We start from the raw sequence: 57,671 nt of genomic DNA on the forward strand, positions 1-57,671 counted from the left end.
TCGAGCTTTGACCGGCTGACCACAGCGAAGGCATGGCTGCAGCGCCGCGACAAGGAACTGGAAGCGCCTGACGGTCTGGACGCTGCACGGCGGAAAACCGGCGATGCGGCGCAGCCCCTCAGCGGCAATCTCGGAGCCATCGCGGTCGAGGGTTTCCTTGGGTTTGCGCCATGGATGCGCCCAGAAATGGGCCACCCGAATGGGCGCGCCACCCTTGCGCAAGGGCTTGGTCAGCCGATTGCAGCCGGTATAGCCATCCACCTGCAGGATGCCATCAAAGCTGGTGAGGAAGGTTTCGGCATTCTCACCCGCGCGACCGGGGGCAGCCTACCTGTCTCGTGTCGATTGGAAGATGAGCTCTGGCAGAACCACCTGCCATTCATCGCGTCGGAGCAGATGGTGGTAATCCTCGTGGCCGTCCTCTTTGCGCCACAGCAGAACGGCGGCAACCTCGCCGCGCAGGAATGTTGCGCCCTCGGGCGGGGAGAAGGCGCGCGACAGGCGGGTCAGGGTCCGCCCCTGCGCGTCACGGATTTCCCAGCGCTCGCCATCCCGAAACAGGGTCACTGGGTCACCTGGCTGAGCGGCGGCGATAGATGCCAGCGTGGGGTACCCTTTTGGCAAACGCCCCGCAAAGGACAGGTCGACCAGCTTTGGGTCGGGCGAAACATAGCGCAGGCGGGTTTGCGGCAGGGCGGACACATCGGGCCGGACGGTGCGGGGCAAGATGGGGCCAGCCGGCATGACCATCGGGTGCGGGCCATCGGTCATCACGGTCAAGCCGTGCCGCGCCCGCGTCATTGCAACATAGAACAAACGGCGGGGCGCATCGGCATCTTCGTTCTTGGAGGCCCGATCCCAGCCGCCGTTCAAGATGGCGACGTGGTCAAACTCCAGCCCTTTGGCGCGATGGGCGGTCAGAAGCAAAAGACCGCGCTGCTCGCCCCGTGCCTCGCGCGCCCATGCGCCGAACCATTCTACAAGGTCGGGCACCGGGGCGGCCTTTTCTACCAACTCGCGCGCCAAAGCGCCGATGCCTTCGCCAATCAGGTCGGTCCAGCGGGTTTGTGGTTGCTGGTTCAGGATTTCCACCAGATCGGGAATGGTCAGCAATCGCGACCGATCCACCAGCATGGCGCGGATGAAGGCCTGCATCTCGCGCAGACGCCAGAGGCTTGGCAGGGTTTCATTGGCCAGATCAACCGGTATGCCTTTGGCTTCGGCATAGGCGCGAACGGGTTCCAATCGCCGCCAGTCGCGGGCGATGATGGCGCAGCGCCGCCATGACCAATCGGGGTCGAGTTGCGACAGGCGGATCAGATCGTCCAATGCCGCCATGGCCTGCGCCGCATCGCCGGGGCCGCAGTCAATCAGGCTGACACGCCCTTGGGCCACCGGATCAAGCGCGGCCCAGACGCCCCCCGGCGCGCCTTTTGCCCGCGCCCGGTTCACAGTGATGTCATGGCCCAGTTTCATTCGCGCGGCAGCGGGTGCGATCACCGCATTGGCGGCGGCAATGATATGCGCGGTTGATCGGTAGTTTTCGGTCAGCCAAACGGGCCTGGCGGCATAATCTGCCTCAAACCGGCGGATATAGTCGATGGAGGCACCGGCAAAAGCATAGATGTTCTGATCGTCATCTCCCACGGCAAAAAGGCTGATCTTCAGGTCTGGGTCCTCCAATGACCGGCCCGCAACGGCACCGATCAGCGCGTATTCCTCGGGGCCGATGTCTTGGTATTCATCAACCAAAAGCCAGCGAAACCCTTGGATCAAGGTTTCACGCAAAGCCTCGGCCTCGGGCTTGGTCAGCCCATCCCCGCGCAACAAGGCCACCGCCTGCATCATGATGCCGTCGAAATCGCGCAGGCCCTCGCCGCCGAAACTCGCCCCCACCAGCCGCATCGCCAGCGCGTGACAAGTGGAAACCGTCACCCCCGCCGCATCATCACCAATCAAGCGGCGCAGGCGTTCGCGAATTTCAGCCGCCGCGTGGCGGTTATAGGTCAGCACCAGAATGCCGCGCGGGTCTTCGCGCCGCACGCGGATCAGATAGGCAATGCGATGCACCAGCACCCGCGTTTTGCCCGACCCCGGCCCCGCCAGCACGAGCACGTTGGTTTGTTCGCGGTCATCGCGGACGATGTCTTGCTGCACCGGATTGTCCAGCGCATCGACGATTGTTTTCCACGAGGTGCCTGTTGTCTGCCGCCGGAGTTCAGCGCCCCGCCCCGGCAACCATCGGCGCAGAAAAGCATCGCCTTCCAGAACAAAGTAATCCTCGGACAGGCGTTGCGCTGCGGCCATCTCTGCCAGCCCCTTTTCGGCATAGGCCGCCATCACATGGGTTTGTATCGTCTGCTCGGCGTAATGTTCCTCTAGCGGTAGAAAGTTCTGCACGGTGAAGGGGCCACCCTTGGGGTTCAGATGCACGGTGATCGCAGGGCGAAACACGGTCAGGCCACGGCCCAATGTGACCACCTGCTGCTCATGCAGCCACAAAAGCGCGCGGCCCATCAGGCGCGTCATGTCGCGCACCTCGGCCCGCAGCAACGCGTCGCCATTCAAGGCTGCGGCCATATCGCCAAGCGTGGTTTCTACCTGAATGTCCTTGCCCCGCGTGCCCTTGGCCGCTTTGCCCGACAGATGCGAAAGCAAAATCTGCGCGCCTTGCCTGCGCACTTCTGCCACGCGCTCAATAAACCTCCATGCGCGCTCCAACCGCAGGAACAGCGTGTTCCGGCTGGCCTTGCGCAGGGTGATGTTGCCCTGCCCGCCGTCCTGATCGCGCCCGTCTTGGGCTATGCCCCGCAAGATGCCTTCAACCAGATCGGGGCGCACTTGGGCATGCCCGCGCTCGCGCATCGCTTGGCAGGTCTCAGTCAGGTGCAACGGGTGTGCCTCGGCACCTTCGCCGTCCGGCACCGCTTCGCGCATCAGGGCAATCAGGTCGGCTTCCATACGCGCGGCAGCCTCCAACCTGCGGGGCGAGGCATCTTCAACCCCAAGATGCACGAAAACCGTGACGGCGGTGTCGTTGCTGGCAATCCCCAGTGTTTCCAGATCAGCCAGCGCGCGATGGAGTGCCGCGCCTGTAAGCCCACAAGCCCCCGTCAAATCATCGGTCGACACACCCTCATCCGGGGCGGCGTTCATCACATGGCGCACAAGGTCCAGCAGTTGCGTGCGCCGTATGCCGGTGATTTGCGCGCGGGCCAGAATAGCGGCCGCTTCGTCCACAGATCGAATGCGCAAGGAAGAGGGGAACACTTGCACCCGGTTCTCCTCGCGCATCAACAGCTTGGCTTCCTCCAGCCAGGCCACGGCAGTTTTGACACGGGTGTCATCGGTGTTCTTGTCACGCCCAAACTCCTGATCCTTTTCCTCGCGCACGATTTCGCCGGGTGTGGCCACCACCTCTCCGGTCTTTTGGCGGGCATCCAGACGCCGCAACGCCTTAAGGATCGCGCCGATTTCGTGCCGTGCAAGCCGCGACCGGGCGGAAAGCGAGAACTGGCGTTCGACATCTTCAGGGGCAAACAGCAGCACACAATTGGCAGGCGCACGGTCACGCCCCGCACGGCCCGCCTCTTGCAGGTAGTTTTCCAGTGATCCCGGAATATCGCCATGCACCACCAGCCGGATATCAGGCTTGTCGATCCCCATGCCAAAGGCATTGGTGGCCGCAATCACCCGCAACTGGCCGGTGCGAAACGCCTCTTGCACATCGCGCTTGCGGTCAGATGTCAGGCCAGCGTGGAAAAAATCAGCCGCCAAACCTTGAGCTTTCAGGAACTCGGCCACCTTTTCGGTTGCCGGGCGCGTGGCGCAATAGACCACAGCACCTGAGACGCCTTCGGGTGGCAGGTTCACCTCAATCGCCGTCAGAATATCGGTCAGCTTGGTCGCCTTTTGCGTCGGCAGAACGGCAAAAGACAGGTTGGTTCGCACCGCCCCACCGTCCAGCAACAGCAGGTCCACACTCAAGCGCGATTGGAAATGATCGCGAATGTCGCGCACTACTTCGGGCTTGGCCGTTGCCGTTAGGCACAAAACCGGCGGCACGGTATCGCCCGAGAACTCCTTGATGAAGCGGCTGACATAGCGGTAGTCGGGGCGGAAATCATGGCCCCATTTTGAAACGCAATGCGCCTCATCCAACACCCACAGCCCGACCTCACGCTGTTGCAAAACCGTGCGGATTGAAGGCGAGCGCAGCTGTTCCGGCGAGATCAGCAAGATCGCCGCATCACCCATGCGCACCTTTTCCATGGCGTCATGGCGTTCGGGCAGCGACAGCATGCCGTTCACCGTGACCGCCGAGGCGATGCCCGCCCGCGCCAACCCCTGCACCTGATCGGCCATCAGCGCCACAAGCGGCGAGATCACCACCGTCAGCGCCCCCGTCTTGTCAAAGTGCGATAGCGCCGGGATCTGGTAACAGACGGATTTACCTGTGCCTGTGGGCAGAATACCAAGAACCGATTTCCCCGCCATCGCCTCATCCACGATGCGTTCCTGCAAAGGGCGCCCCATGTCATCCACTGGCTGCGGGCGAAAGGCAGGAAAGCCGAACCAGCGTTCCAGCGCCTTGTTCGGATCGTTGTTTTCGGCGCACCAACCGCAAACCGGATCGCCGCAGTTGGTATCGCGCAGGTGCCGCACGATCAGTGACGCCTCACGAAACTGCATCCGCACCCAGGGCGGCATGACGGAATCCCCTCCCGCCACCGAAATCCATGACAGCGCATAGGCCATCGGCCAGCCATTGCGCGGATCCTCTAAGCGGCGCAGGGTTTGCTCTAACCGATGATCACAGGCGCGGCCCGCCAGAAGACGGCGGATGGCGGCATGGGCGGCCCGCGCATCGGGGGCTGGCCCGCGCAGATGTTCAAACAACGCACCGAAACCGGCCGAGTTTTCACCCCGCGTGGTCAGGTGATGATAGGCAAGCAGCGCATCCGGCATTTCGTCGCCCAGCCGCGCGAAAGCCTCCAACTGGTCGATCAGCACCTGCAAAACCAGCCGCGCATCCATTTCCGGATCATTCACATGCCCCGCCTGCAAACGCCCATCCTGATAGTGCTTGACCAAATGGTGATAAGGATTGCGCGGAAAGGCGAGCGGGTTCAGCCAAAGCGTATCAATCGGTGCGGCTCCCAAACGCGCCAGCCGCGCCCGGTTCGCCACCAGATACGGCAGATCATGGCGCAGAATGTTGTGGCCGATCAGGTGATCCACACCCTGACACAGCACCTCAAGCCGGTCCAAACCCGTCTCCAACGGCCCGGATTTATGGGCCACACGCTCCCCATCCGCGGCCCTCACCGCCGCCAATGCAAACACCTTCGCCGTCTTTGGATTGATTTCCAGATCAACCGAAACGCAACGCGACAGGAAAGAGGCAGGACCTGAGTTCACCGATTGAGAATCCGAATTTCAAAGGAAAGAACAAGTGTTTCAAGACCTTGATAGCCGGATTTCACGATGCCACAAAGCGCGATTTTCAACACAATCGCCATGACGAAGGCCAAAAGCATCGTTTCAGGCCCCGCCGAGAGGTTCTGACCCTAATACCTACAATGACACATCGCACCAAATGCTTGATCGAGTCCGGCTGTCTGAAATTTCCGCCGAGCTTGTAGGCCTTGCAAATCTGGCTTTCCGGCACATGCAATTGGCTAGCGTTGAAAAAAACTGGGCCCAATATCTCTGCCAGCGCTCACTTTTTATCTTCACTTTCAAGCCATTGAACCAATGCCCGCCGTATCATTTCGGGGCGTGTGGGCAGGTCAGCTTCCAATCGCCGACGGTCGTCGATTGCGTCGATCAGTGATCGAGAAAGCCGGAGCGTCAGCGCTTGCGTATCTTTTTTAGGGGGTGCCATATGAATTAATACCATTTTGATGTTGGCATTGTAATGGCACGATGACACAATTAACGAACGCAAGGGTTGCACCCCTTGCCTCCACCCTCACCGAAGCGCGATCTGTAGAATGAAATCGCCCGATGGCTAACAGGTGTCATATCACGCTGCCGGCATGGCAGAAAGACCACACGCGCCGCGCCATCTTGTTGGGCAATAGGAAAGCCGCTGCGCTCGCCCTCGTCGACGAACTTGCGGCGTATATGAACTATGCAGGCTTGCGCATCGGCTTTCCCCTGCCGAACAGCCCATTGAACCCGGCGAAGCCATCCATTGCCCCCCTTTCACGCATGTAAACATGCATGAGAGGGAGATGATCTTCAAAAGATCACCCCGGCGACTGCGGAAGACAAACATGTGGCCGGCGTATGGGTTCTCGGCCAGAACCTGTTCCGCCTGTGCCGCCAGCATATTGAACCCGCGCCGCATGTCCGTGACGCCCGCAGCCAGCCATACCCACGCCTGCCCGCAGATCGAAAGCTTCTCATCGTCTGACCAAACCCGCTTCTTCTGACGCCCACCTCAAGATGCTTACTATCAATGGTGGAGATCTAGCGGGCACTCCATCATCCCGTCAGAGCGACGACACCGGACGGATAGGAAACTGCCATTCACGCGCCCGAACCAAGTCTGGTATCCCAATAAGTAGGACCAATTCATTCTGTGCCATACCCGACGAGACGTTTCGGATTTTGCAGTGAGTGAGATATAAAACAAATATCGCAACCACCGACACACTATAATGCTGTGACATGGGCTTGAATTCCCGTAAGGTCGTGGTATGAGAGCGACGCACGGATGGGTGGCCGAGTGGTTTAAGGCTCTAGTCTTGAAAACTAGCGTACGGGGAACCGTACCGTGGGTTCGAATCCCACCCCATCCGCCACTTGCCTTTGATTTAATTGAATTAAATGGAAGGTGTAGCTTTATACCCATCATAGCGCCCCACATAGGGAAAACGCTTGATGGGCGGCTGTTACGCTCTGCTCGATTGGAACTTCCAAGTTTGCCGGCGGCGCGTAGTATCCACCCTTAAGTATCTGGATCACTTCAGGACAGCATGATTTCTATGTCGTAGAAGTAGACATCTTCCCATGCCCGGTTTGTAGCCAATTTCTATAGAGAGGATTGCCAAGTGACTAAGTTTTTTTGGGTTTTCATTTCTAGCATTTTGTTTGCTACATCGGCTTTCGCCCAATGCCCATACGATCCAAACTGCCTTTCAAATCCATATGGAGCAGGTAGTCCTTACGAACCTAACGGCTTGATGAATCCATATAGTGACGCAGGAAGCCCCTATAGCAATAATTCATGGAGCAATCCTTACGCAACTAACGCCCCTCAGATTTACGACCAAAATGGTAACTATCGCGGGCGACTTAGTTCCAACCCATATGACCCAGACTCTACCAGCAACCCCTATGGTCGATACGGTAGCCCATACTCGCCAGATAGCATCAACAATCCATATGGAGCAGGCAGCCCCTTTGGTGGGCCTCTTTATGTTGTGCCGGGGCAATAATTATTTCGTCGAAGCGTTTCGTCAATACCGACATTGCCTTAAATCTCGCAGGGCGAAAACGGCAGGCCCCAAAAGTATGGGCCGCGCGTACGCGCGTATTGGTCCGCGAATGCACATCGGCACGGCAACGGGTGCAACTTAACATCTGTGCGCGCGCCGTTTTCAGGTTTTGCCTTTGCACACCGAGCGGGGATAAATCGGTTAGGATGGGCAATAGGGCTGCGTCCCGCATGAAAAACACTGCCCTCGCGCGTGCGCGCGTATCGTACTGCTATTCCCTGCTTTCAGTGACGGTTACTCACTCTCCGGGCAGTCTCGGAATGGCTGCGCTGCGCCCTTGGGCGGCGTTCGAAAGCAAAAAGCCCCGCGCTAGGCAGGGCCTTCTTTCAATTCGCTAGGTAGGGCCTAAGCAGTCGCGCTTTTCGGCCCGTCCATTTCGGCCCGCTCTAGCTCCCCCAGAATGTCGAATGCCATTTCAGCAGCCATATCCAAAACCTTGCCGCCGCCCGATAGTTCAAAGGTCTTGCCCGCGATTTGCTCACCATCGGTGGCAAGTGATAGAATTTGCAGCAGGCTCACAAGTGCATAGGCCCGCTCAATGGTTGTATTATTCTCGGTCATTGTGCGCCCCTCACTTCGGTTTCGATCTTTTCAATATCAATCGACAGCTTGTCGGCCCATTGGATTAGGCTTTTGAAAAATGCGGGCATGGCGTTGCTGGCTGGACAAGTCTGAGAGCCTGATCGAAAATGAGTTGAGTGAGTTCAGTAGGTTATGATTCTGTTCAGTTGCGACACAGAACGGAGATCATGATGGCCTGGACCGAACTCACCCGCACCCAGCATAAGCGCAAGACTGCGCGTTATCCAAGTGATTTGACGGCAGAAGAGTGGGCTGTTATTCGCCCACTTTTACCGGGCCCGTCCCGTCTGGGACGTCCGCGAAAAGTTGACCTGCGCAAGGTCTGGGATGCCATCCAGTATATCGCGGCCTCGGGATGCGCTTGGTCGCTGTTGCCGCGCGATTTCCCACCAGTCTCGACGGTACGGTATTATTTCTACCGCTGGCGCAACGATGGGCTTATGGCGGAGATCAATCGAGCGCTGGTTGCACGGGCGCGCCAGGCGGCGGGACGCAAGGCGCAGCCGACAGCCGGCGTAATCGATAGCCAGAGCGTAAAAACCTCTGAAAACACGTCCCTTTCCGGCTTCGACGCGGGCAAGCGGATCAAAGGCCGCAAACGCCATATAATCACCGACACCTGCGGCAACCTGCTCGCCTGCACGGTCCACAGCGCTGGCATTCAGGATCGCGATGGCGCGCCCGGGGTCTTTGCCAGGCTGCGCCGCGAGGCTCCGAAACTGCGTGACGCCCTTGTCAGCCTCGGGCGCTGGACGCTGCAAATCGTCACGCGATCCGATACCGCCAAGGGGTTTGAGGTACCGCCGCGCAGATGGGTCGTGGAGCGCACATTTGCTTGGCTTGGCCGCTGTCGGCGCCTGGCAAGGGATTGGGAAAAAACCATCGAGAGCGCTGAGGCATGGCTGCTGATCGCCCACATCCGCCGGATCACCCGCCTCATCGCAAAAGCCTGAAATCATTCAGACCATTCTGAATCGGACTCTGAGAATACAAAATTGTAATCTCGCCGTAAGGCAAGGCAAAGGCTGGCCGGGCCATATGGCATCACTGGACGGTTTCCCAAGCCCAACCTTCCTGCCTCGGGATTATGGGCAACTGACGGGCCCTTGCCCCCGAAAGGGCCCGTCCTTTTTACATCTTTGCCTTTGCAGACAAATCATGGGCATATAACGGGCTGAATACCCCATTTGAAAGCACCATCGAACCAATGCCAAATAGCCAAACCGTTGCCATGAATGGCCCGATCTGGGCGCGTGCGAAACATCTTGTCCCGGTCATTGTGGCATTGGCGCTTTTTACTGCCGGGGCTTACGCGCTCTATCACTTGCTGGCGACCGTGCAGCTTTCACAAGTCATGGCGCAGGTTCGCGCCGTGCCTGTGGCCACTATGAGCGCGGCCTTGCTGTCTACATTTCTCGCCTATCTCAGCCTTGTTGGCTATGACTGGTCGGCGCTGCGATTTATCGGCAAACCGCTGCCGTTGCCTGTGACCATCACGGGGGGTCTTTTGGCCTATTCCTTTGGCAATACCATTGGTTTGGCTGCCGTCTCGGGCGGCGCTGTGCGATACCGTATTTATTCCGGCTTGGGGTTGGACGCCTATGAGGTGGCCGCAATTTCAACCTTTACGGCTGTCTCTTTTGGGGTGGCGGCAACACTGGTTGGTTTTGTGTCGCTTGCCATTCATCCCGGCGCTTTGGGGCCGCTTGCCTTTGTCAGTGAAAGCCAGTTGCGGCTTTTGGCGACCTGCGGGGCATTGGGCATAGTGCTGCCCTTGCTCTGGGCTGCAATCAGTCAAAAAACCCTGAAGATAGGGCGGTTTACCCTTCGTGCGCCATCGCCTTCGGTGCTTGCCGGTCAGGTTGTGTTTTCGCTTTGCGACATTGGCTTTGCAGCGCTCGCACTTTACCTGCTGTTGCCCACCGGTGATTTGGGGTTTTTGACCTTTGTTGCGGTGTTCGCGGCCGCCACCATGGCCGGGATAATCAGCCACGTTCCGGGTGGTATCGGCGTATTTGAAACTGTTGTTCTCGCGGCCCTTCCGGCCAGCGTTCCTGTGCCAGAGGCGGCAGCCGCGCTTTTGCTTTACCGGATCACCTATTTCCTCGTGCCGTTTGTGCTGGCGATGATCGCCCTGTCGGTTTTTGAGGCGATGGGCCTGATGCGCGCCAAGACAGGCCGCAGCACTGCATCGGTACTGACCGCCATACAGCCGGCGCTAAAAGCAGCAGGGCCAATCATTCCTGTGGCCATTTCGGCCATGGTGTTCGGCTCTGGCCTGCTCATGTCATTTTCTGCCTTGGTGCCGCCCTTGTCAGATGCCGCCGAAGCCACTGAAATCTTGTTCCCGCTTGCCTTCATCGAAGGCGGGGCCTTGCTGTCCAGCCTGTTGGGGGTTGGTTTGGTGGTGTTGTCACATGGCCTTTATCGGCGCAGCAATGCAGCCTTTGGGCTGACGATCATGGCTTTGGCCGTGGGTATTGTGACCGCGCTTGTCAGCGGGTTGGATTATGAACGGGCGGGCATTTTGCTGCTGGTTGCCGCAATTCTTTTGCCGTTCCGGTCAGAGTTTTACCGCCGGTCAAACCTGCTGCATGAACCGCTATCGCGGCGCTGGTTGGTGTTATTGGGTTTGCTGGCAGTCTCATGCGGGTTCGTTCTGTTCTTTGCCCACAAAAGCACGTCCTTTTCAAACGAGATGCTGTGGAGCTATGCCATTGATGCCCATATTCCCCGCGCCCTGCGGGCTGGGATGTTGGGGGCCATGGCATTGGCCAGCATCGTTTTCATCACTCTGTTGCAAGCCCCCCGCGTAACGCCCACCACAGCCGATGATGCCGCCTTGGCCACCGCCCGCCAAATCATCGCAACCAGCCCCGCCGCCGACGCCCTCTTTGCCCTGACAGGCGATAAGGCCCTGATGTTCAGCGAGGATAAGGCGGCCTTTATCATGTATGCCGTGCAAGGCCGGTCGTGGATTGCATTGGGCGGGCCGGTTGGCCCCGAGGAAAGCGCGCAAGATGTGGCCTTGGCCTTTGCCGATGCGGCGCATACGGCAGGCGCGCGGCCCGTCTTTTATGAGGTGCCGTCAGCCAGTTTGCCGCTGATGTTGGATCTTGGGTTAAACCTGTTCAAAATGGGCGAAGAAGCGGTTGTGGATTTGACGCGCTTTTCGCTCGATGGGCCAAAGCGCAAGAAGCTGAGAACCAGCCATGCCCGTGCGGGGCGTGATGGGTTGTCGCTGACGCGCTGTTCGCCGCCATATGACGATGAATTGTTGCGGCAGCTACGCTTGATTTCCGATCAATGGCTGGGGGCCAAACATGCGCAGGAAAAGGGGTTTTCGGTCGGGCGATTCAATGAGGTCTGGCTGTCGGAATGCGACCTTGCCCTTGTCTGGTTTGAGGGGCGCGTGGTGGCATTTGCCAATATTCTGGCGGGCGGAACCGGGGAACGCGCCTCGATTGACTTGATGCGCTACAGCAATGACGCCCCCAAAGGGCTGATGGAGTTTTTGTTCACCGAGTTGATGTTACAGTTGAAAGCCGATGGATATCGGCAGTTCTCGCTGGGAATGGCGCCGCTTTCTGGCATCGGGACAGGGCCGAATGCCAAAACATGGAACCGTCTGGGCGCCACGGTGTATCGCCACGGCGCGCATTTTTACAACTTTCAGGGCCTGCGCGGGTTCAAGGAAAAATTCGATCCCGATTGGCAACCCCGCTATCTGGCAGCCCCCTCGACCATCGCACCGATTGCGCCCTTGGCCGATGCAAGCCTGTTGATCGCAGGCGGCGCGAAAGGATTGCTGCGGATGAAATAGCCGCAGGTCACAGTTTGGCCTTGGGCGGCTCTGCCCGCAAGAACACCCAATACGCGAATGACGTATACGCCAGAATGACCGGCAACAAAACAGCCGCCCCAACCAGCAAAAACCCAAGCGAGGCATCCGGGGCCGCTGCATCAAAAATGGTTAGTGTTGACGGAATCAGGAACGGAAAAGCGCTTGCAACCAGGGCCACAAATCCTAGCATCATTGCAAGCGTCGTGGACGCAAAGCAAAAGCCCCCGCGCTGACCGCGCAATCCCAACACAAGCAAGATCACCGCAACCATTGCGAGCCCAGCCAACAAGATGGTAAACGCCTTGTGGTCAATCCATACTGCTTGCTGCAAGGCCGCAACCTTTGGCAGGCGAAAAGATATATTTCCAACCGCTAGAATAGCCAGAGCTGCCGCGCCAGAAAGCAGTGCAGGCAAGCGCGGAACCTTTACGCCACGCAGCAACAGCCATGCCGTGCCATGTGCCGCATAAACGGCAACCAAGGCCGCGCCGGTCATCGCGGAAAATGGCGAAAGCCAGTCCCATGGCCCGCCGCCAAAGCTGCGCCCCTGCACGGTGATCCCTTGCAAAACCGCGCCCAGCATCATCCCTTGCATCGCGGCTGCAATCAATGACCCGGCCCCGAACCCCACCAACCAGAACCGGTTCAATCTGCCCCTGCGTTCGACAAATTCGAAAGCCACGCCACGAAACACAAGCGCGAGCACCATAATCGTCAGCGGGATATAGACTGCGGGCAATATGATGCTATAGGCCAATGGAAAGGCCGCCAAAAGGCCCCCGATTGCAAGCACAAGCCATGTTTCATTGCCATCCCATGTTGGTGCCAAACTGTGCATGGCATTCAGCCGCGCCTTGGGGCCTCCTAATAATGGGAAAATGATACCGACACCAAGATCAAACCCGTCCAACACCAGATAAGCCAGCATCGCAAACCCCAGCAGCCCGGCCCATATCAACGCCAAACTGTCAAACATTTTGCACCGCCTGAGGTTGCGATGGATCTGTCATCGGTTGCGCCATCAGCCGCAACGCATACAGGCTTCCGGCCCCAAAAACGACGAGGTAAACCAGAAAATAGGCCAGTAACGAGGCCCCAACGATGGGCGCTTGCAAGGGTGAGGCGCTATCTGCAGTGCGCAACACCCCATAGACCGTAAAGGGCTGGCGGCCTGCCTCCGTGGTAACCCAGCCAGCCAGAACCGCGGCAAACCCGGCAGGCCCCATTGCAAAAGCCAGCCTGTGGAACCAAGCACTGTCATACAGGCGGCCACGCCAGCGCAGATAACCCGAACATATCCCAATAAAAGCCATCGCAATCCCCACCGCGACCATCAGACGAAAGGACCAGAATATGATCGCCATATCTGGCCAATCCGCCTTTGGAACCGCATCCAGCCCGACCAATGGCGTGCCAAGATCATGTGTCAAGATCAACGACCCCAGATCAGGAATGGCGATGGGGTGGCGCAAGACCCCCGCCTCCATATCCGGTATCCCAAATAAAACAAGCGGCGCATGCCCCTCTGGGTAGCTTTCAAAATGCCCCTCCATAGCGGCGATTTTGGCGGGCTGATGTGCAAGCGTGTTCAAACCATGTTGATCCCCGGCGATGATTTGCAGCGGGGCAATGAACAATGCCATCCACATTGCCATGGAAAACATGGTTTTCGGGCAGGGATCAGTGCGCCCTTGCAACAGATGCCAGGCCCCGCAGGCCCCAACCACAAAGGCAGTGGTCAGATAGGCCGCTAGGACCATGTGAACCAAGCGGTAAGGAAAGGATGGGTTAAACACCACAGCCCACCAATCCACCGGCACAAACTGACCTGCGGTATTGATTGCAAAACCCGCAGGCGTCTGCATCCAACTGTTCGCGCTGATGATCCAAAAAGCCGAAAACAGGGTCCCACTTGCGACAATTAAAGTCGCCAGCATGTGTATCGCGGGCCCCACCCGTGCTCGACCGAACAGCATGATGCCCAAAAAACCGGCCTCAAGGAAAAACGCCGACATCACCTCATACCCCATCAAGGGGCCGATGATCGGCCCGGTCTTGTCTGAAAACACAGACCAATTGGTGCCGAACTGAAACGACATGACAACGCCGGAAACCGTGCCCATGGCAAAGACCAAAGCAAAAATGATTTTCCACCGTTCAAACAAGGCCAGAAAATGCGGTTGGCGCCACCAGAGCCACAGGCCATTCAGCACGGCCAACCAACTTGCCAACCCGATAGAAAATGCCGGAAATATGATATGCGCCGAGATCGTAAAGGCAAACTGCAGGCGTGACAGATCAAGCGTTGTCATCGGCGCGTTCTCTGGGATCTTCTGAAAGAAGTGTCAAGATCTTGTCCATTTTGGCCTCAAGTTCTGCCAGCCTTGCGTGATCCCATTTCTCGTGCAGCGCCATGATTTCCAGTTCTGCACGCAAATTGGTTTCATAATCCGCCATTGCTGCAATCCGGTCCCGCGTGTTTTGCCGGTTCTGGCTCATCATGATGACAGGGGCCTGAATGGCGGCGACTGTGGAGAGCATGAGATTGAGGAAGATGAAGGGATAAGGGTCAAAAGACAGATTCCAATCAGCCAGAATTTCGGAATTCAGAACCATCCAGAACACGAGAATTGCCGCGAACGAAAAGATAAAGGCCCAAGAGCCACCGATTTGCGCCACCCTGTCGGCCAATCTGTCCCAATAGGTGTCACCCAAAGCCGCCCGGTCTTGTGCGGCGCTTGTTGAAGCTGTCCGGTTTTGTATATCGGCCAGAACCTGCTCATCACGCGCTGAAATGGGGCGTTCTGCCCGCTCCAGAACCTTGCGGGCAATATCCGCAATAAGGGTTTTTCCGTTCATCCTGTTTTCCTTAAATAGATGGCATCAGCTTTCCAAATCGGAAAAGCGTCGCTTGAAGTTTCAGCATCTGTTTCTGTTGCCCACCGACAAAAGTTTAGACTCATAAGCGTCATCATGGCAATTCCGGCCCTTATCCAGAACATAGTGGAAGGGGCCAAACCAGCCCCCAAGCAAGCCAGCGACAACGCTTGTAACCAACAACAAGTTACCGCAGAGCAGATTATACGGCCCAAAGGCTGTGCCAAGCAAATTGGCAGGGGCCGTGGCGGCGATCATCTTGCCTAAAAGCCCCTGCGTCAGCCCAAGATGAAATCGACCTTATACATTTTTGCCTGCCTGATGTGGCGGCCCGTCTTCGGTCATGGCTGTCAAGCACGGCATCTGGATTACGGGCAGATTACAATACTGTCATGGAAAACTTATCTAGAGGGTAAGCATGTCACAAAGCAGCACCCGCACAGGCCTTCCGTAACTGTTGCTATCGCGGCCAGTGCGCCGTCCAAGGCCCCTGCCTGCGCAGAACACTTCTTGCTCTGCGCCCAGTTTTGGGGCGCCGGAAGTTGGAGTTTTCCGGCTCATTCATCATGACGGGCTGGTGACGCCATCGGGGAAATGCATGGCAATCGGGACGTTGCAACAGCTTTTCCCTCCTATCGCAGCCTTTGGGTGCATATTCATGACAATCAAAAACGGAAACGTGTATTGTGAAATCCGCTATCAGTTTGTAGATTCACGCTTGCGAGATACTGATTGGTGCGATGAAACGACATCTTTTTTCAATGTTGCTGATGATCGCCGTCTCATTGTTTGGCGGCATCGCGCATGCGTCAATGACCCGAGGAATGCAGACCACGTCAGCATCCTGCGGGCACAGCCAATCTGTCATGCGCGCGGGTGAACATTGCGACACCTCGGGTCACCGCATGTCCGCCGCGTGTATGGCGGTCTGTGCCATGTCGATTGCGTATTGGTCCGCCCCAGCCAACGCGGCCCCGGAAATTCTGCGCCCGCTATCCTATCCACGCGCGCAGCCCGGCTTGCCGCAGGGTCGAATTGACGAAACGGCTGATCGCCCCCCCAAATCCATCTGATCTGAAACAGGCGGGGCCGAATTTCGGCCTTAGACAGATACGCCCCTTTCGGGGCATGATGGATTTAACACAGATGAAACATGATCTTACACGTCGTGGCTTTCTGGCCGCATCCGCAGCCTTGGCTGCCACCTCTGCCGTGCCGCGCATGGGTTTCGCACAGGCTACGCCGCTTTCCCTGACAGCCTCGACGCGGGTGATTGAGGTTGGCGGGCGCGCGGCCACCGTGATGGGGCTGACCAATGGGTCGGGCGCGCAGGGGCTGATCCTTGATCCCGGCCAACGGTTTCGCGTGGACCTGACCAATGCGCTGGATGAGGAAACGATCATCCATTGGCATGGGCAGATTCCGCCCAATGAGCAGGACGGCGTGCCCAACCTGCCGATGCCGCTGTTGCAGCCGGGCGAGGTTCGCAGCTACGACTTTGCCACCATTCCCGGCACCTTTTGGATGCACAGCCATGTGCCGGTGCAAGAGATGAGCCTGCTTGCCGCCCCCCTTATCGTGCGCCGCCCCGAGGATTTGGCCGCCGACCGTCAAGAGGTGGTGATGTTCCTGCACGATTTCTCATTCCGACCCGCGGCCGAGGTCTTGGCCGAGATTACGGGCGGTGCGACGCAGCATGACATGAGCAGCATGGAGGCCCCCGCGCAGCCGATGGGCGGAATGATGCCCGGCATGGCGATGGGTGGCATGGACCATTCCGGCATGGCCATGGACCTGAACGACTTCAACTTTGACGCCTATCTGGCCAATGACCGCACGCTTGCCGACCCCGAGGTGATTGCGGTTGAACGCAAAGGCCGCGTTCTGCTGCGTGTGATCAACGCGGCGGCGGCGACATCGTTCTGGATTGATACGGGCGGTATTCCTGCGCGGCTGGTGGCGGTGGATGGGCACCCGGTTGAACCGGTGGCGGGGACCCGTTTCGGTCTTGCCATGGCGCAGCGGCTGGAGATCGAGATTGATCTGCCGGATGCGGGGGCCTTCTCGATCCTTGCCCTGCGCGAAGGCGCGCGCGAACGCACGGGGGTGGTCCTTGCCACGGCGGGTGCTGAAATCCGCAGGATGGATGATCTGGGAACGGATGCCGCAGCTGCGTTTGACGTCGATATGGCGCAAGAATTGGCGCTGCGGGCATCCAAGGCGCAAGATGCGCTGTCCCTTGCGCCGCGCCCGGTGGATCGGTCCCACATGCTTATGCTTGGCGGATCAATGCAGCCTTATCTTTGGACGATAAACGGCGAGACTTGGGGTAACCACACGCCAATCACCGCAAAGACCGGCGAGCGCGTGCATTTGGCGTTCCACAATATGTCGATGATGGGGCATCCGATGCACCTGCACGGGCATGTGTTCCAAGTGGTCGCTGTCAATGGGCGCGCCATTGACGGCGCGATGCGCGACACGGTGTATCTGCCGCCGATGACGATGGTGACGATTGCGCTGGATGCAGGCGAGGCCGCGCGTTGGATGCTCCATTGCCACCACATGCCGCATCTCGCCAGCGGCATGATGACCGAATTCGCCATAACCGCCTGACACCTTGCCACCGAAGCGGATCATTCCCTTCGGTGGCACATATATTCATCGCTGCGCTTCACCTGCATAGTCACAGGCCAGCAGCAAAGCCGCCCGTCGGCAAAGAAAAATTGGAGATTTCATCATGAACAAAAGACTTATCGGCGTCGTTGCTGTGGTCATCATTGCCGGGGCGGGTTGGTATTGGACCAAAAGCCAAACCGCCCGGAACGAAAGCGTGGCTACTGCGCCCGGCACTGACGCAAATGAAACGGGCGCGCCCTTGGTAGATGTCGTGGTTCCTGCCCAGTTCTCCGCGCAGGCCCAACAGGGCGAGGTTTATTACAGCGCGGTTTGTGCCTCTTGCCATGGCAAGAATGCCGCCGGGCAAGATGGCATCGCCCCGCCGCTTGTGCATAAGATTTATGAGCCTTCCCATCACGGCGATGGCGCTTTTGTCATGGCGGCGCGCAACGGCGTGCGGGCGCATCACTGGCCTTTTGGCAACATGCCACCGGTTACGCAACCGCTGACCGATGCGGAACTTGCCGCGATTATCGCCTATGCGCGTGAGTTGCAGCGCGCCAATGGCATCAACTGATGGAACACGCGATCGGTGAACAGACATGAGGCGCGGCCCCCTTTTGCGCGCGGCGGCGGGCTTGTTGGCAGGCATCGGAACCGCCGCCTTGGCCTTGGCGCAAAGCGAGGACGCCACCGCGCGGGGCCGCGCCCTTTACGATGAAAACTGCGCGTCTTGTCATGGTGCGAACCTTGAAGGGCAGCCCGACTGGCGCAGCCCCGGCGAAGACGGGCGCTATCCCGCGCCGCCGCATGATGCCAGCGGTCACACCTGGCATCATTCTGACGCTGACCTGATTGCCTACATCACCTTGGGCGGTGAGCAGGCCTTGGCGCAGATGGGGGTGCGTTTCAACAGTGCCATGCCCGCGTTCGGCGCGGTTTTGGCGCCAAAAGATGTCGATGACATCCTTGCCTATATCAAATCCCGCTGGCCTGAACGCGAACGCGGCGTTCAGGCCGAACGGAGTCTGGCAAAGGATCAGTAACCCTGCCTGCAATCGGCCATCACTCTGGCGAGGCGTGATGATCTTCCATGTCGCTGTGCCCTGCGGCCGGATGCGCCAGATCATACAAGCCCTGGCTTCCGGGCGATTGCCCCGAAACAACGGCATGATGTCTTCGGCGCAGACCACCACCAATCCAATCAGCGGCTCAGTGCCGCTGCATTGGACCATTCCGGCACTTGTGACGATGTCAACAATCCCCTCGGTGGCCCATGCCACAATGTCGGCAGAAGCGCATCCCCCAGCGCAGTGCCAAATTCTCCAAAGTCCAGAACACACGAGCCGGTAAAGCCATCGCTTCATCCCTTTTCATAGCTTTCATGAGGGGCACGCGCGGCGGTGATTCCTGACGTGCCGACGGCACCCCAGCGGCACCGTGGTCATGCAGCCAATGGTTGTTAATGCGGCAAGAACACTCGCCGGTGTGAAGGCAGTGAAATTCGATAAACCCTCAATAAAACTAGGGGTGGCACGAAGGGTGGTTTGAATATGCCGGTTTTTGCCACCTCCTGCCCTCTGCTCCCTGCACCCCGAGACACAATTGCCCGCATTCGGGCGCAAACGGGGGAAGGAAATGCAGATGTTGGACACGCAGGACATCAACCAATCAGGGCCCGACATGGACCTCCTGGAGGATTGGATCAGTCGCCATGATCTGGCGATCAGCCTCGGGCTATCCGAGGATACGCTGTGGCGTTGGGATGCAAAGCGAACCGGCCCCCAGCGCATCAAGCTCGGACGCAAGGTGTATTACCAACGCTGCGCCGTGCGCAGCTGGCTTGAGGCCAGGATAGCCCAAGGCACGCAGCGTCCATGAAATACAGCGCCCCTGGCCGGCATAATGCTCCAACGCTACCCGCCTTTGTGCCGCCGAGAATTTAGGCAGGCGCGGCACTGAACATATCGGCAAATCCTGCCGACGCTCATATTCTCGATGCCAACCCTTCAGGGCGTTCTTCGTTGCATACCCCAACTCACGGATGGTCGCCCGCAAGCGCTTGCCGAGCTTGATATAAAGCTCAACCGCGCGCATTCGTTCTTCGTAGCTATACAGTAAGCGGTCGCTGGGTAGCACTGTCACCTTATCTTGGCGGCGTGAAGTTCCACGGCAGCAGGTCGTCTAGGCGGCTTTGTGGGTGGCCGTTGGCAATCGCGGTCAGGGTTGCCTTGAGATAGGCAAAGGGCTCGATGCCGTTAATCTTGCAGGTCTCGATGAGCGAGGCGATGCGGCCCCAGGCGATGCCGCCTTCGTCATGCCCCGTTGCCCGGCAGGGTTTTGGCAAGGCCAAAATCCCGAGAGGGGGCGAAGAGCGCGTTTTTGCGATTAAGGGCTATCGGGCGGATCAGGTTTTCAACCCTGTTGGAGTCAATCTCCACGCTACCGTCCTGCAGGAAGGTTTGCAGCCCGTCCCAGTGGTTATGGATGTAGGTCAGCTTTTCGCCCAGGCGGGATTTTGCGGAGATCTTGCGGCGATGGGTCTGCAGCCAGTCACCGAATGCGGCCACCAACGGCGCGGTGCGGGCTTGGCGGGCAGATAGGCGCTGGCCTTGCGAGACGCCGCGGATGTCGGCCTCGACGGCATAGAACTCAGCGATGCGGCGCAGACCCTCGGCGGCGATCTCCGATCCGTCGCGATCGAAGACCTCCTTGAGTTTGCGTCGGGCATGCGCCCAGCAGTGCGCCACCCGAATGGGCGCACCTCCCTTGCGCGCGGGTTTGGTCAGGCGGTTGTAGCCGGTGTAACCATCGATCTGCAGGATGCCATCGAAGCCGGTGAGGAAGGTTTCGGCATTCTCGCCCGCGCGGCCGGGGGCATAGAAGTAGACGACGCCGGGCGGGTCCTCGCCGCCCCACGGCCTGTCATCACGGGCGAGCGCCCAGAGATATCCGGTCTTTGTCACACCGCGCCCCGGGTCCAGCACCGGGGCTGTTGTCTCGTCCATGAACAGTTTGGATGACCGCTTCAGGTGGTCGGCCAGCCGGTCAACGATGGGTTTCAGGTGGAACGCAGCCTTGCCGACCCAGTCGGCCAGCACGGCGCGGTGCAGATCGAGGCCCGCCCGTGCCATGATCTGGCTCTGGCGATACAAGGGAAGATGGTCCGCATATTTGCTGACCAGCACATGGGCGATGGTGGCCTCGGTCGGCAGGCCGCCCATGATCAGATGGCTGGGTGCTGGGGCTTGGGTCACCCCGTCGGTGCAGGTCCGGCAGGCATACTTCGGCCGCACGGTCACGATGACGCGCAACTGCGCCGGCACGATGTCCAGCCGCTCGCTGCGGTCTTCGCCGATCTTGTGCATGACACCGCAGCCACAGGGGCAGATCAGGCTGGCGGGCTCAACGATCTCTTCGATCCGCGGCAGCGCGGCTGGCAGGTTGCCGATGGTGCGCTTGGGCGTAGGCTTGGTCGTCCCGTTGTCCGCCTTGGCGGCCCGCGTTTTCTTTTCTGTCTCAACCTCGGCCAAGGCGATGGACAGGTCTTCGAACGCCAGCTGGCGTTCATCTTCAGACAGCTTTTCTGACCGCTTGCCATGCAGGGCGTGGTTCAGCTCGGCGATGAGATGCTCTTGCCGACGGGTGATTTCTGTCAGTGTCGCCACCGTTTCCATCAACGCCAGCACCGCCGCGCGTTGCGCGGCCGGGATGGCGGAAAGGTCGATGACGGGTGCGGTTTGCATGGGCTGAAGCTACCATAAAAACCCCCGCAAAAACACGCCAAACCAAGCGGTTGATTCACTCTGCCGCAGCTGGCGGGCGTGCCTCCAATGCCTTTACTTTGCGCCAGTCGAGACCCGCAAACAGCGCCTCGAACTGGGCGTGGTTCAGCGCCATCACCCCATCCTTGATCGCGGGCCAAGTGAATGTCGCATCCTCCAGCCGCTTGTAGGCCATCACCAAGCCAGTGCCATCCCAGAAGAGCAGCTTCAACCTGTCCGCCTTACGCGAGCGGAACACAAAGACCGTGCCGGTGAACGGATCCTTGCGTAGCACAGACGACACAATTGCTGCCAGGCCATCATGGCCTTTCCTGAAGTCGACAGGCTGCGTCGAGACCAGAAACCGCACTCGGTTCGAGGGGAGCATCATGACGACGGCCCGATCGCCCGCACAATCTCGGCAATCCGCGTGGCTGTCGTTGCACCGTCCAACCGGATTGTCACCTGGCCCACGGCGATCTCGATAAATCCCAAGGGCTGCGCTTCAGACTGGCCCGGCCGCTCAGGACGCGTTGGCACAGCACCAGTATTCTCATCCAACAGCACAAGAGGCGCAAAACAAAAGCCGCTGTCCGCCAGCGCAGGCAAAACCAACTTCCCGTCGCGCGCCCGACCACGCCATTCCGACAAGTGGTTCGCCCGAAGCCCATACCGCGCCGCAACCGCGTTCACCGTCACACCAGGCATCAGGCTTTCTGCAACGATCTGCGCCTTGACCTCGTCTGGCCACCGCTTCTGACCATTGGCCCGTATCTCCACACCGTAGTCCCTGAGAAACTCCACCGTAGTCGCCATCGCGAAACTCCTGCCCCGATCTCCATCAGCCGTGGAGTTGCAGGTCAGGCAAAAACTGGGAAGGTGCCGCCTAGGAAACGCTTACCGTTCTTCGTAGCTATACATGAACTACCTCCAAGATAGTCCAAGTTTTCGTCCGCCCCCCCCGGCTCAGTTCTGGGTGGAAATCAACAGCCGTCCTCCTTGCTTCCAAAATTACCAAGCAAGGCGTCTACAAATCTAGGGGCTATTCAACTGGCGTCAGGGGGGCGCTGGAACGCCCGCCGATCCTCTTCATCGTTAATCATTATCGGCCACACATCGTCATGTGCCAACCAGCGTAAAGCGGTGAGACTAGCGGCGGTTCCACTCTTGATACGCTCCAAGCAGCCCGCACCGACCAGAACTGGAAATGCGCCCCAGTCGTAGGACTGAAGTTCGCCAATATCATGGGCTGATGGCGCCTTGTGCTCACCCCCACCAAGACGATTTTCGATGAAAAGCAAATTGTAGGCGCTGCGAAGGACGTCCGCGCCCGTTGCTCCGGAGTTCCAATTGTCAGGCCGAAGCTCAAGGCAGAGCGTCCCGGTTCCATATTGATGTGAACTCCACCGGACCTCACCCTGCGGTTCGACCCATGCGGGGACTTCGGGGTATTGATCGGGATAGATCAGCCGGATCGGATAACGATGCCCATGCGCATTTATGACACCCTCAGCGCAGAACATGTTTTCGTGGAAGCACCAGCGCTCCATCTCAAACCAGTTTTCGTGGCTGGCAATAGCTTCAATCGCAGATTTTTCCGCCGCCAATCTCGCGGATTTAATCACCCACCAGAGCTTCAAGCGAAACCGCGCGGCTTATTCACCGGAGCGGCCATGGCGTTCGGGAATGTATAACCTGCTGCTACAGGTGCGGCGACCGCGAAGCCTCCGTATGTCGCGGCCTTCGCCACGTTCGAGGTGAGTTTGAACCTATCACCGAACACCCGACGCCACAAACGGGTCGCCTCATCCATATCGGCTGCGTCCTAGGCTCGACGGGCTATGTCTGCATAGACACGAACTTTTTCGATGAAGTCCTTCCACTGTGCGACCGACACTTTGCCAAGAATGTCATTCAATGGATCCGCCGGGTCAGCTATGACAGGCTTCTGATTATTTGTCGCAAGCCAAGCGTATTCGTTATGGATATTTGCGAGGAGCTGTGTGAACGCCTCACCGTAATGCGTTTCGATCGCGGGAGCGTGCCGCGACACAAGAACCTCCAGGACAAAACCCTTGGGACGCCGGCCACTCGGGTTCATCCTGCGCCACCACTTGAACAATTTGACGAACGGTTTGAACCGACCGCCGAACCTCTGGTTCTGCTCCGCACTCCAACTGGTATGAACCGGTGGATTTGTGAATTTCCAATCACCGGTATCACGATCGGGAATCATGTATCCGTTCCAGGTCGACACGACCGGGACGATATCCATCTCGGCCTGCCACGTCTCAACGCGCACTGAGCGCTTATTGATCTGCTCGACCACATAACCATTGCCGCCGTCTTCAAGCCCGCGGCACACTTCTCTCAACACATCGTCAGGATGATCGTCGGTCGAAAAATTAGTGACTACGATGATGTCAACTCTGGACGCTCCAGCACGCCATCTAACGTGCGCGGCCGGACAGACGTGCTACGGGCATAACTTCCCGACAAAAAGCTACCAACGTATCTATCCTTGAAGCTCTGCTGAGTCCGCAGGTGTTCACGAATAGCATTGTGCCCATCGGAAGCTTTGTTTTTCGTTGTTTGACTGGGCTCTATGTCTTCGAGGAGCTCTGTGAATTGTGCTTGCGGAACCGGCATAGTCAATCTCACTGTTCTTATTGCCGCGCCCTAAACGGCCACATAATGGCGGCTCTCGACCACGAAGCTCGAAAACCGCCAACATTTCTCGTCACCAAAAAACCTTTATCCCCAGACCAGAAAACCTTTGCCCGAAAACAGAAGAACTATGCCCGGAGGGACAACCACAACCCTTGTTCGATGGGGTTCAGGGATACCCAGCCTAGTGAGCCTGACGAATTTTTTCCGGAGGAGATCCAGGTTCTTGATCCACGACACCCGCTGCATGGACAAACATTCCGGGTAATGGGTCGATCGCCGTATCGTGGAGGCAATTCTCTGCCTTCATATGAGGTCGAGTACCGCCATGGTGTCACTTTATTTGTTCCTGTGGCCACAACTGAGCGCCATGCGCCTCCAGATATTCCCACCAAACTGAGCATAGACGCTTTGTGCGAACTACTAAATATGGTAGATTGTGTTGATTATCATGAGCACACAACCCGATGTTTCTCTGGTCGACACTGCCGCCGACGCTACGACGCCAGATCGTCGACGATATAGCCGCAGTTCTGGCGGAGGTCTTTTATGATGTCCGAGTTGATCCAACCGACGCATCTGAAGCGCAAGGCCGTCGTCTACATCCGGCAGTCAACGCCGCATCAGGTCGTGAACAATCAGGAGAGCCTACGGCTCCAGTACGCGCTCCGCGAACGCGCCTGTGAGCTTGGATGGCATGAGGCCGATATCGACGTAATTGACGCCGATCTGGGCCTGAGTGGCGCATCCGCCGCGCTTCGCAGCGGCTTCAAAGAGCTAGTCGGCCGGGTTGGGCTCAGCGAAGTGGGGTTGATCCTGTCAATCGACGTGACACGTCTCGCCCGCAACTGTTCTGATTGGTACCCTCTTCTGGACATCTGCGGGCTGCGGGAGTGTCTCATTGCTGATCGCGATGGCGTCTACGATCCAGGCAGCGCCAACGGGCGCCTACTTCTTGGCCTGAAGGGAACCATATCCGAACTCGAGCTGCATACGATCCGCAGCCGCCTGACAGCTGGCCTGATTGCAAAGGCGAAGCGTGGTGAACTTGCGCTCACCTTGCCTGTCGGTCTCAAACGCGACCCGAGCGGTGTGGTGCTCAAGGATCCGAACCTGGCCGTTCAGGAACGCCTCTCCCTTGTTTTTGGACTCTTTCTGAAGGTTCGCACCATTGCTAAGGTCATGCGCACGCTGAACGGCCGTGGTCTTGATCTGCCGCGTCAGGACCGGCATGGCGACCTGCACTGGACGCGCGCAACAGTCTCGGCTGTTTCGTGTATTCTGAAAAACCCTGCCTACGCCGGTGCGTTCGTCTATGGCCGGACCCGCATCCGTGCGGCCGCGCGCGATGATCGTTCTTCGGTAAAGGTGGCGAGGCCGATTGACGAATGGCGTATCGTCGTAAAGGACCGATATCCGGCCTATATCGATTGGCCGACTTATGAGAAGATCCGCAACATCGTGAGCGACAACCGGGCTGAATACATGCGTACCAAGACCAGAGGCGCTCCCCGCGACGGCGAGCTTTTGCTGCACGGGATCGCCTGGTGTGCGCGGTGCGGTCACAAGATGTATGTTCGATACAAGGGTGGCGGGGAGTACGTCTGCAACCACCTGCGTCTCCCATTCCGGATTGCCCACGTGCCAGCACGTAAGAGCCGCGCGCGTCGACGCTGCTGTGTTTGGCGCGTTCCTGAGCGCATTGGCACCTGCCGAACTCGATGCCCTGTCGCGCGCGCGCCGGGCCCAGAGTCTGAGTCGACGCGGCGCTGTGCAAAAATGCCGAACGCGACGTCGAGCGTACCCGATATGCTGCAGCTTTGGCGGAACGACAGTTCAATCGTGTCGATCCGGATAACCGTCTTGTCGCAGCCGAACTCGAGCGTCGTTGGGAGAGCGCGCTGATGGAGGCTCGGGCGGCCGAGACAGCGCTTACCGAACGGTCTGCGCCGCGCCCGGCCCCAAAAGTGGCGATGGGCAAGGCGTTCAACGACAAGGTCGTGGCCCTGACTGGCCGTCTACCGCAAATCTGGGCGGATCCAGCCACCACAGATACCCATCGCAAGGCGCTGTTGCGCTGCCTTGTCGAGAAGGTGGTCATCGACCGGGGGACGCACGACATCGCATTGGCCCGCATTGTATGGCGCGGTGGCGCGGTGACGGAACTCGAAGTCAAGATGCAGGTGAATTCTCTCGCCAACCTCGCCCGAGGTGACGAAATGCGGGATCGGATACTCGAACTTGCGCAAGCCGGGGTGCCCGATGATGAGATAGCCAACGGTCTCACCAGTGAAGGGCACCGTTCACCCAATTGCGCCGACAAAGTCCTGCCTGTCACCGTACAGCGCATCCGTTCGGCCGCAGGCATCAAAGTGGCCGACCAGCGTCACAGATGGCACCACGATCCTGACCTGCTCACCGCAAACGAACTTGCCTCCAGGCTCGGCATCCCAGTCAACTGGCTCTATGTGCAGATCAGAAAAAGGCAGCTGCTGATCGAGCGCCAGCCAAGTGGGGCTTATCTGTTTCCCGACGCGCCGTCCGTTTTGGATGCGGTCCGCAGTCTTCGTAACCACACCATTTCCAGCTTGGATTTGAGAATCAATAAGCCTGACAAGGAGGGGCATCAACATGAGTGATCGATCAACTACACCCGCTCGTCCCGCCGCAGGTGTTGCACTTCATGCAGGTGCCATTGCGGACCAGTGTGTAGTTACCGCATTCGCCACAGGCCTCGCCTTCATAGCCTTGCATCTTGGCTTTCACGCGCACATCCATCGACATTGACACCGCACTGCTTGCCGTCGCTGTCGTGGTTGCCACGCCTGCCTGTGCGGGGTGCGGAACAAGGGTGTTCAGCACCGACATCGTGTCCATCCCGCTGGCCAAAGCTGCCGAACTGATACCGCCTTGCAGCACCGTCAGTTCTTGTGGCAGCCTTTTGCGCAGATAGCCGGTTGAAGAAATGTGACGCAGCACTTCCAGCCCTCGGCTGGCTGCAGCGTCATTCACCGGGCTGATGTTCAGCTTGCCTTCGGCCGAGCCGCCGCCCAGATCATCAAACGTCGCCCCTTGTGGTTTGACATGGGCCAAATCCGTGCGGTCAAGATAAGACACGGCCAATTCGCGGAAGATGTAATCGAGAATCGACGTTGCGTTCTTGATACTGTCATTGCCCTGCACGATGCCGGCAGGCTCGAACTTGGTGAAGGTGAACGCTTCGACAAACTCTTCCAATGGCACGCCATATTGCAGGCCGACCGACACGGCGATGGCAAAATTGTTCATCATCGCGCGGAACCCCGCCCCTTCCTTGTGCATGTCGATAAAAATCTCGCCCAAGGTGCCGTCTTTGTATTCGCCGGTGCGCAGATACACCTTATGCCCGCCAATCAACGCCTTTTGGGTATAGCCCTTGCGGCGCTCAGGCAGTTTTTCACGATGCGATTTGACGATTTCCTTGATGATCACTTTCTCGATGATCTTTTCTGCCAGAACGATGGCCTTTTCCTGATCTGACCCGTTCAGGAAAATCTCTTCGGCCTCGTCATCATCCTCGACCAGTGCCGAGGCCAAAGGCTGCGACAGCTTGGAGCCGTCACGGTACAACGCATTGGCCTTGATGCCCAAGGAATGGCTCAACTCATACGCTGCCAGGGTTTCGCCGATCGACGCCGAATTGGGCATGTTGATCGTCTTGGAAATCGCGCCCGAGATGAACGACTGCGCCGCCGCCATCATGTGGATATGGCTTGCCACCGACAGATAGCGCGTGCCCTTGCGCCCGCAGGCATTGGCGCAATCAAACACCGCATAATGCTCGGTCTTCAGGAACGGCGCGCCTTCCAGCGTCATGGTGCCGCAGATATGCTCATTCGCCTGCTCTACCTGCGCCTTTGTGAACCCCAGGTGGCGCAGCAGATCAAAGGTCGGGTCGGCCAGCTTTTCCGCCGGAATGCCCAGCGTACCTTTGCAGAACGCTTCGCCCAGCGTCCACTGGTTGAAGACAAAGCGGATATCAAAGGCCGAGGCCAGGGCGTCTTCGATCTTTTCAATCTCGCGCGGGCCAAAACCGTGGCCGATCAGCGAGGTATGGTTGATGCCGGGGCAATTGCCCAAAGAGCCGTGGCCCACAGCATAGGCGACAATCTCTGCGATTTGCGCCGAGCCATAGCCGAGTTTTTCCAGCGCGGCGGGCACGGATTGGTTGATGATCTTGAAATACCCGCCCCCCGCCAGCTTCTTGAACTTGACCAGCGCAAAATCCGGCTCAATCCCGGTGGTGTCGCAATCCATGACCAGCCCGATGGTGCCGGTGGGGGCAATCACGGTTGTTTGCGCGTTGCGGAACCCGTGCGCCTCTCCCAGGGCCAGGGCCTCATCCCAGGCGCCTTTTGCAAGCGCAACAAGGGTTTCCTCTGGGCAATTCACCTGATCCAAGGCAACGGGATCGACGTTCACGCCAACATATTCCCCGGTTGCATGGGCCGCCGCGCGGTGGTTGCGAATGACCCGCAGCATATGTTCGCGGTTGCGGGCATAGCCAGAAAACGCCCCCAATTCCCCAGCCATCTCGGCAGAAGTGGCATAAGAGACACCGGTCATCAACGCCGAAAGCGCCCCGCACAACGCGCGCCCCTCATCAGAATCATAGCCAAAGCCCATGTTCATCAGCAGGCCGCCGATATTGGCATAGCCAAGACCCAGTGTGCGGAAGTCATACGACCGCTGCGCGATTTCCTGGCTTGGAAACTGCGCCATCATCACCGAAATTTCCAGCGTCACAGTCCACAACCGGGTGGCGTGGATATAGGCGGCGCTGTCAAACCTGCCCCCTGTGTAAAAAGTCAGCAGGTTCATAGACGCAAGGTTGCAGGCGGTATCGTCCAGGAACATATATTCCGAACAAGGGTTTGAACCGCGAATAGCGCCGTCCTCGGGGCAGGTATGCCAGGCGTTGACGCTATCGTGAAACTGGATACCCGGATCGGCACAGGCCCAGGCCGCATGCCCGACCTGCGCCCACAAATCCCGCGCCTTGATGGTTTTGGCAACCGTGCCATCCTTGCGGTTGATCAGGTCCCAGTTCCCGTCCTCTTTGATCGCCCGCAAAAAGGCGTCGGTCACCCGGATGGAGTTATTTGAATTCTGCCCGGAAACGCTTGAATAGGCCTCGGAATCCCAATCGGTATCATAGGTCGGAAATTCAATGCTGGTGTGGCCCTGCTTGGCATAATCCAGCACGCGCTTGATATAGGTCTCGGGGATCGCAACTTTCTTGGCGTCCTTGATCGCAGCTTTCAGCCCGGTGTTCACCTTCGGCTCATAGGCGTCGGCTTCGGCCCCGTCCCACGCCTTGATGGCAGCAAACAAGGCATTCAGTTTTTGCTCATGCATTTTGGAACCGGCAACGATGCTTGCTACCTTTTGCTCCTCTATCACCTTCCAGTTGATGAAATCCTCAATATCGGGGTGGTCGGCGTCTACGATCACCATCTTGGCGGCGCGCCGGGTGGTGCCCCCCGATTTGATAGCGCCCGCCGCCCGGTCGCCAATCTTCAAAAAGCCCATCAGGCCCGACGATTTGCCACCGCCCGACAGCTTCTCGCCTGCCCCGCGCAGACTGGAAAAGTTGGTGCCGGTGCCAGAGCCATATTTGAACAAGCGCGCCTCACGCACCCACAGATCCATAATGCCGCCATCCCCCACCAGATCATCCTTGACCGATTGGATAAAACAGGCATGCGGCTGCGGATGCTCATAGGCGCTGGTGGATTTGGTCAGTTTGCCGGTCAGGTGGTCTACATAATAATGCCCCTGCGACGGCCCGTCGATGCCATAGGCCCAATGTAGCCCGGTGTTGAACCACTGCGGGCTGTTCGGTGCGGCCATCTGGTTGGCCAGCATATAGCGCATTTCGTCATAATAGGCGCGGGCATCCGATTCGGCGGTAAAATACCCGCCCTTCCAGCCCCAATAGGTCCAGGCCCCGGCCAAACGATCAAACACCTGTTTGGCTGAGGTTTCGCCGACAATCCGTTGATCTTCGGGCAGTTTTGCCAATTCGGCCTCATCCGGGACGGAGCGCCACAGAAATTCGGGCACGCCCTTTTCCTTGACCGCTTTCAGCCGTGCAGGCACGCCAGCCTTGCGGAAATATTTCTGCGCCAACACGTCCGATGCCACCTGGCTCCAGCCTGTCGGCACCTCAACGGCCTCATTGCGAAACACGATCTTGCCGTCTGGGTTACGGATTTCAGATACCGTGGTGGTAAAATCCATCGCGCCATAGGCACCTGTGGTTTCTGCCGTGAATGTCCGCTCGATCTTCATTGGCCCCGTCTCCGACTTGTTGCGGGCGTGCTGGCACCCGATGTTTGCGTATCAGACAAACCCACCCCCCGCGCCATCCGTTCGGAAAGCACGCTCCCAGCCCCCCCCAGGGGCGTGATCGACCGTAGACCGGTCAGATGATAGGTTTTTTCTAGCGTGCCACTATATATAGCGTTTCGTGGCAGCGCTTGCTCAAACTGTCGTATTTCGCTCGGCGGTTCAATCACAATTAAACACTTTTCCACAGTTTTTTATGCCTCGGCAAGTCGCTTTCTGGTTGCATTCTGGATTTGGGCCCAAAGCGCAAAAAGCGCCCGGCCGTTAACCTTTTGTCAAAGTGGCAAGGTTGGGTTGGCCAATTGCCAGCATTCGCTTTGCTTTCGGCCCATTTACCACCGATAGCTGATAGCGTGGGCCAAGCACCTTCCAGCCACTATATCTGGTGGTTTGGTAGAATCGGCACATCGGCAAATCACCAATCAGAATCATGAGGTGTTGCGCCCGTGCGACGCTCGGCAAGAATGTGCTACAGCGTTCAAAAAACTTGCAGCCAAAATTCATGCTGACCTCTGCGCTCAAACGATCGGGCATCCAGACATGACCCTGTAAGCATGCGGGGCAAAGCCGCAATAAAACCCGATCAAAGACAATACCAGCGGCCGACAGCGGCCTGCTTTGGCCCAAGCACCGCACAGGCCGCATCGCTGCCGCATGTGAACAAGGCAACAGATAGCAAGCCACCTGCCCATCCGACTCGCAAACACGCTTTTGTACAATATGGCTGGAGCCTGTGCCTCATTCTGCTACACGAAGCCTTGGACAGGTCGCAAAAGGCAAGAAATCATGGCTGGAACATCATCATACGCTGCACAGCCAAAGGCCTGCGCGTGACCTCGCAAAGCAGTGAAGATACGGACAACACCCGCGCAAGTCTGCTCATGCTTGGCTCGATGGCGGCCTTTGCGTTTGAGGATGTCTTTCTGAAACGCGCCGCGACGGCCCTGCATCCGGGGCAGGTCATGGCGATGGTGGGGCTGGCGGGTGCCTTGTGTTTTTGGGCGGTCGCACATGCGCAAGGCCAGCCCATTCTGACCCGCCGCGCCCTTACCGGGGCCGCCCTTGTGCGCTCGCTGTCCGAAGCGGGGGCAAGCATGCTGTATATAACCGCCCTTTCGCTCATCCCGCTGTCGGTCAACGCGGCGCTGCTGCAAGCCTCGCCGCTGGTCGTCACCATGGGGGCGGCCCTGTTTTTGCGCGAACCTGTCGGTTGGCGGCGCTGGTCGGCGATTCTGATCGGCTTTGTCGGTGTGCTGATCATCCTGCGCCCCGGAACCGAAGGGTTCGAGGTGGCGGGTCTGTTGACGGTTGCCTGCGTCTTCATCCTCGCCGCGCGCGATCTGTCTACCCGGATGATGCCGTCTGATATTGGTACGTTTCAGCTCACCACCTGGGCCTATCTTGCCCTTGTCCCGGCCGGGCTTCTTCTTATGGGCCTTGGCCAAACGGCGCCGGTGCCGATAGCCCCCGGCCAATGGGCCGACATGTTTATCGCCCTTGTCACCGGGCTTGTCGGCTATTGGGCCGTTACGGCCGCGATGCGCGTGGGCGAGGTATCTTTCGTTGCCCCTTTCCGCTATTCCCGCCTTGTGTTTTCCGCCCTTCTTGCCGCGCTCTTCTTTGGCGAACGCCCGGATATCTGGATGCTGGCAGGGGCAACCCTGATCATCGGCTCGGGGCTTTATACCTTCGCGCGGGAACGCCACTTGCGCCAGCAACGCAACCGCCGCCTGCGCTCCGCCCTTTCCAAACATACTCTCCCAAGGTAAAGACACGGGTAACAGAATTTTTCCCTCAACGGAGGCATCATGTCTACAATCGTCGATATCCACGCCCGCGAAATTCTTGACAGCCGGGGCAACCCCACTGTCGAGGTTGATGTCCATCTGGAAAGCGGCATGATGGGGCGCGCCGCTGTGCCCTCGGGTGCGTCGACCGGCGCCCATGAGGCGGTTGAAAAACGCGATGGTGACGCCTCGCGCTATATGGGCAAAGGCGTGCTGGACGCCGTTGCCGCTGTGAACGGCGAGATTGCCGAAGAACTGGTGGGTTTTGACGCGCTGGAGCAGGTCGCGATTGACCGCACCATGATCGAAATGGACGGCACACCCAACAAATCCCGGCTTGGCGCGAATGCAATTCTGGGCGTATCGCTGGCTGTCGCCAAGGCCGCCGCTGAAATCTCGGGGCAGCCGCTGTTTCGCTATGTTGGCGGCACATCGGCGCGCATGCTGCCCGTGCCGATGATGAACATCATCAACGGCGGCGAACATGCTGACAACCCGATTGATATTCAGGAATTCATGATCATGCCGGTGGCCGCGGAAAACATCCGTGACGCGGTGCGTATGGGCGCGGAAGTGTTTCACACGCTGAAAAAAGAGCTGTCCAACGCGGGCCTGTCCACAGGTATCGGTGATGAGGGTGGCTTTGCCCCCAACCTTAGCTCTACCCGCGACGCGCTTGATTTCATTCTGAAATCCATCGAGAAGGCTGGCTATCGCCCCGGTGAGGATATCATGCTTGCCCTCGATTGCGCATCCACCGAATATTACAAGGGCGGCAAGTATGAAATGAAGGGCGAGGGCAAGTCCTTGTCGTCTGAGGAAAATGTTGATTACCTTGCGGCACTTTGCGCCGCCTACCCGATCATCAGCATTGAAGACGGTATGGCCGAGGATGACTGGGCTGGCTGGAAGATGCTGACCGACAAGCTGGGCAAAACCATCCAACTGGTCGGTGATGACCTGTTTGTCACCAACCCGACCCGGCTGTCGCAAGGTATCAAGCAAGGCTGCGCCAACTCGATGCTGGTCAAGGTCAACCAGATCGGCACGCTGACCGAAACACTGGCCGCCGTGGAAATGGCGCATCGCGCAGGCTATACCAATGTCATGTCGCACCGTTCGGGCGAAACCGAGGATGCAACGATTGCCGATCTTGCCGTCGCCACCAATTGCGGCCAGATCAAGACTGGCTCGCTTGCCCGGTCGGACCGGCTGGCGAAATACAACCAGTTGATTCGAATTGAGGAAATGCTGGGCGAGACCGCTGAATTTGCTGGCCGCTCCATCCTCAAAGCCTGAAAAGGCTGCTGGCCCGCCGCGTTGAATCTGGCCCCCGTGAATTGCGGGGCCAGCCTTGCCAAGGCTTGTCCCGATGCTTTCCCCCCCGCTTCATCCTGGTATGAATAGCTGTGAAACGCCTGCCGCAGGCGCGCTGAAATGTAATGGATACAACTTCGCTCTGGCGCAAATTCGTTGCCACGGCTAAGGCCTTGGTATGACCCAGATTGCCAAAAAGAATGAAGACAGCCTTCGCGGCTTTTTATATGCCCTCGCGGCCTATATCCTGTGGGGCTTTTTGCCGCTTTACATGAAGGCCCTGGCCCATGTGCCGCCGCAAGAGGTGATTGCCCATCGTGTCCTGTGGTCCTTACCGATTGCCGCTTTGGTTCTGTTCTATCAGGGTCGCACGGCCGATCTGCGCCTTGCCTTCCGGACGCCTTCCACCTTGCTGATGGGTGCCGTCACGGCCACGCTCATCTCGGTCAACTGGGGGTTTTACGTCTGGGCCATCGGCGCAGGCCACACGCTTGACGCCGCCCTTGGGTATTATATCAATCCGCTGTTCAGCATCCTGCTCGGGGCCTTTTTACTGCAAGAGCGCATCGCCCCGTTGCAAAAGATCGCCATCGTTTTGGCTGCATTGGCCGTCGTCATCCTGACCGTCGATCTGGGCCGCCTGCCCATTGTCGCAATCGCTCTTACCTTTTCCTGGGGTTTTTACGCCTATTTCAAGAAACAACTGCCCATCGGCCCAAATCAAGGCTTCACGCTGGAGGTTCTGCTGCTGACGCCTTTGGCGCTGGGATATATGCTTTATCTGTACCTTACCCAAGGCGGGCATTTCTTGATGGGCAACACAACCGACACCATCTTGCTGTTTGGCTGCGGCATCGTCACCGCTGTTCCCTTGATGTTTTACGCCAATGGCGCCAAAGGCTTGCGCCTGTCGACCATCGGCGTCTTGCAATATCTGACGCCAACAATGATCCTGCTGACCGCCGTTTTCATTTTCAATGAGCCGTTCGGCCCCGCCCGGATGATTGCATTCCCGATGATCTGGGCTGCGCTGGCCCTTTACACGCTTTCGATGTTCCGCGACCGCGCAAGGAAGCCAGCCAGGTAGGGCATTTCCAGATCTTATTTCCAGATCTTGTTGAAACCAGCCTGGTTTTTACTGCGCTCTCAGGGTCGGCTGATCTGCCCCCCGCCGATCGCCGCCCGCACCCCCGTTGTGCCGGGGCAAGAGGTCGGCAAGCCCATTGCCACCCGCACCGCGAGGTAGGCAAAGGCCTGCGCCTCCAGCATGTCACCGTCCAGGCCAACCGCCTCTACCGGGACAACCTCGCATGGCATCAGATCGGCCAGCATCGCCATCAAGACCGCATTATGTCGCCCGCCCCCGGTCACCAGCAAGCGCGACACTGGCGCAGGGAAATGTTCGGCCCCCTTTGCAACCGCCGCCGCCGCCGCCGCTGTCAGCGTTGCGGCTGCATCGGCATCTGAAAGCCCCGCCACTGCCTCGACCAAACTGCTAAAGTCATTTCGATCCAAAGACTTGGGTGGCATCTTGTAGAAATAGGGATGCGTCAGAAAACGCGCTACAATCGCCGCGTCCGGTGTGCCGCTTCCTGCCAAGCCCCCCCCCCTCATCCCGGCTCAGCCCCAGGCGGGCCGTCACCAGATCATTGATCGGCGCATTGGCAGGCCCGGTGTCAAAGGCCAGACAGGCCCCCGCCTCTTCTGCGGCATGATGCCTTGGGTCTATCCATGTCAGGTTTCCAACCCCACCAAGGTTCAAGAACGCCACGGGGGCCTCGGCCTTGATCCATTTGGCACAGGCAAAATGGAAAAACGGCGCCAATGGCGCACCCTGCCCGCCCATTTCTACATCAGCCGAGCGGAAATCCCAAACCACGGGCAAGCCCAAGACCTGCGCCAATACCTGCCCCGACCCGGCCTGATGCGTTCCGCGCCCGCCCGGTTCATGCGCCAGGGTCTGGCCATGGAACCCCACGATCTCTGCCCCCTCAAACAGCCCCAGCACCGCGGCATGGGCGGCCTCAACCCCCTCGGCCACCGCCTCTACGCCGTCTTCGCCTTGCCAAAGCCCCAGCCCCGACCGGATCAAATCGCGCAGCTCCTCGGTATATTCGCGATACGCGGTATGCCCGAACTCCAATATCCTGTGCCCATCCGTCAGCACCATCGCCGCATCAACACCATCCAGAGACGTCCCCGACATTGCCCCCAATGCCCATATATTTCCCGCCTTCAGCATCACAGCCCCCTTTGACGGCACCCCGCCGCCCCGCTATACGCGCATTACCTTTTATATAAAGCACGAGAGACCCATGACCTACCATGCAAAATCGGAATTCATGCGCGTGATGACGGAGCGCGGCTTTTTGGCCGATTGCACCGATTATCAGGCGTTGGACGAGGCGTTGGTGAAGGGCATCGTGCCAACCTATATCGGCTATGACGCCACCGCAAAATCCTTGCATGTCGGGCATTTGCTCAACATCATGATGCTGCGCTGGCTGCAAAAGACGGGCCATAAACCGATTACCCTGATGGGTGGCGGCACGACCAAAGTGGGCGACCCCAGCTTTCGCGCCGATGAACGGCCATTGCTTTCACCGGCGCAGATCAATGAAAACATTGACGGGATGCAACAGGTTTTCGCCAAATACCTTGTTTACGGTGATGGGCCGACCGATGCCATCATGCTCAACAATGCCGAGTGGCTGGACAATCTGAACTACCTCGATTTCCTGCGCGATATCGGGCGGCATTTTTCCATCAACCGCATGTTGTCGTTCGAATCCGTCAAATCCCGGCTGGACCGCGAGCAATCGCTGTCTTTCCTCGAATTCAACTACATGATCCTGCAAGCCTATGATTTCCTTGAAATCAACCGCCGCTATGGCTGCCTGTTGCAAATGGGCGGATCAGATCAATGGGGCAATATCATCAACGGTATTGATCTGACGCGCCGCGTGCTGGATACCCAGATTTTCGGCCTTACCTCGCCGCTACTGACCACGTCAGACGGCAAGAAAATGGGTAAAAGCCAAGGCGGGGCAATGTGGCTGAACGCCGATATGCTCTCCCCCTATGAGTTCTGGCAATTCTGGCGCAACATCACTGACGCCGATGTTGGCCGCTTCCTGAAACTGTATACCGAGCTTTCGGTGGAGGAATGTGACCGCCTCGCAGCCCTTGAGGGGTCGGAAATCAACGCCGCCAAAGTCATCCTTGCAAATGAGGTGACAACGCTTTGCCACGGCGCCGAGGCCGCCGCGACAGCCGAGGCGACCGCCCGTGAGGTATTTGAAAAGGGCGGCACCGGCGATGACCTGCCGACCTTTGCCGTCAGCGCGTCCGAACTGGCCGAAGGCGTCTCTGTCTCGTCGCTTTTCGTCAAATCCGGGCTCGCCAAATCCGGCAAGGACGCCAAGCGCCTGATTTCCGAAGGCGGCGCACGGATGAATGACGTCGTGGTCGTTGATGCGGGCGAGATGATCAGCGCCAGCCATCTGGCGCAGCCCATCAAACTGACCGCTGGTCGCAAACGTCACGCGCTGATCGTTCTGGGTTAAGGCCTTGAACGGCGCAATTGCATCTGCAGTGCCCGATCCTCTGTGCCCTGTTGCTGAACGCATCTGTCGGCAGGGCACAGGGATTGACTGAAAATCATGGGGCGATGGCGTCACGGGGCACTGCACCTACTGCCAGTTCCCTATGATCACTCGTTTTCATATATGGCAGACGCGCCAAACGCTGCGTTCCTCCACCGCGTTTTGCCCAGCCCTTCATACAGCCTGTGGCCAAGCGTACACAAATCGGCTCAGGGCAGCGGCGCAACCCCAATGACCGGGGCATGCAGCAGCACGACGCCCAGCCAGATCACAACCCAAACCAGGCTGCGCCACAGCCCAGGCCCCGCCACCGGCCGCCACCTCCCCTGCACCAGGGCAGCAAAAGGCCAGGTCGAGGTAGAGCGCGCAAGACCAGCCCAAACCTCTGCCCCCATGACGCGTTGCTTGCGCCGGTCAATCGCCCACATTCCCAGCACGGAAAACCCGGTAAAGCTGCCAAACAAGAGCACATGCGCAAGGTCGCCGTTCACCACCAGATGCACCGCCGACCACAGCGCCAGCGCCCAAAGCAGCGGGTGACGCATCACCCCGGCGATCCCCGGATGCTCCGGGTCAAACCCGGCCGCACGCCCACCAAAAGACAGTGGGTTTGGCGCACCAAGGCCAAACACCGCCAAGGCCAAAGCCACCGGCATCACCAGATTTGCCAGCCAACGCTGCCACAGCGCCTGATCCCACAAAGGCACAAAAGGCGCATTTCCGGCGGCCAGGATCAGCCATGCCAGCAACACCACCGACAGCAAACTATAGGCAACGGTAAAACCAATCGAGCCCAGCCTCGCCTCAAGCCGCTGCCGGACCCGTGGCAAGGTCGGTATGCGGTGCGACACAAGAAAGACCGCAAACGCCAAAAACAACTCACCCCAGGTTCCCGTCATTGCCAAACTCCTCTTGTTCCATCGCCCATTCCTGCGCCGCTTACCCCTGTCACGGCCCTGCGGCAATACCTGCCGGGTCTGCCCCACCCCCACGCAACACGTTGGCTTCCGCCTTCCAAGCGCAAAACATCCCGCTTTCTGTTCGGCCCAAATATCCTCGGGGGGGGCCGCTTTGCAAGGCAAAGCGGCTTTGGGGGGCAGACAGCCCCCCTACCCGGCCCGCCTCCGCGCACCGCCCGCAAGATCACCCGCCCCAGTGCCATAGACGCCTTCAGCACAAGGAACGGCGGCGTCCCGGCATCAGGTACCGCAAAACGTGCGGTATTGGCCAAAGCTGTCGGGGGCGGGTTCGGCGTAATGGCGAAACGCGGCACGCGCAGCAAACGGCTGCGCCACGACCGCAAGAAGCTGGTCAAACGGCGCCATATCGCCCGATGCCGCGGCCGCAAGCGCGGCCTCAACCAGATGATTGCGCGGGATGTAGACCGGGTTGCGCGCGTCCATGGCCTCAGCGCGAATGTCCGGCGCCACGCCGTCGCAGGCAAGGCGGGCCTGCCACCCCTCTTGCCAATCGCTCAGGCTATCCGGATCGGTGACCTGCGCCCGCAAGGCCCCTGTCTGCCCCCGCACCACATCAGCCAGGGCGCGAAAGCTGTTGGTGAAATCTGCGCCCTGCCCGTCCAGCGCTTTCAAAAATCCCTGCACCAGCGCATCATCCTCTGGCGCTGCCGTGGTCAGCCCCAGTTTGGCCCGCATCAGGCCCAGCCATTCGGCCTCAAATATCTCGTCAAAGGCCCCCACCTCGGCGGTGGCAATGCGGATTGCCGCTTCCGTATCCGTGGCAATGAAATCAAGCAGGGTTTCGGCAAGGCGGGCAAGGTTCCACTGTGCAATAGCGGGCTGATTGCCATAGGCATAGCGGCCTTGCCGATCAATGGAACTGAACACCGTGGCCGGGTCGTATTGGTCCATAAAGGCACAAGGGCCATAGTCGATGGTTTCGCCCGAAATGGTCATGTTGTCGGTATTCATCACGCCATGGATAAAGCCAACGCTCATCCAGCCCGCCAGAAGTTTTGCTTGCCGTTTGATGGTGTTGCGCAAAAACAGCAAGGCGTTATCCGGTTGCCCGATCAGATCGGGGTCGTGGCGGGCAATGGCGTAATCGGTCAGTTGGCGCAGTCGGTCAGTCTCTCCGCGCGCGGCAAAGAACTGAAAGGTCCCAACCCGCAAATGGCTGGCGGCAACACGCGCCAGCACAGCGCCGGGCTGCAGATCTGCGTCACGCCGCACCAATTCACCCGTAGCCGTGGCGGCAAGGGCGCGGGTCGTGGGGATGCCCAGCGCGTGCATCGCCTCGCCCATCAGATATTCGCGCAACACCGGCCCGAGCACCGCCTTGCCATCCCCACCCCGCGAAAATGGCGTCCGACCCGAGCCTTTCAGATGGATATCGCGCCGCAGGCCATTCTGGTCAATCACCTCGCCGATCAGCACTGCGCGGCCATCGCCAAGCTGCGCCGAGAAGCCACCGAATTGGTGCCCCGCATAGGCCATGGCCAAGGGTGCCGCGCCTGCTGGCACACTTGCCCCTGCAAGAATACGCGCGCCCTCTGGCGTGTTCAGCGCAGCCGGGTTCAGGCCCAGTTCAACCGCCAATGCGGTGTTGAGCCGCAGGATTTCGGGGGCAACGACGGGTGCGCCATGGCAAGTGACATAGAACCCTTCAAGGTCGCGCGCATAGCTGTTGTCAAAGACAAAGCCAAAAGCATCGGCAGTGGGTTGGGGTGACATATGCTGTCCTTCGGGCTGTGTCGGCATGGGAACGGGCCAAAAATGCGGTGGCCCGCACCGGCGATTCACGGCGCAGCGTGATGCGCCCCGCGTTTCGGCAAAACCCAGTCAGGGCGCAGAAAATGGCAGGTATAGCCGTCTGGGCGGCGCTCCAGATAATCCTGATGTTCTGGCTCTGCTTCCCAAAATTCGCGGGCGGGCGCGACTTCGGTCACCACTTTGCCGGGCCACAGGTTCGATGCATCGACATCGGCAATGGTATCAAGGGCGACCGCCTTTTGTGTCTCATCAAGATAATAGATCGCCGAGCGATAGGACAGCCCGCGATCATTGCCCTGACGGTTGGGGGTTGTCGGGTCGTGGATCTGGAAAAAAAACTCCAGCAAGGTGCGAAAACCGATCTGCGCCGGGTCAAAGACAATTTCAATCGCTTCGGCATGGGTGCCATGGTTGCGGTAGGTTGCGTTGGGCACATCGCCGCCAGTATAGCCGACACGGGTGGTCACCACGCCGGGCAATCTGCGGATCAGATCCTGCATGCCCCAAAAGCATCCACCAGCCAAAACAGCGCGTTCTTGCATCATTCATTCCTTGTATCAAACTTTGCGCCACCCTATTGCCGGACGCCCCAAACAGGCAAGGCCGCAATCGGTCGGGGTTTCGGCCAGGGCGCAAAGTACCAATATGGGCTGCCTTGGCACTTTATCAAGCCTGTGGTTCCGGCGGGCAAAGGCCGGGTTGTGCCAAAAGACATCAGGCACGCCCACAGGCCGGGCTAGGCGATCCATGTCACCCCGGCCCGCATTTTGGTAAAATACCGACCGGCATTTGTTGCAAATGCCCCGGTTCCTGCGCTATGGCGATAGGGTGGGTGCAGGGGGCGGCAACACTTTTATGAACACGCCAGAGATGATGGATAGTCCGGTTGAGTGTGCCGTTGACCGACCGAGCCGGTTTTTTCCACTGCGACCCGCCCCCCACCGGCACCCCGCCCTGGCTGCGGGCAGCCCCATAGACCCCCGGCAGGGGCCTGAAAACCATCGCGCCCCGCAACGGCTTTTCAGCCCGCACGCCCAGCAAGCGGCACGCCCCTGCCTGCCAGCCCCACAGATCGCCCCCCCTACCGGGCCATCAACCAGTCGCGGCGGGCGGGTGGCCTGCTGATGTGGGATGCAACAGCATCCGGGGGTGAAAGACGCTGGACGGCGGTGCTGATGGCTGACATGGCCGCCTCGACCGCGATTACCGAGCAGATAGGAACCGAGAACAGCTATCAATTGCTGACCCGGCTTATCGCCATGGCAATCGCGGCGGTAGAGGCCGAAGGCGGCACTGCGCTAACCTTTGGCGGTGACAGTTTGCTGGCCTCTTTCGGGGCCCCTGTGGCGATTGAGGATGCCTCTTTGCGGGCCTGCCGCGCCGCACTGGCGTTTCAGGCCGCGATTGCCGGGGAAAGTGCCGCGTTGCAGGCGCAGTTCGGGGTTGTGCCGCAATTTCGCATCGGGATCAGTGGCGGGATGGTGGTTGTGGGCCATATCGGGCCGCAAACCGGGATGGACCTGAACATCATGGGCCAACCCGTCAACGCCGCCTCGCGTTTGCAAGAACTGGCGCGGCCGGGGCAGATTTTGCTGTCTGATGCCATATTTGAACAAGTGGCAGGCGAGGTGGACACGACCGACCTTGGGCCGCAAAGCCTGAAGGGGATTGCGGGGCGGGCGCATGTGTTCGCGCTGCACAAGACGCTGGACGCACCCGACCGCTTTGCCGGGCGCATTCGGCGCGGCTTGGTGGATATGGTGGGGCGCCGCGACCAATTGCGCGCCCTTCACCGTGCGATCAACACATCCGCACCCGGCTGGCACATGACCTTGATCGAGGGGCCGCCCGGAATCGGGAAATCCCGCCTGCTGCATGATCTGCGCTTCTCGTTGCAAGACGAGCGGCAGGTGTTTCAGGGGCAATGCCGCAGCGGAACCCAATCGCCCTATCAACCGCTGCGCGATATTTTTTCTGGCCCTCAGTCAGGTTGATGCGGCAAAGGGGGCGGATAGGGTCTTGGCAGGGCTGCAACAGGTTTTGGGCGCGGGGCTTGACCTTGCCCCGCTGCGCGCGCTGATTGCACCGGGAAACAAAGAGACCGACCCGGCCACCGCCAGCAACATAGCCCTGACCCTGCGCAAGACGCTGAAACAAGCACTGACGCGGCTGTATCAGGTAAGGCCAAGCCTGTTGGTGATAGAGGATGTGCAATGGATTGACGGCGCAACCCGCAGCCTGCTGCAAGAGGTGATGCGCCCCCACGCAGCCCCAGCCATGCCCTGCCCGCTTTTACTTACCTCGCGCCCCGAGGGGGGGCCGGGCTGGGCGCTGGCCAAGCCCGCCATGACATTGCGCCTGCACCCCCTCTGCCTTGAGGAGACACAAACCCTGGCCGCGCTCCGCTTGCACAATGCGGCGCTGTCGCCAAAGCTGGTGCGGCTGCTGTATGAGAAATCCGAAGGCAATCCGCTGTTCATAGAGGAAATCTTGCGCTATCTTGGCTCGGTTGATGCCTTGGTGGACAGCCCCGCAGGGCTGATCATTCGCCCCGAGGCCGGGACCGATCTTGCGGGTGGCAATTTGCAGCATCTGGTTATGGCGCGGGTGGATACCCTGCCCGCAGCCGTGCGCCAAACCCTGCGCTTTGCTGCTGTTCAAGGTCGCCGCTTCAGCCAAACGGTTTCAGAGGCGGCAGAGCCGGGGCAAGATCTGTCCGTGCATCTGGCACAAGCGGCGGATCGTGGCCTGATTGAACCCGTGACCGGCGCAGCCAAGGACCAATGGCGGTTTCGCCATGCGCTGCAGCGCGATGCAATCTACGGCAGCCTGCTGAAAGACAGCCGCCTGTCCATGCATCAAACCATCGGCACCGCGCTTGAAGCCATGAACCCCACCCGGCGCGATGATATCTGCGAAACGCTGGCCTATCATTTTGATGCGGCAAACCTGCCCAGACGGGCCGCCCCCTATCTGCTGCAATCGGCGCGCAAGGCCTTGCAGGTCTATGATCTGGATGAGGTGGACCGCCTGTCGCTGCTGCTGCGGCGCATGCTGCGCGACGACCCGACAGTGATTGATCAGGCAAGACTGGACAAAATGGTTGTGACCTGGCTGGAGGCAATGAATTTCAAGGGAAATTTCGCCCGTGCGATCGAGGTCGGGGCAGAGTTTTTGCCCCGGCTTCAGGCCGGAGGCGATGAACGCAGCGCCGAGATTGCGATGTCGCATTACGCCATCGCCCTGACCCATGCGCGCGACTATGCGCAAGCAATCACGCTGGCACAGGATGGCATCGCACAGGCCCGCAAACGCGGCGATGAAATGTCGGCAACCTGGCTGCATCTGCCCTTGTTGCGCGCCTATGAGGAGACAAACCGCCTGACCCAGGCCGAATATGTGGCACTGGCCGCCGAAACGCTGCGCCGCGCCGAAGCGTTGGGCGAAACCCGGTTGCAAATGCAGATATTGTACATGCAGGCCGCGCAATATCGGTCTGTTGGCAGGGTCCGTCTTGCGCGCGAACGCAACGCTGCGTTGCATGACTTTTCGATCGCGCAGAATGACAAGCGCGGTCAGGGTTTTGCTGCCTGGGCGCAGGTGATGCTGCACCAGATCGCCGAAGAAACCGAGACAGCCGTGCAACTGGCCGAAGGCACGATTCCGCTTATGCTGCCCGGCACCGCCGACGCCCATGTGATCCAATCGCTTTGGGCGGCGAATGTGGTGCTTGGCCCCAATCCAATCGCGGCGCGGGGCACGCTGGACGCTATGCTTGCGCTGTCGCGGGACTATCTGGATTATAACATCATTCACGGCAATGAACTGATCGACGCGATTTATCATCTGCGGCTTGGCCAGATCACCCAAGGCTGGGCGCGGCTTTGCAAGGTATTGGATGAAACCCGCAAGGCCGGCAACATCGTCTACAGCCGCTATTTCCACCTGGTCCGGGCCGAAATTTTGCTGACCATCGGCGGGGTCATGCAGGCGCTGCCGTCCGAGGCAGGCTTGCCCGACCGCCGCGTGCAGCCGGCGCCAAAGCCGGGGCTGCGCGATCTTGTGACGGTGATTGCGCTGCGGCTTCGGGCGCGGCGCATGGCTGCGGCCGATCTGGCCTATTTCCGGGCGAATTTCCAAAGCGATGGCGGCGGCGTGATGGAAGCCCGCGCGCTGACCTGCGAGTCGCTTTTGGTGCGGGACAAAGCCAAACGCGCTGCAGGCCTGCGCCGTGCCGCCGCCTTGGCAAAAGACGAAGGGCTGACGATCTTGCAACGCCGGATCGAGGCGCAGCTTCAAGACAGATCAGATTAGCCCGGTAGCGTGGCGCCTGCGCACCGACGCGGGCCGCCCCGCCAGCGCCAGCCGCGCGTCATTGCGCTGGCGGCTCGCCACCACCTTGCCCTTTGACACCACGGCAAGCCGGTCGGGCCGCAACCGCAACGCCTCTACCGGCCCCCCGGCATCCAGCACGACAAGACTGGCAACCGCACCAACATGCAAACCATAATCGGACAGGTTCATGATTTTGGCGTTTTGCGTGGTAACCATATCAAAGCAGCGCGCCATATCCTGCGGTGCCGTCATTTGCGCGACATGCAGCCCCATGAAAGCCACATCCAGCATGTCGGCGGTGCCAAGGCTGTACCATGGGTCCAAAACACAGTCTTGCCCCCACCCAACGGTGATGCCATGGGCCTGCATCTCTTTCACGCGGGTCAAGCCCCGGCGCTTGGGGTAGCTATCATGCCGCCCCTGAAGGGTGATGTTTATCAAAGGGTTGGCGATAGCTGTCATCCCCGATTCCGCGATCAACGGCAGCAGCTTGGACACATAATAATTATCCATCGAATGCATTGAGGTCAAATGGCTGCCGGCCGCCCGGCCACCAAGCCCAAGGCGCTGCACCGCATTGGCCAGCACCTCTACATGGCGCGACAGCGGGTCGTCGGTTTCGTCACAATGCAGATCAAGCATCAAGCCCCGATCCGCAGCGATCTGCGCCAGCTCTGCAACGGATGCCGCCCCATCGGCCATGGTCCGTTCAAAATGCGGGATACCACCGACCACATCAACGCCCATATCCAACGCGCGGATCAGGTTTTCGCGCCCGGTTTTGGTGCGGTAAAACCCGTCTTGCGGAAAGGCCACAAGTTGCAGATCAAGATAGGGGGCGGTAAGGCGCTTGACCTCCAGCATCGCCTCGACGCCGCGCAAATGATCGGGGGTGGTATCAACATGGGTGCGGATCGCAAGTAACCCCATCGAGACGGCCCAATCGCAATACTCCAACGCGCGGGCGACCATGTCATCAATGCTGGCGATATCGCGCAATTCCCCCCACAGGGTGATGCCCTCTATCAGCGTGCCAGACGCATTAAGGCGCGGGGTGCCGTAAGACAGGGTTGCATCCATGTGGAAATGCGGGTCCACAAAGGGCGGGCTGACAAGATCACCGGTGGCATCAAGAATTTGCGCGGCGGCGTTGGGCAGCCTGCCGATCGCCGTAATCCGGTCACCCATGATGCCAATATCGGCGCATGTGCCATCTGGCAGCGTGCCGCCTTTGATTAAAAGATCGAACATCAGCGTTCCCCTTTGTTGAATGGACTCATCAATGCCGCAGGCACCTGGGCGCGGCGCGACATCACGATCAGGGCGAGAATGGACAGGAAATACGGCGCCATCAGGAAGATCTGATAGGGAACCATTTGCCCGACAGGGGTTTGTTGCATACGGATTTGCAGCGCGTCAAAGCCTGCAAACAGCAGCGCCCCCAGCATGGCCTTGCCCGGCCTCCACGCGCCAAAAACCACGAGAGCAATGCAAATCCAGCCGCGCCCATTGACCATTTCAAAGAAAAAGCTGGAAAAGGCCGAAAGCGTCAGAAATGCCCCCCCCCACAGCCATCAAGCCAGAGCCAATGATCACCGCCCCCATCCGCAGGCCGGTGACGGAAAGCCCCTGGGCCGCAACCGCTTGTGGGCTTTCACCAGCAGCGCGGATCGCCAGCCCAAGCGGGGTGCGGTAAAGCGTAAGGGCGGTAACCGCCACCACGACAAAGGCGGCATAGGTAAGGGCAGTTTGCGCAAACAATGCGGGGCCAAGCAGCGGAATATCAACCAGATAAGGGATCTCCAGCGGCTGAAACGGCTCTATCTTGGGGGGGCTGGTGACCTCGGGCAAGATCAGGCGATAGGCGAAATAGCTGGTTGAGGTGGCCAGCAGCGTGATGCCAAGCCCGACAACATGCTGCGACAGGCCAAACGGCACCGTCAGCGTGGCATGCAACAGGCCAAACATCATGCCAGCCAGCATTGCCACCGCCACCCCGCCCCATAGCCCCATGCCCAGATAAACCGCCATCCAGCCCGAAAACGCACCAATAACCATGATGCCTTCGATCCCGAGGTTCAACACGCCGGCGCGTTCGCAGATCAATTCCCCCATCGTGGCAAAGATCAGCGGCGAGGCGATGCGCACGGCTGCGGCCCAAAAGCTGGCGGTCAGCAAGATGTCGAACAACACGCTCATCCGCGCACCACCCGAAACCTGGTCAGCCCGATTGCCAGCACCATCAGCAGCAGCGCGGTCGCCAGCAGCATATCGGCGATATAGGTCGGCACGCCCGCTGCGCGGCTCATGCTATCGGCACCGACAAAAATGCCAGCGACGAAAATAGCCGTGACAACAACACCCAGCGGATGCAACACCGCCAGCATGGCAACGATAATGCCCGTGTAACCAAAGCCCGGTGACAGATCGAGGCTAAGGTGGCCTTTCAGCCCGGCCACTTCGGAAAAACCGGCCAGCGCGGCAAGCCCCCCCGACAGCAAAGCGGTTTTCACCAACACCCGGTTTACCGGGATACCGGCAAACCGGGCGGCTTGCGGGTTCAGGCCAACTGCGCGCATCTCATAGCCCAAGGTGGTGCGAACCTGCACAAACCAAAGAAGGAAAGCCGCCAAAAGAGCAAGGCCGAACCCCCAATGCAGGCGCAACCCTGTGGCAATGCGCGGCAAGCGCAGCGCCTTGTCCAAAGGGGCAGATTTCGGCCAGCCCATGCCCATCGGGTCTTTCATCGGGCCTTCGAGCAGGTAAGACACCAGTAACAACATGATAAAGTTAAGCAAAAGCGTGGTCACCACCTCATCCACGCCAAAGCGGGTTTTCAGCAAAACCGGGCCAAGCAAGATCAACGCGCCCGCCACCATGGCGCCCAAAGCGATAATCGGCAACGCCGCGCCACCCAGCCCCGACAGCGCCGAGGTACCCAAGATAACGGTGACAATGGCCCCGGCATAAAGCTGCGCCTCGGCCCCGATATTCCACAGTTTGGCCCGAAACGCGACCGCGATGGCAAGCCCGGTGAAGATCAGCGGGGTCGCACGGTTCAGGGTTTCCAACAGGGCAAATTTTGACCCGACAGCGCCTTTGACAATCAGCCCCAAGGTGAAAAGTGGGTTTGCCCCGGCGAGAGCTGCCAGCAGAGACGCAATCACGATTGTTGCAAGCAAAGCAATGGCCGGATAGCCAAGGCTGCGTGCAAGGCCGGGGTTGGCGATGGGTTCAAGCCGCATGGGAAAACCCTTGGCCCGCCATCCAAAGCCCCAGTTGCGCTGCGGTCAATTCGCCTCGGGGAAATTCAGGCGAAAGGCGTCCTTCAGAGATTACATGAATTACGTCTGACAAGCCCATGATTTCATCCAGATCTTCGGAAATCAACAAAACTGCAGCACCCGCATCTCGGGCCGCCAGAAGCCGGTTGTGAACATAGATAATCGCGCCGATATCCAGCCCGCGCACGGGCTGATTGGCAAGAATTACCTTGGGCGAGAGTTCCAGCACACGACCAAGGATCAGTTTTTGCATATTGCCACCAGAAAGCTGGCGGATTGGCCCCGATGGGCCGGGGCAGCGCACGTCATAGGTGGCGATGAGGTGGCGGGTATGATCCTCGGCCGCGCGCCAGTTCATCACGCCATTGCGGCTGAAGGGAGCGTGGGCATAGGTTTCCAGAATGGCATTTTCGGTCAGGGAAAAATCGGCGATGCTACCGGTTTTGTGGCGATCCTCGGGGATGCGGGCAATGCCTGCCGCGACGGCAGCACGGGGGGACCAAGTGGCAGGCAGATTGGCCATTTCCAGCGCCCCGCTCTGCGGTGCGATCAGGCCCGAAATCAGGTCTGACAGCGCCGATTGACCATTGCCCGACACCCCGGCAAGCCCGGTAATCTGCCCAGGCCGCAACGCCAGAAAGACGGATTTGAGACCGGGTGCAGCGCCTTGGTTGCGGGTGCAAACGTCCCGCAGGGTCAAAATCGCCGGGCCGGGTGTGGCAGGGGTAACGGCGGGCGGTGTCACCTCGGCCCCGACCATCATTTGCGCCAAAGCGTGACGATCGGTCGTGCAGGTTTCCACCTCGCCCACCAAACGCCCGTGACGCAGCACCAAAACGCGTGAAGAAAGCGCCGTAACCTCATGCAATTTATGGGAAATAAAGATGACAGACAGGCCAGCGCCAACAGCGCGGCGCAGCGTATCAAACAGCGCGTCACTTTCTTGCGGGGTCAAGACGGCCGTCGGTTCATCCAAGATCAGAATCCGCGCGTCGCGATACAGCGCCTTCAAAATTTCGACCCGCTGCCGTTCGCCCACAGTCAGGCTGCCCACCAGCGCATCGGGGGCAACACACAGCCCGAAATCTGCTGCCAATTGCGCCAATCTGGCACGGGCAGCGCTACGGCGCAGCGCCATGCGCCACAGCGGCACGGTTCCCAGTTGGATGTTTTCCAGAACCGTCAAGTTATCGGCCAAGGTGAAATGCTGGTGCACCATGCCCAGCCCCGCAGCCAGTGCCGCACGCGGGTTTCCGGGCAGCAAGGGCTTGCCAAACACCTCGACCCTCCCCTCATCTGCGGTATATTGGCCGAAAAGGATGTTCATCAATGTGGTCTTGCCCGCGCCATTCTCGCCAAGCAAAGCAATGACTTCACCGCGATGCAGATCAAAGCTGATCGCATCGTTGGCGGTTAATGCGCCAAACCGTTTGGTGATATTGACGAGGCGCAGAACTACCTCCTGCGCCCCCGATGTTTGTAGGCTCACGTTGATTTTGGCTCTTCGTCATTCACCTCGATCGTGATCGCCCCGGACCTGATGGCAGCTTCTTTTTCGGCCACCATGGCCATTGCGGCCTCTGGCACCTTGCCTTCAAAACTTCCCAAGGGGGCCAGCGAACACCCGCCCTCTTTCATCAAGGAATAGGTGCCGTAATCCGCCGCCTTGAAACTGCCCGCTTGCACGGCGGCAACGGCGGCGTTGAGCGTGGGTTCAAAATGCCAGATCGCCGAGGCCACAACGGTATCGGGGTAATCGGACTGTGTGTCGATCACATTGCCGATGGCCAGCACACCCTTTTCCATGGCCGCATCCGACACGCCAAAGCGCTCTGCATACAGCATGTCAACCCCGCTTTCGATCATCGCAAAGGCGGTTTCCTTGGCTTTTGGCGGGTCAAACCACGAGCCGATGAAGCTGACCTGAAACTTGATGTCGGGGTTCATTTCGCGCGCGCCCGCCATAAAGGCATGCATCAGGCGGTTGACCTCGGGGATCGGAAAGCCGCCGACCATGCCGATGCTGCCCTTGGACATGGAACCCGCAACGATCCCGGATAGATAGCTTGCATCTTGGATGTAGTTATCAAACACTGCAAGGTTTGGCGTACTGTCATCTGGCGGAAAGCTGGACCCCATGAGGAAGGCCACATCCGGGTAATCGGCGGCAACTTCGCGGGCTTCTTGCTCAACCCCGAAAATCTCGCCCACGATCAGTTGCACACCGCTTTCGGCATATTCACGCATGACGCGCGGGTAATCCGTGTTCGAGGTGTTCTCGGAATAGGCATAATCCACTTGGCCCGCAGCCTTGGCCGCCTCGGCGGCAAGATGGATACGGCTGACCCATTGCTGTTCGACCGGGACCGTGTAAATGCCCGCAACTTTAATGGCGGTTTGCGCCCGGCCAAGCCCCGGTAGCAGCCCCGCACCAAGCCCCGACCCAAGCACAGCCCCCGCCCCCATCAGCAGGCCGCGCCGCGTTGGGCAATACATCATCTTGCGCATGTCAAATCCTAACCCTGTTGGTTTTTGATGTTTGACCGGATGGTAAAGCGAGATTGCGATTCGCTACAAGTATCACTGCAGCTTATTTCGCCAAAACCGACAGTCTTGCAAAGCTGAAGGGTTTCAACCTGCCCCCGGTGCGCCTGCCACCGCCGGGGGCATAGGCAAATCATCGCGTCAAGGGCGGGTGACGGGTAAGGCTGCACCGCTTTGGCCGCAGGGTGGCTGCGCCCGCGCGCTTTGGCCCTGCCCCGGCCCGCCCGCCTGTTTCACGCGCTTCATCTGGGCTTATTTCAGGGAATGACCGGCCTTCCCCTGCGTCAATTCTGCACGAAACCAAAAGGATTTCTGACATGTTCAACTTAATTCTTGCCCCGCGTTCCACCATCGGACTAGGCTGTCGTTAATTTCCCATTAAGGGCCTGCTTTCGGCTCTCTGCAAATTACAGGTAAAAAAATGTCCAACCCGACCCTTTCAGTGACGATCGCGACCCAGGCTTTGGCACGCGCAAAGCCCGGCCTGAGACGGGCGCATTTGCTGGCGAGTACGGCGCTGGTGGCGGGTCTGGCATTTGGGGGCATGGCCGGGGCGCAAACCTGGGACGGCGAAGGCGCAGCCGCCAGCCCTCTTGATACCTGGAACACAGCGATCAACTGGGCAGGCGATGTTTTGCCGGGGGGCGCTGGTGCAGTCATAATAGACGGAACCGCGCCGCATCAGCCAATAATGCACGGCACCAACCAATCCGTTGCCTCTGTAGCGCTTTCAGGGTCTGGGCAGCTGGAAATTCGCGGTGCAACAGTGCTGACCAGCGGCACGGTCAATCTTGCGGATACCTCTGCCTTGCTTTTATTCGACAATGGCAGCACGGTGATTGGCGATGTGACGACTGCGGCAGGGACAACCATTTCCAGCTCTGGTGTGTTTAACGGGAACCTGAGCTCGGGTGGCAACTCGACGCTGACGGGCGCGGCCGGGCAGGTTACAGGTAACCTGACGGTTACTGGCGGTGCAACCTCGCTAGGCGGGGACCTGTCAGTCGGTGGCGGTGTCTCCATTTCCGGCGGGACTTTGACACATTCCAGCAGCAACGCGCTGGGCAATCTCACGCTTTCGGGCGGGACCGTCACCGGGCCTGGGGCCATTGGCGGCACGGTCGCATTTACGGGCGATGCCACGCTGGAGCGGACGGCAAACAGCACCCTTGGGAATGTTTCTATCGCTGCGGGCGTGAATGCAACACTTTCAACGGCCGCGGGCACAACCAGCCATGCCGGGGTCATCTCTGGCACTGGTACGCTGCTGAAAAACGGCACGGGGGTCTTGACCCTTTCGGGCAATAACACCATCGACAATCTGACGGTTCAGGATGGCACTTTGCTGCTGTCTGGCGACAACACCGGCGTCGATAAAATCATCGTTGGCGAAACCGGTGGCTTGGGCGCTGCGCGTTTGCGCCTTGCTAACAATCTGGCGGCGGGTGGTGCGGCGGGCTCTATCGAGACGCGCGGCTCTGTGATTTCTTACGCCGATACCGTCAATTCCGCGACCGCGATTGTTCTGAACAGCAACACGACCCAGTTGGAGGTTCTGGCGGCTGACGCGGCAGAGCAATCTGGCGTTATTTCGCAATTCGACGCAACAAACCGCCCGATTGAAAAAATCGGGACTGGCACCTTAACGCTGTCGGCGGACAACAGCTATCTAGGCGATACCACCGTCTCGGCGGGCCGTTTGATCGTGACAGGGAATATTGATTCCGCAGCGATTTCGGTGGCGACAGGGGCCGGGCTGACGCTTGCCGCCGGGTCGGTCACAGATGCGAATGCCGCAGTAACCCTGGCTGGTTCGGCAAACCTGACGCTGACAGGAAGCGAAGACCTTGGGTCTTTGGCGACAGCTGCCGCTTCGACCGTGACGCTGGGTGCCAATACGCTGACAGTGGGCGGCAATAACACGGACACCACGATTGCGGGCACTATCACCGGCACGGGTGGGGTGACCAAGGCAGGAACCGGGACCACAACGGTTTCGGGCACCAATACCTATACCGGGGCAACCACCGTCAATGCCGGGGCGATTGCGCTGAGCGGTGCCTTGGGGTCAACGGCGGTGACCGTAAATACCGGCGGCGCGCTGAACGTGACTGCGGGCGGGCTTGCGGCTGGGGCCACGGTAAGTGTGGCGGGCGGGACGCTGGATGTCAGCACCGTTGATGACACGGTATCGGCGGTCAATCTGACTGCCAATGGTGTGATAAGCGGCGATGCAACCCTTAACACCGCCACATTCAGCCAAAACACCGGCACCCTGTCCGGCACGGTTTCGGCCAGCACCAGCGCCAATCTTGCAGGCGGCACAATTTCCGGCGAACTGACAGGCGCAGGCGCTGCCTCTACCAGCGGCGCAGGCACCACCACCACCCTGTCAGGGACCGGCAAGATCAGCACGCAAACCCTTGTTATCAATGCAGGGACAACCGTAAGCGAAACCGGAACCGGCCAGATTGACACCATCGGCAACCTGATTGATGTACAAGGCGGTACGCTTGTCACCAATGGTGGCAACGGTATTGCGGATGATGATGCTGTAACTCTGACCGCAGGCACGCTGACCCTGACGGGCAATGAAACGATTGCCGCGCTGAACGGCACGGGCTCGGTGAACCTGAACGGAGTGGGAACAAACCTGACGCTGAACAGCGGCGCGTCTGCGATCACGGCGGTGATCGCCGGGACTGGTGGCCTTAACGTCATCGGCACCTCAACCACCACCTTGTCGGGCGCGAACACCTATACCGGGGCGACCACGGTGAACGGTGGCACGCTGACCCTGGCCGGCGGCAGTGCGATCGCTGATGCTGGCGCGGTTGTCGTGACCAGTGGCGTTTTGGCGCTGAGCGCGAATGAGACAATAGGCTCGCTGGCGGGGAATGCGGGCAGTTCCATCACATTGGGCGCGAACACCCTGACGACCGGGGGGGACAACGGCACAACCAGCTATGCCGGGGTCATCTCTGGCACTGGTACGCTGCTGAAAAACGGCACGGGGGTCTTGACCCTTTCGGGCAATAACACCATCGACAATCTGACGGTTCAGGATGGCACTTTGCTGCTGTCTGGCGACAACACCGGCGTCGATAAAATCATCGTTGGCGAAACCGGTGGCTTGGGCGCTGCGCGTTTGCGCCTTGCTAACAATCTGGCGGCGGGTGGTGCGGCGGGCTCTATCGAGACGCGCGGCTCTGTGATTTCTTACGCCGATACCGTCAATTCCGCGACCGCGATTGTTCTGAACAGCAACACGACCCAGTTGGAGGTTCTGGCGGCTGACGCGGCAGAGCAATCTGGCGTTATTTCGCAATTCGACGCAACAAACCGCCCGATTGAAAAAATCGGGACTGGCACCTTAACGCTGTCGGCGGACAACAGCTATCTAGGCGATACCACCGTCTCGGCGGGCCGTTTGATCGTGACAGGGAATATTGATTCCGCAGCGATTTCGGTGGCGACAGGGGCCGGGCTGACGCTTGCCGCCGGGTCGGTCACAGATGCGAATGCCGCAGTAACCCTGGCTGGTTCGGCAAACCTGACGCTGACAGGAAGCGAAGACCTTGGGTCTTTGGCGACAGCTGCCGCTTCGACCGTGACGCTGGGTGCCAATACGCTGACAGTGGGCGGCAATAACACGGACACCACGATTGCGGGCACTATCACCGGCACGGGTGGGGTGACCAAGGCAGGAACCGGGACCACAACGGTTTCGGGCACCAATACCTATACCGGGGCAACCACCGTCAATGCCGGGGCGATTGCGCTGAGCGGTGCCTTGGGGTCAACGGCGGTGACCGTAAATACCGGCGGCGCGCTGAACGTGACTGCGGGCGGGCTTGCGGCCGGGGCCACGGTAAGTGTGGCGGGCGGGACGCTGGATGTCAGCACCGTTGATGACACGGTATCGGCGGTCAATCTGACTGCCAATGGTGTGATAAGCGGCGATGAAACCCTTAACACCACCACATTCAGCCAAAACACCGGCACCCTGTCCGGCACGGTTTCGGCCAGCACCAGCGCCAATCTTGCAGGCGGCACAATTTCCGGCGAACTGACAGGCGCAGGCGCTGCCTCTACCAGCGGCGCAGGCACCACCACCACCCTGTCAGGGACCGGCAAGATCAGCACGCAAACCCTTGTTATCAATGCAGGGACAACCGTAAGCGAAACCGGAACCGGCCAGATTGACACCATCGGCAACCTGATTGATGTACAAGGCGGTACGCTTGTCACCAATGGTGGCAACGGTATTGCGGATGATGATGCTGTAACTCTGACCGCAGGCACGCTGACCCTGACGGGCAATGAAACGATTGCCGCGCTGAACGGCACGGGCTCGGTGAACCTGAACGGAGTGGGAACAAACCTGACGCTGAACAGCGGCGCGTCTGCGATCACGGCGGTGATCGCCGGGACTGGTGGCCTTAACGTCATCGGCACCTCAACCACCACCTTGTCGGGCGTGAATACCTATAGCGGAACTACGGGTGAATGGTGGCACGCTGACCGTTGCAGGCAGCGGTGTGATTGCCGGGGCGACGACAGTCTCGGGCACAGGCACGTTGACCAATGCCGGCACAGTGCAGGGTGTCGGCAATGCAGGCAGCTTTATCAATAACGGCGGCGCCGGGGCTGTCGGCAATGGAGGCAGCTTTGTCAATAACGGCAGCGCCGGGGCTGTCACCAACACAGGGGGCGCAACCAATAACGGCACCGTTGCCTCGGTTGCGCAAAACGCTGGAACTTTCAGCAACAACGCTGGCGGCATTGTTTCTGGTAACGTTGCGGTAAATGGCGGTGGTTTCGCCAATAACGCTGGCGCTACCGTTTCTGGTGGCGTTGCGGTGAACAACACCGGCACGCTGACCCAGACAGGCCTGATCGGTGGCAATGTCACCATTGCAACAGGCGGTACGGTCAACGCGACCGGCGGCACAGTTACCGGGACCACAACCAACAACGGCGGCGCCCTTAATATCAACGGCGGAACCTTTACCGGCTTGGTAAGCAATGCCGCAGGCACATTGACCGCCCGCGGCGCTGTCACTGGATCAATCACCAACGCAGCAACCATGACAGTCACCAGCCCGGATGTGCTGACCCTGACGGGGGCGATCAGCAATACAGCTACCGGCACGTTTACCACCACAGGCACCACGACCACCAGCGGCGGCTTGACGAGCGCCGGAGTGGTGAACGCCCAAGGAGGGTTGAACAGCGCTGTGACAAACAGCGGGGCGTTCAATGTCACCGGGCCACTGACCGCAACCGGGCAAACCTTTACCAACACCGGGCCAGGCAATCTGAACATCGGCACCTACAGCTATACCGGTATCGGCACGCTGACCAACGGGCTGGGGGCTGTTATCGGGCTGGGCTTGGGGGGCAGTTTGGGCACCACCACTTTGACCAACGCAGGCACCGTGAACGCCAATGGTGCCAATATCTCTGGCGCGATCACCAACAGCCTGGCCTTCAATGCCCTGGCAACGACGATAACCGGCACTGTCACAAACAGCGGGGCCTTTGACCTGAGCGGCGGCAGCGTTTCGGGCCTGTTCACCAACAGTGGCACCCTCAAAGCCTTGGGCAACACCACCTTGTCAGGTGGGCTTGTCAACACCGGGACGGGCAAGGTTGACATGCTGACGCCCACCATCGCCGGTGTTCCGGATTTTGCGAATGCAACCAAGGACAGGCTGGCAATCAACGGCAATCTCAGTGGCGGCACCTATGCCATGGATGTCAACCTTGGCTCGAATTTGGGTGTGGGCATTCTGAGCAACCCCAATGGTGGCACAAGCGACCAGATCAAGGTGACGGGCAATATCACCGGGGCTTTGCACTTTGATTTCACCAATGCGGTGCCGGCAGGTGTCGGCTCTTACCTTGGCGGGCCAGTGCTGGTGCTTGACGGCGCCAATCCTGCCGATCCCTATACATTCACCCATACCGGGCTTGGGGCGGGCGGGGCTGTGGTTTATTCCCTGCAAAGGCAGGGCGACGACCTGAATATCGTCAGCCAGACCAGCGCCGGGATCGGGGGCATTGCGGCCAATGCCTCGCTTGTGCAATCGCTGATCGGAACGGTTGTGAACCGCCCGACCAGCCCGTTTGTCAGCGGCCTTGCAACCGAGGAAGGCTGCTCTCGTGGCGGGTATTTCCGCGGCACTTACGGGGTAAGCACTGTGTCGGGGTCAAGCGACAACGGTATCTCGACCACCGGCAGCACGGTCAAGGCAAGCTATGCCGGGGCGCAGGGCGGCTATGACTATGGCTGCAATGATGGCCGCTTCTTTGATGGCTGGGATGGCTCATTCGGGGCGTTGGTCGGCTATAACGCGGGTAAATCGGATCAGAATGTCGAGGTTCCTGTGGGCGGTGGCGGGACCGCCGTGGCCAGTATCACCCATTCCAAGTTCGATCAGAAATACGTCGGCGTCTATGCCGCCTTCAGCAAAGACCGGATCACAACCGACGTGCAGCTACGGTTTGAGAGAACCGATTTCACGCTGAATGAGACGGTGTTGCCAACCTTCTTTGGCCTTGGTTTGAAGAATGCAAAGTTCAGCACAGATTCGACAAACGTGACCGGGCGCGTCAGCTATCGGATGGACCTGAACGAAGATGGCCTGAACTTTGTGCCGACTGCGGGCCTGTCTTATACCCACACCTCGGCGGCGACAGTCAACTTCAGCGGGGGGGGAAACCCTGCGCACCGCCGCGTTTGATTCAATCGTCGGCTTTGTCGGTGGGACCCTTGCGAAAACCACGATCGCGCCAGAAGGCAATGCCGGGACAACCTATTTTGGCAGCGCAAACTACTACCAAGACTTTGCGGGGGATCGCAAATCGCTGTTCACCGACAGCCTTGGCGGCACCCAAAGCATCAGCACCAAAAACATCGGTGGCTTTGGCGAGCTGAGCCTGGGCGTCAACTATGTGCGCATTCTGGAAAACGGTCCGGGGGCGGCAAAGCAATTGAACGCAAACCTGCGTGTGGACACTCGTTTTGGCAAGAACGTCACGAAATCGGCCAGCATCACAGCACAGGTCAGGTTGTCGTTCTAAAAAGATCTGACATCTCATATCAACAAAGGCCCGAGGCATTGCTTCGGGCCTTTTTCTTGGTCCAGCGCGGCACTGGTTCAAGGTCTTTGCTGGCCACAATAACCGCGCAGCCAAAGGAATTTATGCGTTGAATGGCCGTTATGGACGGCGCGGCGCTTTAATTTGCCCAAACCATAGACGGCCTTTGCGTATGGTAAAAATTCTGCCTATTCTGACACAGGAAATAGATTTCAAGTTGTGATTCAGGTTGGATAAGTATTGAGACCAAAAGATAATTTTTGGAGGGGAGAGGGATGCACCAGGTTAGCTTTGCGTTTGATACCGGTGCAGCAACGCATCGGGGCTGTGTGCGTGACCATAATGAGGACAGTTTTCTTGCGCGCCCCGCATCCGGGCTTTGGCTGGTTGCTGATGGGATGGGCGGCCACAAGGCGGGTGATTTTGCCAGCCACGCCATAGCCGAAAGCGCGCAATGGACGGGGTTTCCGACCTCGGCGATGGATCTTAAAAACCGTTTCATCGACCGGCTTGTCATCGCCCATGAAGATATACGCCAACAATCCGCCAAACTTGACGGCGCGACCGTTGGCGCGACCGTTGTCGCCCTTTTGGCCTTTGACCAGCATTTTGCCTGTATCTGGTCGGGCGACAGCCGCATCTATCTGATGCGGGGCGATGGGTTTCAGCAAATGACCACCGACCATACCGAAGCAATGGAATTGCTGCG

The 57,671-nt window shown here is 59.3% G+C and carries 37 protein-coding genes, 1 tRNA gene and 6 pseudogenes (1 of these 44 running past the window's edge); 19 read left to right on the plus strand and 25 right to left on the minus strand.

The genetic code is table 11. The annotated features are described in order from the left end of the window. The 4 genes and pseudogenes from VDP61_RS11135 to tnpB (VDP61_RS11150) form a co-directional block, all read right to left on the minus strand. Positions 1-312, minus strand: a pseudogene (locus VDP61_RS11135) (IS66 family transposase); the annotation flags it as partial. Between the two features lie 15 nt (positions 313-327). Continuing rightward, entirely contained in the window at positions 328-5,337 is a 5,010-nt protein-coding gene (locus VDP61_RS11140; protein WP_416236531.1) for a RecQ family ATP-dependent DNA helicase, read from the minus strand. Between the two features lie 385 nt (positions 5,338-5,722). Next, a complete protein-coding gene (locus VDP61_RS11145; RefSeq protein WP_323006973.1) occupies positions 5,723-5,950 on the minus strand; it encodes a hypothetical protein in 228 nt (75 codons plus the stop codon). 267 nt (positions 5,951-6,217) lie between these two features. Next, a pseudogene (tnpB, locus tag VDP61_RS11150) lies at positions 6,218-6,400 on the minus strand (IS66 family insertion sequence element accessory protein TnpB); the annotation flags it as partial. 322 nt (positions 6,401-6,722) lie between these two features. Here tnpB (VDP61_RS11150) and VDP61_RS11155 point away from each other — a divergent pair. After that, a tRNA-Ser gene (locus VDP61_RS11155) sits at positions 6,723-6,812 on the plus strand. Between the two features lie 1,041 nt (positions 6,813-7,853). Here VDP61_RS11155 and VDP61_RS11160 read toward each other — a convergent pair. Beyond that, positions 7,854-8,069, minus strand: coding sequence for a hypothetical protein (locus VDP61_RS11160; protein WP_323006974.1), 216 nt, complete (start codon positions 8,067-8,069; stop codon positions 7,854-7,856). 191 nt (positions 8,070-8,260) lie between these two features. On the opposite strand from VDP61_RS11160, the gene VDP61_RS11165 reads away from it, so the two are divergent. Beyond that, entirely contained in the window at positions 8,261-9,043 is a 783-nt protein-coding gene (locus VDP61_RS11165; protein ID WP_323006975.1) for an IS5 family transposase, read from the plus strand. Between the two features lie 254 nt (positions 9,044-9,297). Then, entirely contained in the window at positions 9,298-11,913 is a 2,616-nt protein-coding gene (gene mprF / locus VDP61_RS11170; protein WP_323006976.1) for a bifunctional lysylphosphatidylglycerol flippase/synthetase MprF, read from the plus strand. 7 nt (positions 11,914-11,920) lie between these two features. Here mprF and VDP61_RS11175 read toward each other — a convergent pair whose 3' ends face one another. From VDP61_RS11175 to VDP61_RS11185, 3 genes are read right to left on the minus strand one after another with little or no spacing between them, the layout of a single operon-like run. Beyond that, positions 11,921-12,910 (minus strand): cytochrome d ubiquinol oxidase subunit II, encoded by a 990-nt coding sequence (locus VDP61_RS11175; RefSeq protein WP_323006977.1) that lies wholly within the window; start codon positions 12,908-12,910, stop codon positions 11,921-11,923. Continuing rightward, positions 12,903-14,246 carry a cytochrome ubiquinol oxidase subunit I gene (locus VDP61_RS11180; protein ID WP_323006978.1) on the minus strand — a complete coding sequence of 448 codons (1,344 nt, stop codon included), beginning with the start codon at positions 14,244-14,246 and terminating at the stop codon, positions 12,903-12,905. Before VDP61_RS11180 ends, VDP61_RS11175 begins: the two co-directional genes overlap by 8 nt. Further along, complete coding sequence (locus VDP61_RS11185; RefSeq protein ID WP_323006979.1) at positions 14,233-14,793, minus strand: DUF1003 domain-containing protein; 561 nt, start codon at positions 14,791-14,793, stop codon at positions 14,233-14,235. The genes VDP61_RS11180 and VDP61_RS11185 overlap by 14 nt, the downstream gene beginning before the upstream one ends. Positions 14,794-15,551: 758 nt before the next feature. On the opposite strand from VDP61_RS11185, the gene VDP61_RS11190 reads away from it, so the two are divergent. From VDP61_RS11190 to VDP61_RS11210, 5 genes are all read left to right on the plus strand, one after another. Then, positions 15,552-15,884, plus strand: a complete 333-nt coding sequence (locus VDP61_RS11190; RefSeq protein WP_323006980.1) for a hypothetical protein — start codon at positions 15,552-15,554, stop codon at positions 15,882-15,884. Positions 15,885-15,957: 73 nt separating this feature from the next. Continuing rightward, positions 15,958-17,427, plus strand: a complete 1,470-nt coding sequence (locus tag VDP61_RS11195; protein WP_323006981.1) for a multicopper oxidase family protein — start codon at positions 15,958-15,960, stop codon at positions 17,425-17,427. Between the two features lie 124 nt (positions 17,428-17,551). Then, positions 17,552-18,007 (plus strand): cytochrome c, encoded by a 456-nt coding sequence (locus VDP61_RS11200; protein ID WP_323006982.1) that lies wholly within the window; start codon positions 17,552-17,554, stop codon positions 18,005-18,007. Between the two features lie 25 nt (positions 18,008-18,032). After that, on the plus strand, positions 18,033-18,476 hold the full coding sequence (locus tag VDP61_RS11205; RefSeq protein WP_323006983.1) for a cytochrome c: 444 nt from the start codon (positions 18,033-18,035) through the stop codon (positions 18,474-18,476). Between the two features lie 637 nt (positions 18,477-19,113). Continuing rightward, positions 19,114-19,311, plus strand: a complete 198-nt coding sequence (locus tag VDP61_RS11210; RefSeq protein ID WP_323006984.1) for a transcriptional regulator — start codon at positions 19,114-19,116, stop codon at positions 19,309-19,311. Here the strand turns inward: VDP61_RS11210 and VDP61_RS11215 are convergent. The 7 genes and pseudogenes from VDP61_RS11215 to VDP61_RS17875 form a co-directional block, all read right to left on the minus strand. Then, positions 19,279-19,548: pseudogene (locus tag VDP61_RS11215) on the minus strand (IS3 family transposase); the annotation flags it as partial. The gene VDP61_RS11210 and the pseudogene VDP61_RS11215 sit on opposite strands and share 33 nt — an antisense overlap. Before the next feature lie 28 nt (positions 19,549-19,576). Further along, positions 19,577-21,107 (minus strand): annotated as a pseudogene (gene tnpC / locus VDP61_RS11220) (IS66 family transposase). A 124-nt stretch (positions 21,108-21,231) separates the two neighbouring features. Then, positions 21,232-21,585: an IS66 family insertion sequence element accessory protein TnpB gene (gene tnpB / locus VDP61_RS11225; RefSeq protein WP_323006560.1), complete on the minus strand. Its 354-nt coding sequence runs from the start codon at positions 21,583-21,585 to the stop codon at positions 21,232-21,234. Continuing rightward, positions 21,582-22,010, minus strand: a complete 429-nt coding sequence (tnpA, locus tag VDP61_RS11230) for an IS66-like element accessory protein TnpA (RefSeq protein ID WP_323006985.1) — start codon at positions 22,008-22,010, stop codon at positions 21,582-21,584. The genes tnpB (VDP61_RS11225) and tnpA overlap by 4 nt, the downstream gene beginning before the upstream one ends. Before the next feature lie 230 nt (positions 22,011-22,240). Further along, positions 22,241-22,834, minus strand: a complete 594-nt coding sequence (locus VDP61_RS11235) for a hypothetical protein (RefSeq protein ID WP_323006986.1) — start codon at positions 22,832-22,834, stop codon at positions 22,241-22,243. Positions 22,835-23,019: 185 nt separating this feature from the next. Then, positions 23,020-23,568 carry an SMODS domain-containing nucleotidyltransferase gene (locus tag VDP61_RS11240; RefSeq protein WP_323006987.1) on the minus strand — a complete coding sequence of 183 codons (549 nt, stop codon included), beginning with the start codon at positions 23,566-23,568 and terminating at the stop codon, positions 23,020-23,022. A gap of 38 nt (positions 23,569-23,606) precedes the next feature. Next, the gene (locus VDP61_RS17875; protein WP_416236529.1) at positions 23,607-23,843 is read right to left on the minus strand and encodes an SMODS domain-containing nucleotidyltransferase; all 237 of its coding nucleotides are present in this window, start codon (positions 23,841-23,843) and stop codon (positions 23,607-23,609) included. 567 nt (positions 23,844-24,410) lie between these two features. Here VDP61_RS17875 and VDP61_RS11245 point away from each other — a divergent pair. Together VDP61_RS11245 and VDP61_RS11250 are read left to right on the plus strand one after the other, a co-directional pair. After that, positions 24,411-25,766 carry a recombinase family protein gene (locus VDP61_RS11245; protein WP_323006988.1) on the plus strand — a complete coding sequence of 452 codons (1,356 nt, stop codon included), beginning with the start codon at positions 24,411-24,413 and terminating at the stop codon, positions 25,764-25,766. Between the two features lie 68 nt (positions 25,767-25,834). Beyond that, positions 25,835-26,500, plus strand: a complete 666-nt coding sequence (locus VDP61_RS11250; RefSeq protein WP_323006989.1) for a hypothetical protein — start codon at positions 25,835-25,837, stop codon at positions 26,498-26,500. Between the two features lie 4 nt (positions 26,501-26,504). On the opposite strand, the gene VDP61_RS11255 is transcribed toward VDP61_RS11250, so the two are convergent. Continuing rightward, complete coding sequence (locus tag VDP61_RS11255; protein WP_323006990.1) at positions 26,505-30,194, minus strand: vitamin B12-dependent ribonucleotide reductase; 3,690 nt, start codon at positions 30,192-30,194, stop codon at positions 26,505-26,507. Positions 30,195-31,081: 887 nt separating this feature from the next. Here VDP61_RS11255 and VDP61_RS11260 point away from each other — a divergent pair. The 3 genes from VDP61_RS11260 to rarD all read left to right on the plus strand — a co-directional run bounded on the left by VDP61_RS11260 (position 31,082) and on the right by rarD (position 34,442). Further along, positions 31,082-32,020 (plus strand): DMT family transporter, encoded by a 939-nt coding sequence (locus tag VDP61_RS11260; protein WP_323006991.1) that lies wholly within the window; start codon positions 31,082-31,084, stop codon positions 32,018-32,020. 39 nt (positions 32,021-32,059) lie between these two features. Then, on the plus strand, positions 32,060-33,337 hold the full coding sequence (gene eno, locus VDP61_RS11265) for a phosphopyruvate hydratase (RefSeq protein ID WP_323006992.1): 1,278 nt from the start codon (positions 32,060-32,062) through the stop codon (positions 33,335-33,337). Positions 33,338-33,533: 196 nt separating this feature from the next. After that, positions 33,534-34,442 (plus strand): EamA family transporter RarD, encoded by a 909-nt coding sequence (rarD, locus tag VDP61_RS11270; RefSeq protein WP_323006993.1) that lies wholly within the window; start codon positions 33,534-33,536, stop codon positions 34,440-34,442. Positions 34,443-34,501: 59 nt separating this feature from the next. Here the strand turns inward: rarD and VDP61_RS11275 are convergent. Continuing rightward, a pseudogene (locus tag VDP61_RS11275) lies at positions 34,502-35,597 on the minus strand (anhydro-N-acetylmuramic acid kinase). A gap of 73 nt (positions 35,598-35,670) precedes the next feature. Here VDP61_RS11275 and tyrS point away from each other — a divergent pair. Continuing rightward, the gene (gene tyrS, locus VDP61_RS11280; RefSeq protein ID WP_323006994.1) at positions 35,671-36,921 is read left to right on the plus strand and encodes a tyrosine--tRNA ligase; all 1,251 of its coding nucleotides are present in this window, start codon (positions 35,671-35,673) and stop codon (positions 36,919-36,921) included. Between the two features lie 248 nt (positions 36,922-37,169). Here tyrS and VDP61_RS11285 read toward each other — a convergent pair whose 3' ends face one another. The 3 genes from VDP61_RS11285 to msrA all read right to left on the minus strand — a co-directional run bounded on the left by VDP61_RS11285 (position 37,170) and on the right by msrA (position 40,237). Beyond that, positions 37,170-37,859, minus strand: a complete 690-nt coding sequence (locus VDP61_RS11285; RefSeq protein WP_323006995.1) for an NnrU family protein — start codon at positions 37,857-37,859, stop codon at positions 37,170-37,172. Positions 37,860-38,159: 300 nt separating this feature from the next. Further along, complete coding sequence (locus VDP61_RS11290) at positions 38,160-39,653, minus strand: protein adenylyltransferase SelO (RefSeq protein ID WP_323006996.1); 1,494 nt, start codon at positions 39,651-39,653, stop codon at positions 38,160-38,162. A gap of 65 nt (positions 39,654-39,718) precedes the next feature. Further along, positions 39,719-40,237: a peptide-methionine (S)-S-oxide reductase MsrA gene (gene msrA / locus VDP61_RS11295; protein ID WP_323006997.1), complete on the minus strand. Its 519-nt coding sequence runs from the start codon at positions 40,235-40,237 to the stop codon at positions 39,719-39,721. 630 nt (positions 40,238-40,867) lie between these two features. On the opposite strand from msrA, the gene VDP61_RS11300 reads away from it, so the two are divergent. Both VDP61_RS11300 and VDP61_RS11305 read left to right on the plus strand, forming a co-directional pair. Beyond that, on the plus strand, positions 40,868-41,686 hold the full coding sequence (locus VDP61_RS11300; RefSeq protein WP_323006998.1) for an adenylate/guanylate cyclase domain-containing protein: 819 nt from the start codon (positions 40,868-40,870) through the stop codon (positions 41,684-41,686). A gap of 25 nt (positions 41,687-41,711) precedes the next feature. Then, positions 41,712-44,006, plus strand: a complete 2,295-nt coding sequence (locus VDP61_RS11305) for a hypothetical protein (RefSeq protein ID WP_323006999.1) — start codon at positions 41,712-41,714, stop codon at positions 44,004-44,006. Here VDP61_RS11305 and VDP61_RS11310 read toward each other — a convergent pair. The 5 genes and pseudogenes from VDP61_RS11310 to VDP61_RS11330 all read right to left on the minus strand — a co-directional run bounded on the left by VDP61_RS11310 (position 43,998) and on the right by VDP61_RS11330 (position 49,819). Beyond that, complete coding sequence (locus tag VDP61_RS11310) at positions 43,998-45,278, minus strand: cytosine deaminase (RefSeq protein WP_323007000.1); 1,281 nt, start codon at positions 45,276-45,278, stop codon at positions 43,998-44,000. The two genes, VDP61_RS11305 and VDP61_RS11310, sit on opposite strands and share 9 nt — an antisense overlap. Further along, positions 45,278-46,226 (minus strand): annotated as a pseudogene (locus tag VDP61_RS11315) (ABC transporter permease). The gene VDP61_RS11310 and the pseudogene VDP61_RS11315 overlap by 1 nt, the downstream one beginning before the upstream one ends. Further along, on the minus strand, positions 46,223-47,272 hold the full coding sequence (locus VDP61_RS11320) for an ABC transporter permease (protein ID WP_323007001.1): 1,050 nt from the start codon (positions 47,270-47,272) through the stop codon (positions 46,223-46,225). Before VDP61_RS11320 ends, VDP61_RS11315 begins: the two are co-directional and overlap by 4 nt. Continuing rightward, entirely contained in the window at positions 47,262-48,800 is a 1,539-nt protein-coding gene (locus VDP61_RS11325; protein WP_323007002.1) for an ABC transporter ATP-binding protein, read from the minus strand. Before VDP61_RS11325 ends, VDP61_RS11320 begins: the two co-directional genes overlap by 11 nt. Further along, entirely contained in the window at positions 48,797-49,819 is a 1,023-nt protein-coding gene (locus VDP61_RS11330) for a BMP family protein (RefSeq protein ID WP_416236530.1), read from the minus strand. The genes VDP61_RS11325 and VDP61_RS11330 overlap by 4 nt, the downstream gene beginning before the upstream one ends. A 457-nt stretch (positions 49,820-50,276) precedes the next feature. Between VDP61_RS11330 and VDP61_RS11335 the strand changes: the two genes are divergently transcribed. The 3 genes from VDP61_RS11335 to VDP61_RS11345 form a co-directional block, all read left to right on the plus strand. Further along, the gene (locus VDP61_RS11335) at positions 50,277-54,491 is read left to right on the plus strand and encodes a beta strand repeat-containing protein (protein ID WP_323007003.1); all 4,215 of its coding nucleotides are present in this window, start codon (positions 50,277-50,279) and stop codon (positions 54,489-54,491) included. Between the two features lie 2,021 nt (positions 54,492-56,512). Continuing rightward, positions 56,513-56,944, plus strand: a complete 432-nt coding sequence (locus VDP61_RS11340; protein ID WP_323007004.1) for a hypothetical protein — start codon at positions 56,513-56,515, stop codon at positions 56,942-56,944. 293 nt (positions 56,945-57,237) lie between these two features. After that, on the plus strand, positions 57,238-57,671 hold the 5' portion of the coding sequence (locus tag VDP61_RS11345; RefSeq protein WP_323007005.1) for a PP2C family protein-serine/threonine phosphatase. It continues 379 nt past the right edge of the window; only the first 434 of its 813 coding nucleotides appear in the window; its start codon is at positions 57,238-57,240; its stop codon lies off the right edge, out of view.

It is taken from the genome of Pseudorhodobacter sp. (assembly GCF_034675685.1).
In the GTDB taxonomy this organism is placed as follows: domain Bacteria; phylum Pseudomonadota; class Alphaproteobacteria; order Rhodobacterales; family Rhodobacteraceae; genus Pseudorhodobacter.

Excerpts from the sequence above, each read along its gene's own strand:
- VDP61_RS11160 (WP_323006974.1), bottom strand. The coding sequence starts at position 8,069 with ATGACCGAGAATAATACAACCATTGAGCGGGCCTATGCACTTGTGAGC.
- VDP61_RS11165 (WP_323006975.1), top strand. The coding sequence starts at position 8,261 with ATGGCCTGGACCGAACTCACCCGCACCCAGCATAAGCGCAAGACTGCG.
- mprF (WP_323006976.1), top strand. The coding sequence starts at position 9,298 with ATGCCAAATAGCCAAACCGTTGCCATGAATGGCCCGATCTGGGCGCGT.
- VDP61_RS11175 (WP_323006977.1), bottom strand. The coding sequence starts at position 12,910 with ATGTTTGACAGTTTGGCGTTGATATGGGCCGGGCTGCTGGGGTTTGCG.
- VDP61_RS11180 (WP_323006978.1), bottom strand. The coding sequence starts at position 14,246 with ATGACAACGCTTGATCTGTCACGCCTGCAGTTTGCCTTTACGATCTCG.
- VDP61_RS11185 (WP_323006979.1), bottom strand. The coding sequence starts at position 14,793 with ATGAACGGAAAAACCCTTATTGCGGATATTGCCCGCAAGGTTCTGGAG.
- VDP61_RS11190 (WP_323006980.1), top strand. The coding sequence starts at position 15,552 with ATGAAACGACATCTTTTTTCAATGTTGCTGATGATCGCCGTCTCATTG.
- VDP61_RS11195 (WP_323006981.1), top strand. The coding sequence starts at position 15,958 with ATGAAACATGATCTTACACGTCGTGGCTTTCTGGCCGCATCCGCAGCC.
- VDP61_RS11200 (WP_323006982.1), top strand. The coding sequence starts at position 17,552 with ATGAACAAAAGACTTATCGGCGTCGTTGCTGTGGTCATCATTGCCGGG.
- VDP61_RS11205 (WP_323006983.1), top strand. The coding sequence starts at position 18,033 with ATGAGGCGCGGCCCCCTTTTGCGCGCGGCGGCGGGCTTGTTGGCAGGC.
- VDP61_RS11210 (WP_323006984.1), top strand. The coding sequence starts at position 19,114 with ATGGACCTCCTGGAGGATTGGATCAGTCGCCATGATCTGGCGATCAGC.
- tnpB (WP_323006560.1), bottom strand. The coding sequence starts at position 21,585 with ATGATGCTCCCCTCGAACCGAGTGCGGTTTCTGGTCTCGACGCAGCCT.
- tnpA (WP_323006985.1), bottom strand. The coding sequence starts at position 22,010 with ATGGCGACTACGGTGGAGTTTCTCAGGGACTACGGTGTGGAGATACGG.
- VDP61_RS17875 (WP_416236529.1), bottom strand. The coding sequence starts at position 23,843 with ATGCCGGTTCCGCAAGCACAATTCACAGAGCTCCTCGAAGACATAGAG.
- VDP61_RS11245 (WP_323006988.1), top strand. The coding sequence starts at position 24,411 with ATGATGTCCGAGTTGATCCAACCGACGCATCTGAAGCGCAAGGCCGTC.
- VDP61_RS11250 (WP_323006989.1), top strand. The coding sequence starts at position 25,835 with ATGGGCAAGGCGTTCAACGACAAGGTCGTGGCCCTGACTGGCCGTCTA.
- VDP61_RS11255 (WP_323006990.1), bottom strand. The coding sequence starts at position 30,194 with ATGAAGATCGAGCGGACATTCACGGCAGAAACCACAGGTGCCTATGGC.
- eno (WP_323006992.1), top strand. The coding sequence starts at position 32,060 with ATGTCTACAATCGTCGATATCCACGCCCGCGAAATTCTTGACAGCCGG.
- rarD (WP_323006993.1), top strand. The coding sequence starts at position 33,534 with ATGACCCAGATTGCCAAAAAGAATGAAGACAGCCTTCGCGGCTTTTTA.
- tyrS (WP_323006994.1), top strand. The coding sequence starts at position 35,671 with ATGACCTACCATGCAAAATCGGAATTCATGCGCGTGATGACGGAGCGC.
- VDP61_RS11285 (WP_323006995.1), bottom strand. The coding sequence starts at position 37,859 with ATGACGGGAACCTGGGGTGAGTTGTTTTTGGCGTTTGCGGTCTTTCTT.
- VDP61_RS11290 (WP_323006996.1), bottom strand. The coding sequence starts at position 39,653 with ATGTCACCCCAACCCACTGCCGATGCTTTTGGCTTTGTCTTTGACAAC.
- msrA (WP_323006997.1), bottom strand. The coding sequence starts at position 40,237 with ATGATGCAAGAACGCGCTGTTTTGGCTGGTGGATGCTTTTGGGGCATG.
- VDP61_RS11300 (WP_323006998.1), top strand. The coding sequence starts at position 40,868 with ATGGCTGACATGGCCGCCTCGACCGCGATTACCGAGCAGATAGGAACC.
- VDP61_RS11310 (WP_323007000.1), bottom strand. The coding sequence starts at position 45,278 with ATGTTCGATCTTTTAATCAAAGGCGGCACGCTGCCAGATGGCACATGC.
- VDP61_RS11320 (WP_323007001.1), bottom strand. The coding sequence starts at position 47,272 with ATGCGGCTTGAACCCATCGCCAACCCCGGCCTTGCACGCAGCCTTGGC.
- VDP61_RS11330 (WP_416236530.1), bottom strand. The coding sequence starts at position 49,819 with ATGCGCAAGATGATGTATTGCCCAACGCGGCGCGGCCTGCTGATGGGG.
- VDP61_RS11335 (WP_323007003.1), top strand. The coding sequence starts at position 50,277 with ATGTCCAACCCGACCCTTTCAGTGACGATCGCGACCCAGGCTTTGGCA.